The sequence below is a fragment of the Borrelia puertoricensis genome (genome assembly GCF_023035875.1).
GTDB lineage: Bacteria > Spirochaetota > Spirochaetia > Borreliales > Borreliaceae > Borrelia > Borrelia puertoricensis.
Genome location: NZ_CP075397.1, coordinates 1 through 41,322, shown reverse-complemented (window position 1 = coordinate 41,322; position 41,322 = coordinate 1). Strand labels below are relative to the sequence as shown.

The window sequence follows — 41,322 nt, the reverse complement described above, 5'->3', positions numbered from 1 at the left end:
ATTATTTTGTTATTAGTATAAAGTTGTGCCCAATAATAACCAATAATTGCACAAAAAAACTAAATAGTTGTATCGATTAACTCAACAGTTGATATTAAAAACAAAAAAGTTGATCTTACCTATTTTTCAATACTTAAAAGTTGTCTAAAAAAGATCAATAATCTACAGTAAAAATTAATATTTGATTTCATCATAATACTTATATCTTATCCTCTATTTATATAAAAAACTTGCTATTTTTTCATAAATAAAGTACCCTTTTATTAAGGATTAATAATGCTAAAAATTTTCTTGTTATTAACTGTTATAATTAATCTTTCCGCTGATAGGACAGAAGAAAGAAAACAATACGATATATACGATGATGCAAAAAAAAAATTAGTACGCGTTAAAGATTGGAAAACCAATGTTAATAACTTGAAAAATATTGGTCCATATTTTACAAAATTCACCGAAAGGATTAAATCTTTAACTGACAAAAAACTTGCCTATGAAATCCAAGACGTCTTCACTACAAGCCTATGCAAGCCAATATCAGAAGATGAAAATGTCGTACCAAAAGAACATATACCTCTATTTGAAAAATATTACAAATTCATCAAAGCTCTCAAACATAAAAACCTTGACCAAGCTGCTTATATCCTATATGAAATATATGACTTAAATAAAATGTTTACTAACATAGATGAATCTATCAAAACAACCCATTATTTATTAATTACATATATAAAAGTCAAAGACAAAAATCAACACAAAGCTGTTTACAAAAAACTTGAAAACATATATGACAAACTAAGACAAAAATACTTCTCAATACTCAACATACTTGACCACAATGATATAGACAATAATTTTGAAAAATTCATGCTTAAGTTCATAGAATTTCACAAATTAGTCGCACATATGGATTCTAACATAACAAACCTGATGATATATGCTTATCTAGTATAATTAACTTTTAAGGAGCAAAATATGATTTTAAAAAATAAATATTTGGCTTTAACCTTACTTCTCAGTTTGATTGGTTGTAAGTTCTTTTTTACTGATGAAGAAATTCACACAAGGTATTCACAAACACTTGATAAAGTAAACTCCATGATGATGAACACTAATGAGATAGACATGAAAAATATTTTTAGTGATAATCAGCTATCTAAAATTAATAACAAAAGTACAAAAGATATATCTCCTAAACAAACCAAACCTCAAAAAAGTATATCAGTTTTAACTCAACCTGAGACAAAAAAAGAAAAATTCAGTTTGCCTACACACAAAGATATTACTATTATAACTGCTGATACAAGCCAAAGTAAAAATTATTCTAATAGTAATATCATTATTGATAATGCTTCAATCATTACTTCAAATACTGATGAAAATATAGTAACACAAAAAATAGTCATTAATACTCCTGCAAAAACAGATTTAACTCATACAACAGAACACAACAACATATCAACACTAGATGATGATACAACCTACCCAAGTCAAAATAATACTAATAATCCTTCTCCTCAAAACAGTAAGACAATTGAACACCCAATTCCTCTCATAGGCAACAGTAAAACTCCTCTGAATGCATTAAATGGTGAATCACATAATATTCAATACGGATATACCTATAACTTACATTATGACTCAAACCCAATAATATCAGGTTCATACTCTGACAGTTCCATAACAATTGAGGAATATGAATTTGACGAAGATGAGGATGAAGATTCGAAGTTAGAAACCAGATTAGACAACCAATATAAATTTAACTTAAATAAAACTACAAATAGTGTTGAGCAAGCACTTAAATTAGCTGAACAAATAAAAGATGATTTGGAAAAAGTTGAATTCCATAGGATCAAATTAAGCAATTATTATGGAATAAGAGCTGAAGAACATGAAAAACAAACGGCAAGAGAAGAACTCTCCAAATTTACAAAAGATAAATTAGAAGCAGATCTTAAAAAACTTCTAAGTGAAATTGAAAAGGGTTTCAATGCAGCTACAATACTCATTACTTATAATGATTACGGTGGAAATCTACAAAGCGACCTATCTGCAAAGACAAAATTAGATGAACTCAAAACTGAAGTAAGTTCTTTAATTACAAAAATACAAAAACTCAATAACAAAAATTACCAAGCATATCCTACATCATCTTATGATAATTACCAATCATACCAAGCATTAAAAAATCCATACTCAAAACTTACATTAGTAAAAGACTTACTTACTCACACAGGTACTCTTACCAGATAAATAGGATTTTTACTTACTCTAAATAAAAAATAGGAAGATAGGCTTATGTTAAGCTATCTTCCTTTGTATTTAAATATCATTAATAATTACTTAATTGTATCTAGCACACCTACAATTTTATCATATACTGATTTCACTCCAGGAATTTTAACTGTAATTAGATCTTTATATTTTTTCTCAACATGCTTTATTAATTTCTCACTGTCAGAATCAATATTATCTGTCTTGGCTTTATAAGATGCAATAAGACTATCTACAGCTTTTATAAAAGCTTCTCTTTGTGACTTAATTTCGTCAAACTTTGTTTTAACTTCTTTTAAATCAACAAGACTCAATTTAGCAAGTTTCTCTTTACTCTTTTCTAACTTATCAATTACTTTCTCAAAATTAGATTGAAGATGTTCTCTACCTGCACTTATTATATCCTTAATCCATGTACCCTTGTTTGCAGCATCTGATTCTATCTTTTTAAGAATCTTTGCAAATTCTTTTATTTTTCCTTTATCGTATCCCAAAGAGGAATAAAATAATCTTCTTGCTTCCTTATTCTCAACACTATCTAGTGTCTTATTATTAACAGCATCTGTCACTGCTTTAAATACTTCATCCTTCATTTCATATTGATTTCCATCCTCAACTTCAGCCTTATCTTTCTTTACTACTGTAATAAGACTTTCGGTATCCTTTTTAAGCTCAGATATTAACTCTGCCTTATCAGCAACATCCTTATCTTCCTTTGCTGGTTCATCTCCTTGAATATCATTTACAACCTTTGCTAAATCATCGACATTAGCTTGTTTGTATGACTCATCTCCTTGAACACCATCTACAACCTTTTTTGGAACATCTTTGTTTCCTTTTTTACTACCCAATAATTTAGAATTTAGATCACAAGATACTAATCCTATAATTAACAATGTAAATATAAATAGGTTTGTTCTCATAAATATTCTCCTTCCTTGAAATTAATAATGATTATTATATTAAATAATAATCATTATTAATTTAAAATATATATCACTTTGTCTAAAATACAAATTATTTTATTTAAAATTCTCTATTTTTTTTATTCTCTCTTAAAAAGACGTAGTACTATGTTTTACACTACTATCGTTATTTATTTAAAACTATTCTTTTTATCTTGATATTGTTTGGTATGATTTTGGTGCAAACAACTATATCCCCTAGATTAATTGCTAAAATAATCAAAAATAGATTACTATCAATTAGTATGATTTTATATATATATAACCCAAGAAAACATATTCTCTGTTTGACCTTTTAAATCACAAAAAAATCTTATACTTTAAATGACCTTTATTATTTACTACTGGCCTTTATCTATAAGTCTTTATTTTAAATTTCTTCAACTCCAGTAGCCTTTAAAAACAATTTATCCTCTTGATTAACTATAGCTTGACAACATAATAGGGTCTTTGACATCAAATATCACTGCCTCCAATAATTCTTTTTCCTCTTTTTAATATCTGTTTAAATAAAAAAAGAATCTCCTTTCACAGAAGACTCTTCTTTAAAACACTAGTATTAGACGATATATATTCATACCCTCACATATATTCTTATCTTGCAAAATTCTCTAGAACAGTTTTTGCCTCACTAATAAGTTCTTCTATTTCTTTCTTTATTACCTTTGCCTCAATTAACTTCATAGAAGAAGATTCTAATTGAGTTAACGCATTCTCTGCTTCTCTTCGTGCCTGTCTAGATACTAAATCACTCTCTCCTCTTCTTGACCTCCAGTAATTTCTATGTTTATTTATCAATCTTTCAGTAATACCTTCTTTTAATGTCACCTTAGCCTTATTAAAGAATAATTTTGCTGATCCTAACTCATCAAGTCCACTATCAACTTGAATCATAAGTCTATCAATATTAGACCTTTGCTCATTTAATTGATTGTAAGATTGAATTAGCTTCTGTATCTGTATCCTATTAATCTGTCTCTTATTACGTCTAGAATAACGCTCTATTTTATTTTGAATTTTATTATTAAGTTCTGAGAAAATATCATAAAAACTGGTTTTTATCTGCTCATAGTCGTTCTTAAGACCTAACATCCGTTCCTCTGTTAATTTAGCAAATTCAGAAGCTTGAAACACACTTTCTGCCTTTTCAATTTCTTCTTGTGCTTCTTTTTCGGATTCAGTACTTGGAACTAAATCTTTTTCTTCTATTTTTATTACTTCTTCTTGAACATAATATGGATCTACTTGCTTAGACACCTCAAATCCCGAATTAACAGGTTGTATTTCCATATCCTGTTGTATTTCTACTCCTTTCTCAAAATCATCTATAACATCTTCTTTTTGTTCCTGATTTCCTTGTTCATGGTTTAAATCTTTATTATCTTTGCTTTCATCTAAAACCTTTTCCCTTACTTCATTTAATAAATCATTAAGGGCATTCATATCACATGATAACAAACATAATAATGCTAACATACATACTGACAAAATACTTCTCTTCATATCTCCCTCCTGGGATATTAGATTATTTAATTATTAAGTCTCTATATTGAAATATAATAATTACTGGTAAATGTACACCCTTTTATTTTAAATAACAAAAATAAATTCCATAAAACCCCGATTATTTTATTCCGTAATAATTAAAATCTATTTAAAATTATTTTAACAAAATAAAATTAATTACATACCAAACAAAACTAATCTTATAATACTTACTTACACCTAATTAATAGGGAACTGAATAAAAGTTACTGTCTTATCTTTAGTACAAATATTTAATCTACTAAAATTCAAAAAAGAAAAACGATTCTCATGAATAGAGAAATAGTTTTCCTCAAATGACTTTATTTAGTTATGTATAATTTTATTGATAATTCTGATTATTAACTTTTAGCTTCAAGGGTCTGATTATCAGTAGTTAAAGTAGTATCAGTAGAATTAAATTTCATAGCATCTTTAACAGTCTTAAGGCCCACGTCAATAGTGTTTTTTATAGCAATAGTTAAAGTACCCAATGCTTTAGTTACTGCGCTTACTGCTGCTCCTTTAGCAGCAGTAACATAATCAACACTATCAGCAGTAGGACCAGCAAATTTACCATCCTTAGCCATAGCTGTTAATGCAATAGCACCTGCAATAGTTCCATCTTTAGCATTAGCCTTGGCAGCCTCAACAGCAGAATTAGCACCATTTTTAATCATGGCTTTCAAGATGTCAGCCCCAGTTACAGCACCAACAGCCTTAGCTGCATCAGCTGCAACCTTTTTTGCATTAGCATCATCACCAGCATTAGCAGCAAATAATTTACCTGCTTCACCATTACCATTAGCTGTTCTTGCGCTAAGATCCTCGGCTTTTTTATCAGTACCCGCCTCAGGATTTCCTTCTTTAAGTACCACAGCTACTATATCTTTAATACCCTTAACTAATTTATCGACTTCAGTCCCAACAACACCAGCAGCATTAGTAGCACCAACATTACCAATGTATGTCACCAGCATCTCCAATGACCTCACTGGCAGTCTTAGCCCCTTGGGTTATCTTATCAAGAGTAGTTGTAACTAAATTAGTTACAGCGGTTTCAACTGCAGAAGCATTAGGATTATTCTCAGCTTTCATGTCAGAACAATTTTCTCAAGGGACCTCTTAGTAGATGAAAGAGTATCCTGAACGGTCTTAAAATAAGCTGCAACATCAGACTTTTTAGTCTCAGTATTAAACCCTAAAACCCCTCCAACCATATCAGTAAGTGAAGTGAAAACATTTAAGAAGTCATTACCTAAACTAATAATAGATTTTAAGAATCTACCCTGAGAATCCTCAGCACTAGTAGTACCACTGCCACAACTAAGAAGTAAAAATAAAGTCATAAGTATAATATAAATAAAAGGAAAACATTCTTATGAAAAGAAAAGTTCTCCTCAAATGACTTTATTTAGTTATGTTTTATTAATAATTCTTTTACTGTTGCTGTCCATTAGCTGCTGCGTCTGCAGGTGTAGTAGAATCTGCAGACTTATCTTCTTGTGTAACTGTAGCAAGAGCTGCATTTATTGTTTTTATCCACTATCAACAGTATTTCTTATTGCTATTATTAGAGTACTTAAAGTCTTACCAACAGCACTAGCCGCTGCCCCATTAACTGCATTGGCTGATTTCTCTTCAGCCTTAGCAGCAAACTTACCACCCTTAGCCATTGCCCGAAGTGCTATTCCAGCAGCAATAACAGCGTCTTTCTTTGCTGCCTCTTTAATCTCTTTTTTGCCGTTAACAGCCTTAGCAATAGCAATCTCAGCAGCATCTGTAGCTTTTTCAATTCCTTCAGCATCATTAACTTTAGGATCTTCTTTGGATTTAGCAATAGCTTGCAAAATGTCAGCCCCAGTTACTGCCCCAATTGATGCACTAGCCTTAGCAGCTTCAGTTTCAGTACCACTATCCTTCTTTTCAAACAACTTACCAATATCCTTTTTATCATCTCCTGTTTTAGTAGCATCTGAATTCCCTTCATCTTTCTTTAAAACTACGTCAACAATTTCTTTAATCCCTTTAACAAGAGCGTTTACACTTGTAGCGTCTGCGGGTGCAGCATCTTGACCTGCAGTAAGAACACCACCAATAGCATCACTACCTTCAGCCCCTTTAGCAGCTTCCTTAGCCCCATCAGCAATTTTATCTAATGTGTTAGTGATAAAGGTATCAACAACTGTTTTAAGTTTTGTGTAATTTCCATTTTTTTCAACTTCTGCTTGTAACTTCTCTTTAACAGATATCATAGTTTTTTCAATAGCACTAAAGTATTCCCCTATATCAGATTTTTTAGTGTCAGCCTTAATACCAAAGGCCCCAGCAACCATATCAGAAAGAGAAGTAAAAACATTTAAGAACCCTTTACCCAAATTAGCAATAGAGTTTAAGAATACCTTTTAGGGGAGCTTCGCCTACTTTTACACTATTAGATCCTATTATTAAAAATAAAATCACTTACAACGAAAAAAAGAAGACAACCTAGACATATCTCTAAGATTGACTTCTACTCTAATTACTCAATAATTTAATTTCTAACTATCTAGTTTACTTCTGACCTGCTGGTTTTGGGGCTCTTGTTTTATCTATTTCTCCTTTTGATTTCTCAAGAACATTCTTTACTGTTTTTTTGATTATATCCTCTACTGCTACCAATATCTTGTTTGCCACGGTTATTCCTACTCCTTGCGATTATCCTTGTCCTCCTTGTCCATCTGCTGCAGATGCTAGTTTGCCTGTTTTAACCAATGAACGTAGTGCTATTCCTCCACTCACCGCACTTGCTAACGCTGAATCTTGTGCTAAATTAGCTGCAGTAGCTCCTCCTTTAGCAAAAGACACCGCACTTGTATTTGCAGTTGCTGCTGCCGCCAGTGCTGCATCACCTTCTGTTGACTCAACTATTGATGCTAGTATTTCCTCTCCACTCACACTTGCTAATATCAATGCTGCTTTACCTGCATCTGCTGCTGGTTTACCAGCACTCGTAGCCAATATTTTAGCACCATCCTTATTATCTGCATTATCTACTTTTAATGTTGTTGCTCCTACTTTTGGCTTTGAAATACCTTCTGTAGTAGCTGTATCCACTATTCCTTTCAATGAATTATATCCTTTCTTTAATTCAGTTTCATCTGCAGCTGTTCCTGCAGCATCACTTGCTGCATCACCTACCTTGTTAGCATCACCTACTTGACCTAAAGAGTCTAAATAGTTTTTCGATGTGTTTAAAGTAGCCTTAGCAGTATCAACTGCTTCCTTAATTATCTTGTTTATACTACCTTTATCAAGCTCTGTTTTTGATTTTTTTGCTACTTGTTCTAACTCTGCTGATGCTTCTCCAAGCTTATTACCTAGGCTACTAAAATAACCGGCTACATCACTCTTCTTTGTATCTTTAGTTACTCTAAATCCTAATGTACTAGAGAGTAATTCTAAAAATGAATAAAAAGCATTCTCAGCACTTCTACCTACATCAATTAGGACTGAACTTAAACTGCTCCCTCCTGTAGCTGCCCCGCCACCATTAGGTGAATCAAGTGATTGTTGTCCACTGCCACAGCTAAGAAGTAAAAATAAGTAAGTTAAGTTATTATTAAGTTCTAAAACAAGATAAAAACAAGACATAAATATAAGTCTAAAAGGTAAAAGAAATCAAAATAATCTAAAGAGGTATATTAAAATAGTAAAGAAAGTAAATATAGAATAAAAAAGGAAAAAAGCTAAGAGAAGGATACCCTTAGCTTATTATTTATAGACTTTATTTTATCAGATAATTATCTTTGACTAAAAACTCTAATCTTATAATAAATAATTAATTTATTTATCCTTAGTTAGATTGAGCAGGTGATGCTGATTTAGTAGAAGTTGTAAGCACATTAATAGCAGACGTTACTGCAGCTTCAGCATCATTTAACAATGCATCAATCGCTGTATTAATCTCACCAAGTTCTTTTGCACCATTATCCCCATTAGCCTTATTTACATAATCTATAGCTTTTTTCGCATTCTCATCAGTAGTAGCTCCATCAGCAGCTCCCAAAACAGCATGTTGATTTTTCAACTTAGCTGTAAATGCTTTGGTCTTATCCTCAACATCTTTAACCTTTCCATTTAAACCTTTAAGGGAATCCGCTATTTTTAACTCTCCTACTTTTGCTTCTATAGCTGCAGCAATACTAACTACCCCAGCAATTAAAGAACCATTTTTATCAGCTACGGCTTCTAAAGTGCCATCATTTTTAATTTTTTTCCCAATAGCTTTAGCAAGCTCATCAATGGATTTAACTAAAGTATGAATTTCTTTAACACTCTTAGCAAAAGCAACCGAGTCTTTTATGTTCTTAGTTATTGTAACTAGGTCAATAAGAGTACCATCAGATTTAGCAGCCTGCCCATCTTTAGTAGCAGCCCCTGAAGTATTACAAGAGCTAAGTAAAAATAAAGTCAAAAATAACGCACATAAAGTAATTCTTTTCATTATCACGTGCCTCCTTTTTACCTCAGGAAGGCAAGATATAGATAAAAGGAAAACGGTTCTCATAAAGAGAGAAGAGTTTTCCTCAAATGACTTTATTTAGATTATTTAATTAGATAATTTATTTAGTAGAAGTAGGTTGAGTAGTACTAGTTTCAGTTGATTGAGTAGTAATCTCAGAGTACTGTATTCCCTTAATAGCTTCTCTTATCTTATCTAGATTACTTGCTACTGTTTTTCTAATTATCAAACCAAGAATTCCTAAAACCTTATTCACAGCAGTTACAGCAGCAGCTTTAACTGCTCCATCTTCATTTTGAGCAGCACTAAATTTACCACCCTTAGTCATAGCTTTAAGAGCAACAGCAGCTGCTAAGTCAGCATTTGTTTTAGCACCATTATTAGCAGCAACAGCATGAGCATTAGAAGCAGCCAGTGCCCCAGTTTCATGATTATTATTGTTGCCAGCAAGGACAGCAGGAGCAGCAGCGATAGCATTTTTAATCTTATCAATCATAGCCCATGGATCTGCTTTAGCCACTTCAGCTGCCAGCTTAGGACCAGCACCTTACGTTGCATTTCCATTTGCACCACCAAGGACAGCAGGAGCATCAGTAGTAGCAGCAGCATTTACTGCATTACCAGCATTTCCAGATTCAATTTTTATACCAGACTTATCTGCTGCTCCAATAATATCTTTAACTCCTGCAATAATAGCTTCAACCCCAGCCTTATCAGCAGCACCAGGAACAGCATTAGCATTATCACCAATATCAATATTACCAGCCTCTTCAGCAGCACTAGCAGTATCACCAATGTCAGCACCATCATTAGTTATCCCCGATAATTTAGTTAGAGCAGCAATTAACCTTTCAAAAACATCATTAGCACTGCTAATTGCACTCTTAACAGCTTCAATTGTGCTGTTACTAGCATTTTTTGCTTCAGATATTTCACCTGATAACTCTTTTAACTTCTCCTTAGTATCACTTAAACCTTTTTTTATTTTCTCAAAGTGTTCACCAACTTTACTTTTCTTGTCACTAGATTTAACTGCTATAAGTCCCAAAGCATCACCAAAAGCATTACCAAAAATCTCGTAAAACCCATGACCTATATTAACTAAAGAATCAAAGCAAGTATTTTTAGATTCAGCATCCAATTTAAATTCTTAAGTTAAATTACAACAAAAAAAGAGGGCATCCTAGAGTTATCTCTAAGATTGCCTTTTACTCTAATTACTTAATAATTTAATTATCTATTTTACTTCTGACCTGCTTCTTTTGGAGCTCTTGCCTCATCTATCTTTGCTTTTGCTTTCTCAAGAACATTCTTTACTGTCTTTTTAATGATATCTTCTACTGCTACTAATAACTTATTTGCCGCGGTTATTCCTACTCCTTGCGCTTCTCCTTGTCCTCCTTGTCCAGCTGCTGCAGATGCTAATTTACCTGTCTTAACTAAAGAACGTAATGCTACCCCTCCTGCTACTGCTGCTGCCTTTGCAGTATCAGCACCTGCTAAGTGAGCTGCTTGACCTCCTCTTGCAAAACTCATTGCTGTTGTCTCTGCCTTTGCAGCCTCATTTAGTGCTGCATCACCTTCTGTTGACTCAACTATTGATGCTAGTATTTCCTCTCCACTCATACTTGCTAATATCAATGCTGCTTTACCTGCATCTGCTGCTGCTGGTTTACCAGCACTCGTAGCCAATATTTTAGCACCATCCTTATTATCTGCATTATCTACTTTTAATGTTGTTGCTCCTACTTTTGGCTTTGAAATACCTTCTGTAGTAGCTGTCTCCACTATTCCTTTCAATGAATTATATGCTTTCTTTAATTCAGTTTCATCTGCAGCTGTTCCTGCAGCATCACTTGCTGCATCACCTACTACTTTAGCATCACCTATATCTTTTAAAGAGTCTAAATGAGTTTTTAATGTGTTTAAAGTAGCCTTAGCAGTATCAACTGCATCCTTAATTATCTTGTTTATACCACCTTTATCAAGCTCTGTTTTTGATTTTTTTGCTACCTCTTCTAATTCGTCTGATGCTTGTCCAAGCTTATCACCTAGACTGTTAAAATAATTTCCTACCTGTTGCTTAGTTGTATCCTTAGTTACTCTTAAACCTAATGTACCAGAGAGTAATTCTAAAAATGAATAAAAAGCATTCTCAGCACTTCGTCCTACATCCATTAGAACTGAACTTAAAGTTCTCCCTCCTGTAGCTGCCCCGCCACCATTAGCAGCATCAACAGATTGTTGTCCACTGCCACAGCTAAGAAATAAAAATAAAGTCATTAATAACGCACATAAAGTAATTCTTTTCATTATCACGTGCCTCCTTTTTACCTCAGGAAGGCAAGATATAGATAAAAGGAAAACGGTTCTCATAAAGAGAGAAGAGTTTTCCTCAAATGACTTTATTTAGTTATGTATATTTTATTGATAATTCTGATTATTGACCTTTAGTTTCAGGGGTCTGATTATCAGTAGTTAAAGGGGTATCAGTAGGATTAAATTTCATTGCTTCTTTAACGGTTTTAAGTCCTGAGTCAATAGTGTTTCTTATTGCAATAGTTAGAGTACCCAATGCTTTAGTCACAGCACTTACAGCTGCTCCCTTAACTGCAACAGTAACCTCCGCGGTTCCAACATTATCATTAGCAAATTTACCATCCTTAGCCATAGCTGTTAATGCAATAGCACCTGCAATAGTTCCATCTTTAGCATTAGCTGCTTTAGCATCACTACCATCCTTAACCATAGCTTGTAATATATCAGCCCCAGTTACGGCCCCAACAGCTTTAGCAGCATCAGCTACTGATTTCTTTGCATTATCAGCACTATCAATAGCAGCATTACCAAATAGCTTACCTGCTTCATCAGTTCCACCATTGGCAGTTCTTGCAGTATTGCCATCACTAGCCTTTTTATCATCCCCAGCATCATGTTTACCTTCTTTTCCAAGTACTACATCAACAATTGATTTAATACCTTTTACTAATTTATCAACTTCAGTACCAGCAGCACCACCGTTATTCTGAGCAGCAACATTACCAAGCAGGTCACTAGCATCACCAATAGCCTCACTAGCAGTCTTAGCACCCTGTATTATCTTATCAAGTGTTTCACTAACTAGTTTGTTAACGGCGGTCTCAGTTGTAGCAGCATTAGGATTATTTTCAGACTTCATATCAGCAACAATTTTCTCAAGGAATGTTTTAGTAGATGAAAGAGTATCATGAATGGTCTTAAAGTAGTTCCCAACATCAGACTTTTTAGTAGTAGTATTAAACCCTAAAACCCCTCCAACCATATCAGAAAGTGAAGTAAAAACATTTAAGAAGTCATTACCTAAACTAATAACTGACTTTAAGAACCTACCCTGAGTATCCTCAGCACTAGTAGTCCCACTGCCACAACTAAGAAGTAAAAATAAAGTTATTAATAACGCACATAAAGTAATTCTTTTCATTATCACGTGCCTCCTTATTACCTCAAAGGGGCAAAAATACAAATAAAAGGAAAACAAATCTCATAAATAGAGAAATAGTTTTCCTCAAATGACTTTATTATTTAGATTATTTAATTAGATAATTTATTTAGTAGCAGTAGGTTGAGTAGTACTAGATTCAGTTGATTGAGTAGTAGTCTCAAAGTACTGTATTCCCTTAACAGCTTCTTTTATCTTATTTAGATTGCTACTTACTGTTTTCCTAATTATAAAATCAAGTATTCCCAGTACCTTATTTACAGCACTTGCTGCTGCCGCCTTAACAATATCTTTATCAGCATCAACAGCACTAAATTTACCATCCTTAGTCATAGCTTTGAGGGCTACTGCTGCTACTAGATCAGCATTACTCTTAGCACCAGCTGCAGCATCAGCCTTGTCATTAGAAGCAGCAAGTGCTCCAGCTTCATTATTGGCACCGTTAAGTTTAGCAGGAGTAGTAGCAGTAGCATTTTTTATTTTATCAATCATTGCCCATGGATCAGCTTTAGTTACTTCATCAGCTAATTTAGAACCAGCACCAGCAGCAGCATGAGCATTATTACCACCAAGAACAGCAGGGGCATCAGTTTGAGCATTAGCGGCCACTGGACTACCAGCTTTACCGGCATCAATCTTTACACCTGATTCTTTAGCGGTCTCAATTATAGCTTTAACTTCTTTAATAACAGTTTCAACGCTATCTTTATCGGCAGCAACTGCAGCAGCATTAGCAGTATCACCAATATCAGTAAAACTATCACTTGTTACACTAGCAAGTTTAGTTAAAGCAGCAATTAGCTGTTCAAACACATCATTAGCACTGTTAATTGCACTCTTAACAGATTCAATTGTGCTGCTATTAGCATTCTTTGCACTAGATATTTCACCTGATAGTTCTTTTAACTTATTTTTAGTAGTTGTAAGTCCATCTCTTATTTTTTTAAAGTGTTCACCAACCTTACTTTTCTTGTCATCAGATTTAAGTGCTGTAAGTCCCAAAGCGTCTCCAATAACATTACCAAAACTGCTAAAAATCTCGTAAAATCCATGTCCTATCTTAACTAATGAATCTAAGAAAATATTTTTAGATTAAAGAAGCTAATTTAACTTTTTAAGTTAAATTACAACAATATAGAAGGCATCTTAAATTTATTTCTAAGCTTGCCTTCCACTCTTATTTTTAAGCAATTAATCTAACTATCTATTTTACTGCTGAGCTGCTTCTTTTGGAGCTCTTGCCTCATCTATCTTTGCTTTTGCTTTCTCAAGAACATTCTTTACTGTCTTTTTAATTAGATCTTCTACCGCTACTAATAACTTATTTGCCGCGGTTATTCCTACTCCTTGCGCTTCTCCTTGTCCTCCTTGTCCAGCTGCTGCAGCTGCTAATTTACCTGTCTTAACTAAAGAACGTAATGCTACCCCTCCTGCTACTGCTGCTGCCTTTGCAGTATCTGCACCTGCTAAATTAGCAGCTGATCCTCCTTTAGCAAAAGAAATGGCAGTTGTACTTCCATTTGCAGCTGCTGCTAGTGCTGCATCACTTTCTCCTGATTTAACTATTGAGTTTAAAATTTCTTCCCCACTTACTGTTGCTAGTATTGCTGCTGCCTTAGCTGCATCAGTTGCTGCTGGTTTGTTGTCTGTAGCCAATATTTTAGCACCATCCTTATTATCTGCATTATCTACTTTTAATGTTGTTGCTCCTACTTTTGGCTTTGAAATACCTTCTGTAGTAGCTGTCTCCACTATTCCTTTCAATGAATTATATGCTTTCTTTAATTCAGTTTCATCTGCAGCTGTTCCTGCAGCATCACTTGCTGCATCTCCTACTACTTTAGCATCACCTATATCTTTTAAAGAGTCTAAATGAGTTTTTAATGTGTTTAAAGTAGCCTTAGCAGTATCAACTGCGTCCTTAATTATCTTGTTTATACCACCTTTATCAAGCTCTGTTTTTGATTTTTTTGCTACCTCTTCTAATTCGTCTGATGCTTGTCCAAGCTTGTCACCTAGACTGTTAAAATAATTTCCTACCTGTTGCTTAGTTGTATCCTTAGTTACTCTTAAACCTAATGTACCAGAGAGTAATTCTAAAAAAGAATAAAAAGCATTCTCAGCACTTCTACCTACATCAATTAGGACTGAACTTAAACTGCTCCCTCCTGTAGCTGCCCCGCCACCATTAGGTAAATCAAGTGATTGTTGTCCACTTCCACAGCTAAGAAGTAAAAATAAAGTCATTAATTAATATAAATAAAAGGAAAACATTCTTATGAAAAGAAAAGTTTTCCTCAAATGACTTTATTTAGTTATGTATTTGTTATTAATAATTATTTATTATTGCCACTAGTTACATCTAAAGGTGTAGTAGAATCTGCAGATTTATCTTCTTGTTTAACGGCAGCTAGTGCTTCGCTAATTGTCTTTAATCCAGAGTCAACAGTATTTCTTATTGCAATAATAAGAGTACTTAAAGTCTTACCAACAGCACTTGCCGCTGCTCCATTAACTGCATGGGCATGTTTAGCATCATTATGAGCAGCTAATTTACCATCCTTAGCCATTGCCCGTAGTGCTATTCCTGCTGCTATTACTGCATCCTTTTGTTTAGTCTCTTTAGTAGCACTATCCTTTTTAGCAACAGCAAGCTCAGCGGCATCCTTTGCATTATTAATCTCAACATTATTATTAGCATCTCCAGACTTAGCAATAGCTTGCAAGACATCTGCTCCACTTACTGCTCCAATACTTGCTGCTGCCTTTGCAATATTTTCTTCCTTAGCATCAGCTTTAGTATCACTAAACAATTTACCTATATCCTTTTTATTCTCACCATCATCTCCAGTCTTAGTAGCATCTGCACTTCCCTTATCCTTTAAAACCACACCAACAATGGTTTTAATTCCTTTAACTAGTGCATTTACACTTGCTGCATCTGCTGCTACAGCCTCCTGATCTGCAGTAGCATTACCAATAGCATCACTACTTGTAGCCCCACTAGCAGCGGTCTTAGCCCCTTCAGCAATTTTATCTAATGTGTTAGTGATAAACTTATCAACAACTTCCTTCACTTTTGGATAATTACCATGCTCTGTAACTACAGTATTTAACTTCTCTTTAACAGATGTCATAGTTTTTTCAATATCAGAAAAGTATTTCCCTACATCGCTTTTCTTTGTTTCTGCTTTAATACCAAAGGCTCCAGAAACCATATCAGAAAGAGAAGTAAAAACATCTAAGAACCCCTTACCTAAATTAGCAATAGAGTTTAAGAATGTGGTTTTAGGATCCTCAGCACTAGTAGTACCACTGCCACAGCTAAGAAGTAAAAATAAAGTTATTAATAACGCACATAAAGTAATTCTTTTCATTATCACGTGCCTCCTTTTTTTTCAGGGAAGGGCCAGATAAAAAACAAAAGGAAAACGAATCTCATGAATAGAGAAATAGTTTTCCTCAAATGACTTTATTTAGATTATTTAATAGACAATTTATTTAGTAGCAGTATGTTGAGTAGAACTAGCTTCAGTTGATTGAGTAGTAGTCTCAGAGTACTGTATTCCCTTAACAGCTTTTCCTACTTTATCTAATTCGCTTGCTACTGTTTTCTTAATTATTATATCGAGTATTCCTAATACTTTATTTACAGCAGTTACAGCAGCCGCTTTAACTGCATCAGTATCTGCAACAGTAGCACTAAACTTACCACCCTTAGTCATAGCCTTAAGAGCAACAGCTGCAGCTAAGTCTGCATTAGTCTTTGCTCCAGCTCCATTAGCATCATTAGCATTAGTACCAGTAGCTAATGTTCCAGCGTCTTTATCGTTACCAGCAAGAACAGCGGTATTAGTTGTAGAATTTTTAATCTTATCAATCATAGCCCATGGATCAGCTTTAGCAACTTCAGCTGCTAATTTATCACCAGCGCCCTGACCTGCATTATTACTCCCAATTGCAGAAGGAGCACTAGCAGCAGCAGCATTTACTGCATTACCAGCGTTTCCAGATTTAATTTCTATTCCAGATTTCTCTGCTGCGCCAATAATATCTTTAACCCCTGCAATAATAGCTTCAACACTAGTCTTATCAGCAGCAACTGCAGCAGCATTATTAGCAGCATCACCAATATCAGTATTACCAGCCTCTTTAGCAGTATCAGCAAGCGTAGTTAGAGCAGTAATTAGTCTTTCAAAGACATCACTAGCACTGACAATTGCACTCTTAACAGATTCAATTGTGCTGCTATTAGCATTGTTTGCTTCAGATATTTCACCTGATAGCTCTTTTAACTTCTCCTTAGTAGTTGAAAGTCCATCACCTATAGTCTTAAAGTGTTCACCAACTTTACTTCTCTGGTCACCCGATTTAACTGCTGTAAGTCCAAAAGCATCACCAATAGCATTACCAAAAATACCAAAAACCTCTTGAAATCCTTGACCTATCTTAACTAATGAATCTAAGAAAGTGGTTTTAGGATCCTCAGCACTAGCACTGCCACTGCCACAACTAAGAAGTAAAAATAAAGTCATTAATAACGCACATAAAGTAATTCTTTTCATTATCACGTGCCTCCTTATTACCTCAGGGGGCAAAATAGTTAACAAATTTTAATAAACATAAAAACTAAGAACATAGATACTGTAACATTTCAAAGATTGGACATGATATAACAACTAACCTACTAATTGTTTCTAACAAAATTAAATAATTTTGTAAAAAAAATAATTGACAGCAAATCAATTAAATAAAGTCTGATTAAATAAATTTACTTTACTAATAATGACATCAATGCTAAGAATATTCCTATATTAAGGGTAATAATTGTTCCAAACATCCAACCATGAAGTCTTAATGTACTCTTAAGTTCCATTTTGTTAACATCAATTTTATTATCCAAGTCTTTAATATCAGATTTCAATTCACTTCTAACGTTATCAATCTTATTATCAAGCTCATTGAATTTAGTATCAATCTTGATGTTAAGATTATTCTCAACAGTATCTATCTTATTATCAAGGTCTTTAATATCAGATTTTAATTCATTTCTGACTGTATCAACCTTATTATCCAGATCTCTAATATCAGATTTTAATTCACTTCTAACATAATCTATTTTGGTATCAAGGTCTTTAATGTCAGATTTTAAAGTTGTCTCAATCCCTTGAATTTCAGCTTGTAATAGTGCTTCAACTTTTTCAAGCTTAAGGTTAAAAGTAGTCTCTAAATACTCAATATCCTTGTGCGTAAGCTCATTTTTATAATATCTGTAAGATAAATCGATAGCAATATCTCTATTAATACCAGCTCTAGTCAGTTCTGCTATGACCATTTGTTGAGTAATAACAGGTTGAGCAAGTCCCATAAAAATCTCCTTATATAACTATTATATAATATTTTAAGTGTTATAGGAACCTTATTTTAGTAAAATATGGTTTAAGAGGATACCTAACTATAACATAAAGTGTTTGGTCTATTTTCTTTAGTTTATCAAAAAACTGAAATGAAATCTTACCATCAATCTGTTGTTAAAGAATAGCTATCAATACTATTTAGACCTGAGTATTATTACATACAGTAAAAAAGGAAAACTCTTCTCTTTATGAGATTTATTTTCCTCAAATGACTTTATTTAGTTATGTATTTGTTATTAATTCTGATTATTAACTCTTATTTTCAGAGATTTGCTTATCAGTAGTTACAGGAGTAGAATCAGGATTAAATTTCATAGCATCTTTAACAGTCTTAAGACCCACATCAATAGTATTTCTTATAGCAATAGTTAAAGTACCCAATACCTTAGTAACTGAACTTGTTACTGCACCCATTACTGTTTTCTTTGCCTCAACACTAGCATTATTACTAGGACCAGCAAATTTACCATTCTTAGCCATTGCTCGCAGTGCAAGACCTCCTGCAATAGTAGCATCCTTAGGAGCAACAGTAACACTTCCAGTTGTTTCTTTAGCTAATTTAACAGTATCACCATTATCCTTAATCATGGCTTTTAAAATGTCAGCACCAGTTACTGCTCCTACTGCCTTAGTAGCATCAGTCGCTGATTTTTTTGCATTAGCAGCATCTCCTGCATTATCAGAAGCAAATAATTTCCCTGCTTCACCATCAGCAGCAGCATTATTATTTCTTGCAGTATTACCATCATCAGCCTTTTTATCATCCCCCGCCTCAGGATTATCTTTCTCTTTAAGTACCACATCTACAAGTGATTTAATACCCTGTACTAATTTATCGACTTCAGTACCAGCAGCACCTGCATTCTGATCAGCAACATTAGCAAGCAGGTCACTAGCATCTCCAATGGCCTCACTAACAGTTTTAGAGCCCTGGATTATCTTATCAAGTGTTTCACTAACTAGTTTGTCAACGGCAGTCTCAGTTGTAGCAGCATTAGGATTATTCTCAGATTTCATATCAGCAACAATTTTCTCAAGGGATGTCTTAGTAGATGAAAGAGTATCATGCATGGTCTTAAAGTAGTTCCCGACATCAGATTTTTTAGTAGTAGTATTAAAACCTAAAACCCCTCCAACCATATCAGAAAGGGAAGTGAAAACACTTAAGAAGTCATTACCTAAACCAATAACTGACTTTAAGAATCTACTCTGAGAATCCTCAGCACTAGTAGTACCACTGCCACAACTAAGAAGTAAAAATAAAGTCATCAATAACGCACATAAAGTAATTCTTTTCATTATTACGTGCCTCCTTTTTTCTCAGGGAAGGACAAATATAACTAAAAGGAAAACGGTTCTCATAAAAAGAGAAGGGTTTTCCTAAAATGACTTTATTTAGTTATGTTTATTAATAATTATTTATTGTTGCTGTCCACTAGATATTGCGTCTGCAGGTGTAGTAGAATCTGCAGACTTATCTTCTTGTTTAACAGCTGCTAGTGCATCACTGATTATCTTTAACCCACTATCAACAGTATTCCTTATTGCTATTATTAGAGTACTTAAAGTTTTACCAACAGCACTAGCAGCAACACCATTAACTGCATTAGCAGATTTTGCTTCACCAGTTTTAGAAGCAAACTTACCATTCTTTGCCATTGCCCTCAGTGCAATGCCAGCAGCAATTTCTGCTGCATTCTTTGCATTTTCAATTTCAATCTCACCAGCAACATCCCCAGATTTAGCAATAGCTTTTAAGATGTCAGCCCCAGTTACAGCTCCAATAGAAGCACTAGCTGCAGCAGCATGTGCTTCTGTCCCATCATTGTTTTTCTCACCAAGCAATTTACCAATTGATTTTTGCTGTTCCTCAGCGGTTTTAGTAGCGCCTGCATCTCCTTCACCCTTTTTTAAAACCACTCCTACTATTTCACCAATTCCTCTAACAAGTGCATTTACACTTGTAGCATCTGCTGATGCAGCATCTTGACCTGCAGTAAGAACACCACCAATAGCATCACTACCTTCAGCCCCTTTAGCAGCTTCCTTTGTCCCATCAGCAATCTTGTCTAATGTGCCTGTAATAAACGTATCAACAACTTCCTTTATTTTTACATAATTACCATTCTTTTCAACTTGATCTTGTAACTTCTCTTTAACTGTTTTCATAGTTTTTTCAATATCAGAAAAATATTTCCCTATGTCAGATTTCTTAGTGTCAGCCTTAATACCAAAAGCCTCAGCAACCATATCAGAAAGAGAAGTAAAAACATCTAAGAACCCTTTACCCAAATTAGCAATAGAAGTTAAGAATACCTTTTGGGGGGATCTTCGCCTACTTCTCCATTATTAGATCCTATTATTAAAAATAAAGTCACTTACAACGAAAAAAAGAAGACAACCTAGACATATCTCTAAGATTGACTTCTACCCTAATTACTTAATAATTTAATTCTAACTATCTATCTTACTTTTGACCTGCTGTTTTTGGAGCTCTTGCTTTATCTATTTTTGTTTTTGCTTCTTCAAGAACATTCTTTACTGTCTTTTTAATTATATCCTCTACTGCTACTAATAATTTATTTACTGCACTTACCCCTACACCTTGTACTTCTTTTCCTCCCCCTGTAGCATTATCATCTGCACCTGATGCTAATTTACCTGCCTTAACTAATGAACGTAGTGCTATTCCTCCTGCTACTGCTGCTTTTGGAGTATTTGCATTTGATACATGATTATTTGTTCCTCCTTTTGCAAACTTTAACGCACTTGTGTTGACATCTGCATTACTTAACACTCCTGCTACCGCATCACCTTCTGTTGACTTAACTATCAAGTCTAGCATTTCTTCTCCACTTACACTTGCCAATATTGCTGCTGCCTTAGCTGCATCAATTGCTGCTAGATTACCACCACTTGTAGCCAATATTTTAGCACCATCCTTATTATCTGTCCCATTACCACCAACCTTTACTGCTGTGTCTCCTGCTTCTGGCTTTACAACACCTTTTTCCTTTGCTACTTTTACTATCTCCTGCAAAGCCTTAAGGGCTTTCTTTAATTCAACATCAGCTGGTGTTGTGCCTTGCCCAGCAGCAACATTTGCATCACCTACTGTTCCTAAAGACTCTAGATGTGTTTTCAATGTGTTTAAAGTAGTCTTAGCAGTATCAACTGCACTTCTAATTGCTACGGCTATTGGTCCATCTTTAGCTCCTTCTCCTTCTGACTTTTTTGCTACCTTTTCTAATTCATCTGATGCTTCTCCAAGCTTATCACCTAGGCTACTAAATAACCTCCTACATCACTCTTCTTTGTATCTTTAGTTACTCTTAATCCTAATGTACCGGAAAGTAAATCTAAAAATGAATAAAAAGCATTCTCAGCACTTCTACCTACATCAATTAAAACTGAACTTAAACTGCTCCCTCCTGTAGCTGCCCCGCCACCATTAGCAGAATCAAGTGATTGTTGTCCACTGCCACAGCTAAGAAGTAAAAGTAAGCAATCTAAGTTATCATTCATAGATAAAAAAAGATAAAACCAATGAATAAATATAAGGACCAAAAGAAAAAAGTAATCAAAAGAATCTAAAGAAGTATGACACAGTAGTAAAGGAAGTAAAGAAAGAAATAAAAGAACAAAAAAAGCTAAGAGAAGAATACTCCTAGCTTATTATTTATAGACTTTATTTTATAAGAAAATAACCATGAATTAAAAACTAATCTTATAATAAGATATCTCTTAGGTATTAGAAGGTTTAGTAGAAGTTGTAAGCTCCTTAATTGCAGCTGTTACAGCATCTTCAGCATGCTTTAACAAAGTATCAATTGCTGTGTTTAATGCAACAAGTTCTGCAACTCCCTTATCACCATCTTTTTTGCCAATCCTATCTATAGCTTTTTTCGCATCATCATCAGAAGAAGTATCTTTCAATTTATCCACAAATGATTTACTTTTATTCTTAACCGCATCAATTTCTGTTTTCAGTTTATCAGAAATTCCATCTATTACCTCTAATGTTCCCAATTTAGGAGTTAAAGCTAACATTATACTACGTACCCCTGCAACTAATGAACTATTTTTACCTGCATCATCCTCTACATCTGTTCCATCAGCTTTAATTTTCTTACCAATAGCTTTAGCGAGCTCGTCAATGGACTTAACTAAAGTATGAACTTCTTTAACACTCTTAGCAAAAGCAACAGCATTGGTGATGTTCTTACTTACTGACTTTAAATCAAGGACAGTACCATCAAGCTTAGCCACTTCATCCTCTTTAAGATTTTTTCCTGAAGTATTACAAGATAAGAGTAAAAATAAAGTCAAAAATAACGCACATAAAGTAATTCTTTTCATTATCACGTGCCTCCTTATTACCTCAGGAGGGCAAGATACAACTAAAAGGAAAACAGTTCTTATGAAAAAAAAAGTTTTCCTCAAATGACTTTATTTAGTTATGTATATTGTTATTAAATTCTAACTAGTTCTTCTTAGCTTCAGAGGTTGTATTATCATTAGTTACAGGGGTATCATTAGAATTAAATTTTATAACATCTTTAACAGTCTTAAGTCCCAAATCAATAGTGTTTCTTATAGCAATAGTTAAAGTACCCAATGCTTTAGTTACTGCGCTTATTGCTGCACCTTTCACTGCATCAGAAACATCATTAGCATCAGCATTACCATTAGTAAATTTACCACCCTTAGCCATAGCCCTTAAAGCTACAGCACCTGCAATAGTAGCATCCTTAGGTATAGCATTAGCATTCCCACTTGTTTCTTTAGCTAACTTAGCAGCATCGCCATCATCTTTAACCATAGCTTGCAAAATATCAGCCCCAGTTACAGCCCCAACAGCTTTAGAGGCATCAGCAGCTGATTTTTTAGGATCATTAGCAATAGCAGCATTACCAAATAATTTACCTGCTTCACCATTTCCAGCATTAGCAACCCTTGCTCCAAGATCATCCGCTTTTTTATCAGTACCCGCCTCAGGATTTCCTTTATCTTTAAGTACCACATCTACTATATCTTTAATTCCCTTTACTAGTTTATCGACTTCGATACCAGCAACACCAGCAGAACCCTGAGCAGCAACATTGGCAATTGGGTCACTAGCATCAGAACTAATAGCCTCACTAGCGGTTTTAGCGCCCTCAAGTATCTTAATAAGTGTATTATCAACTAATGTTTTTACTGCAGCATCAGCTGTAGCAGCATTAGGATTATTCTCAGCTTTCATGTCTCCTACAATTTTCTCAAGAGCTATCTTAGTAGATGAAAGAGTATCCTGAACGGTCTTAAAGTAAGCTGCAACATCAGACTTTTTAGTATTAATATTAAAACCTAAAACCCCTCCAACCATATCAGTAAGGGAAGTAAAAACATTTAAGAAGTCATTACCTAAATTAATAATAGATTTTAAGAATCTACCCTGAGAATCCTCAGCACTAGTAGTACCACTGCCACAACTAAGAAGTAAAAATAAAGTCATCAATAACACACATAAAGTAATTCTTTTCATTATCACGTGCCTCCTTTTTACCTCAAGGGGACAAGACATAAATAAAAGGAAAACTGTTCTCATGAAAAAGAAGAGTTTTCCTCAAATGCCTTTATTTAGTTATGTTTGATTGATAATTATTTATTGTTGCGGCCCACTAACTGTTGCGTCTGTAGGGGTAGTAGAATCTGCAGACTTATCTTCTTGTGTAACTGCATGAGCGGATTTTTCTTCATTGGTCTTAGCAGCAAATTTACCACCCTTAGCCATTGCTCTTAAAGCTATTCCTGCAGCAATAACTGCATCTTTTTGTACCTCAGCTACTTCAAGTTCCTTAGTAGCTTATTGTTTAGCAGCAGCAATCTCAGCAGTATTCTTTGCTGCCTGAATAGTAGGTTCACCAGCAGCTTTCTCAGAGATAGCAATAGCTTGCAAGATGTCAGCACCAGTTATGGCCCCAATAGAAGCACTAACTGCAGCAGCATGTGCTTTTGTTCCATCAGCGGCATTAGTACCAAGCAACTTACCAATTGACTTTTGCTCGTCTGATTTAGTTTTAGTAGCATCTGCTTTACCCTCATATTTTTTTAGAACGATCCCAACTATTTGTCCAATCCCCTTAACAAGAACGTTGACACTTACTGTGTCTGCGGGTACAGCATCTTGACCTGCAGTAGGAGCACCATCAATCTTATCTTCTCCCGTAGCCCCACTAGCAGCTGTCTTAGCTCCTTCAGCGATCTTGTCTAATGTGTTAGTGATAAACGTATCAACAACTGATTTAATTTTTGAGTAATTTTCATTTTTTTCAACTTCTGCTTGTAACTTCTCTTTAACAGATATCATAGTTTTTTCAATAGCACTAAAGTATTCCCCTATATCAGATTTTTTAGTGTCAGCCTTAATACCAAAGGCTCCAGAAACCATATCAGAAAGAGAAGTAAAAACATTTAAGAACCCTTTACCCAAATTAGCAATAGAGTTTAAGAATGTGGTTTTAAGATCTTCCATATTAGTAGTACCACTACCACAACTAAGAAGTAAAAATAAAGTCATCAATAACGCACATAAAGTAATTCTTTTCATTATTACGTGCTTCCTTATTACCTCAGGGGCAAAATGGTTAACAATCTCTGAACAAAATAAAAAAGATGAAAAATAGATACTATAACCTTGTAGAGACTAAATACAATGAGACAATTAGCAGGTATTAATTGTCTCTAACAAAATTTAAATAATTTTTATAAAAAATGACTAAAAAAAGATAATTTACAGAAGGTCAATTAAATAAAGGTGGCTTTAGGTAAATAAATTTACTTTACTAATAATGACATTAATGCTAAGAATATTCCTATATTAAGGGTAATAATAGTACCAAACATCCAATTATGTAGTCTTGATGTATTTTTAAATTCTGATGCGGTTTTATCAAGTTTATTATCAAGCTCTATCCTATTAATTTCCATATCTTTTCTAACATTATCAATCTTATTATCCAGATCTTTAATGTCAGATTTCAGTTCATTTCTAACAGTGTCAATCTTATTATCAAGTTCATTGAATTTAGTGTCTATTTTATTGTCAAGTTCGGTCTTAACAGATTTAATCTCGGCTTGTAAGCTTGACTCTACAGATTTAATCTCAGCTTGTAAGAGTGATTCTACCTTTTCAAGCTTAAGATTAAAGTTATTCTCTACAGTATCTATTTTGGTATGAAGTTCATTAAATTTGGTATCGAATTTATTATCGAGATCTTTAATATCAGATTTTAATTCAGTTCTGACTGTATCAATTTTGTTATCCAGGTCGGTCTTGACAGATTTAATCTCAGATTGTAGAAGAGCTTCTACCTTTTCAAGTTTTATATCGAAGTTTTCTTTTAAGAATTCAATATCCTTATAAGTCAGTTCATTACGATAATACCTATAAGACAGGTCAATAGCAATATCTCTTTTAATACCGGCTTTAGTAAGTTCAGCGATGACCATTTGCTGTGTAATAACAGGCTGCGCAAGTCCCATAAAAACACTCCTTATGTAATTATTATATAATATTTTAACTGTTATAGGAACCTTATTTTAGTAAAATGTGCTCTGAGGGTACGCATACTTAGAGTCAATAACATATATGATGCTGACAGGCTATCTAATGAATCATCATCACTCTTCCCATCTCCTTTGTACTTATAAATATCAGATACAGCTGACTTACTTGAATAATCCATAATACTAAGTTTAGATGTTGCAAATGGCTCTATTAATGTAGCAATTCTAGTAAATTTATTACTTATAGGTTTAATTGGAGCAATTTTAAACTTATGACTCATACCCGCCCTAAGTTTAAGAAACATTTTAGTCACATTCCCATGCCCAGAAACGTTATCCCTATCTTCAACATATAGTTTGTGTACATTAAGGTTTGTAAGTATAGTTTTAATTGTATTTAACATCTTAGGATCACCTACTGGTAACTTTTCTTGAAAAATAAATGCATAATAACTTTGATCTACTCTCTCCAAAACACAAAGGGCTGTATTATCACCTCCTATACTATATGCAGGATCTAAATATGCTATTGGGGATATAAATTCATGCTTACTTGTAAGATTAACATTAGTAAATATCGCATCACAGGACGGGACCCATTCTCCAAGTAGAACCCTTGCTTTATATGTTGGAATGTCCCTGTAAATCTCTTCTTGGGTTTTAATAAATTCTCTAGCAATTAATTCATTATCATATGTTGTAAAGTTATATGTAGAGTAAATTTTTGTATTATCAATATAATCAAGCTTAAAGAAATGTTCAGGACTATCTGGATTGGTATCAAATATAATTGCCTGCATTCCTACTCTAAGCCTTTTTAAACATTCTATTAATGTTTCTTTATGAAGTGTAGTTGCTTCATTAACGTAAATAAGCGCTGAATTAGAGCCTCTAAACCGCTCAAAATCACTTGCCCTATCTCCTCCATACAAATTAACTCTTAGTGAGTCTATTTCAAAATATGATGTATTAGAAAATTTTGGCTTAAAGGATATCTTAAGCATACTAGCAATATCTTCTAACTCACTCATAACATTAACCTCTAATGATTTTTGTGAATTTCCTATTATAAAATTATTAGTATCTTCTCTATATAGATGTCTATTCTTAATGAGCATCTTTAGATATAAATAACATGCTAGAAATGTTTTACCGCTAGCAATCCCACCTGAGAGGATAATTTTACTTTGATTATTCTCCTCGATATTACGTATTACTTTAAGTTGTTTTGAAGTTAAATATTTACTTTCAAACCCTTTAAAATCAATCTCCAATGCTTTAGGCTTGATAAAATCCGTTACCTTTAAATTTGTAATTTAGAGCGCACATCTGTACCAGTAGCTTTAAGCTTTAGCATTGTCTTGTAACATAGTGACATTTTCCTAAGTTCTCTCTCCCTTTTAAACTCATCGAGTTTAAGTTTTAACTCTTCAAGCTCACGACTCTCTTCTTCTGAATGTGCAACTTTTTTACTTAAAGTCTTCTTATAAATATTGCTAATTTGAGACTCTAATTCTTCTATTTTGTAATTATGAGTTTTAAGTTCTAACTCTAAATAACGACTAAATGAATTTATAAACTCAAGTCCCAACATACTTTTAGCCATACTAAACTGACTTTTAAGATCACGCGCCTGGGCTGTACTTTGTGATGCATGAAATAATATATTATTTAAAGTATCTTCACAAATAGTAAACTTAGCAGCACCAGTAATATACTCAGGGTCATCCTTAATCTCTTCCCACCTGCGTCTCATCTTTCCTACATTAACACGACTAACTCCCATCTCTTTTGCTATCCTCGCGTCATTAAGCTTCCCTTCTCTAAAATACACAACATAATCATCAAATGATTTCTTTACCCTACTCATACCTTTTAATATAAGTTAACTAATAGGTTAACAAAAATATATTCAACATAAAATTTATAACAAAACAATAAACTTTACAAAAACAATTAATACTTATAAATAACTATACAGAACAAAATAACCAGGTTATACTATTAGCTAAATACTAAAAAAGGAGATATTTATGGTTAAGTTTATAAATTATTTGATATTTTGTAGTTTAATATTACTTTATTGTTGCAAAGCAAATGAAGTTCCATCAAGTAAGCATGAAAATATCAAGCCAGCAAAACCAACAGAAATAATACCAAAAACACCTGAAGAACTCTTAAAAGAAAAGCTAAATGATACGGAAAAAACAAACTTACAATTCTTAAAAGATGCTTTAGGTGATGATAACAAATTTAATCGGTTTATATTTTCAAACGAAGATAAGATAAAAGCTGCTCTAGAACATATAAAGACTCAACTTGAAAGTTGCACCGAAGAACAAAAGAAAACTTTTAAAGAATTAATAAAAGCATACTTTGGTCAAATGAACGATAGTGAATTAGACCAATTTAAAACAAATGTCTTAAGTGGTTGTAATGGAGCAGGGGGTTAAAAGCACCTCTAATAACTAAAGATGAAAGTTAAGAAAGGGAGATTTAAGAAAAGTAGATTTAAGAAAATAAGGGAACAAAAATTCTAGATAAAGGTTCTTAAGATAGAATAAATTAAACTCGTTATAAAAATGGTAAGAGTAACTATAAAAGTAAACTTATAGACAGATAAAGTATATTTAGAGTAAAAACTGAAATATTTATTAAAGCTAAGTTAAAGTATACTAGATATATTACCAAACATATCAAAAAAAAAAACACTCTCTATTTATATAAATAATCCTAGATAAGATATTTTCTATGCAATGGAGACCTTGAAAAATTGACTCTACATCTAAGTATCTGCTAAACTTTTGTCAACTAATTTTATCTATTTTTATATTTAGTTAACTTTTAAATTACATGAATCAAAAAGCTCAAATGCGGTCTTACAACCAATCTGTTGTTAAAGGATTCCATCGTTAAGCTTGAGACCCGGGTACTATTACAGACAGTAAAAAAGGAAAACAGTTCTTGTGAAAAGAAGAGTTTTCCTCAAATGACTTTATTTAGTTATGTATTTGTCATTAAATACTCTTTAGTCCTGACTATTAGTTCTTCTTGGTTTCAGGGATCTGCTTATCATTTGTTACAGGAGTATCTTCAGGATTAATTTTCATAGCATCTTTACGGTTTTAAGGCCTGAGTCAATTGTTTCTCTTATTGCAATAGTTAGAGTACCCAATGCTTTAGTTACTGCGCTTATTGCTGCTCCTTTAACGGCAAAAGTAACAACCCCTTCATTATCAGCCGCACTAGCATTAGCAAATTTACCACCCTTAGCCATTGCTCTCAGTGCAATAGCACCTGCAATAGTTGCATCCTTAACCTTAGCAGTCTCTGCAGCTGCACTAGTGCCATTTTTAACGATAGATTGCAATATATCAGACCCAGTTACGGCACCAACAGCTTTAGCAGCATCAGTTACTGCTTTCTTTGCATTATCAGCACTATCAATAGCAGCATTACCAAATAGCTTACTTGCTTCATCAGTTCCACCATTGGCAGTTCTTGCAGTATTGATTACTAGCCTTTTTATCAGTACCAGCATCGGGATTTCTTTCTTTTCCAAGTACTACATCAACAATAGTCTTAATTCCACTTACTAATTCATCAACTTTCGTACCAACAGCACCACCGTTATTCTGAGCAGCAACATTACCAAGCAAGTCATCACCTAGCCTCACTAACAGTCTTAGCACCCTCAATTATCTTACTAAGAGTATTATCAATTAGGTTTTTTACAGCGACCTCAGCTGTAGAAGAATTAGGATTATTTTCAGATTTCATATCAGCAACAATTTTCTCAAGGGCTGTCTTAGTTGTTGTCAAGCTTTTTTCTATAGTCTTAAAGTAAGCTGCAACATCAGACTTTTTAGTAGTAGTATTAAACCCTAAAATCCCTCCAACCATATCAGAAAGAGAAGTAAAAACATCTAAGAACCCTTTACCTAAATTAGCAATAGAAGTTAAGAATGTGGTTTTAGGATCTTCCATATTAGTAGTACCACTGCCACAACTAAGAAGTAAAAATAAAGTCATTAATAACGCACATAAAGTAATTCTTTTCATTATTACATAACTCATTTTCACTCTTACAATTTTTTACAGTATATTTACTGTACTCTTAGAACTTAATTATCTCTGTAATAAGAGAATATTAAAAACAATTTGACTGATCCCCAAAAACACCATATTATTTATAATATATTAAAGACATCAAATTTTTATAGCAATGTAGAATTATCATCAAGAAATCCATTCTTTAAAATAAAGCATAGAAAATCAAAAAACACTAAAAAAACAAATAAGAAAAATTAAATGTTTTTACTTGAAGAACTCGAAGAGTCTATCAATATTTTCAACTGATATGCAAAGCACTAGACATTGGAATAATCTCTACATAAGACAATTCACAACCTTCCAAAATATAATTTTAAAACTTATAGTAATAATAGACACAATTTTTCAGTCATATCAAGCAATATCCCAGAACACTCACGCATTTCTTTTAATGAATGTTCCCTAACATTTTTTGATTCATTTAACGCCAACCTCACTTTAATAAAATGAAAAAGATTTTTTAAATCAATCTACCAATACTATCCAGTATACAAAATTAAGGACAAAATTATTCTAGAAACTTCATTTGAAACAGCACAGTTTATCATATTTTGATATAGTTGTTAACAAAAACTTTGACTTATCTTTAAATTATTTGTTATAATGTAAAACTTGAATACTAATTTTTCAAATAAATATGCAAGTTCATTTTTTATTAAAAAAATCGATAAACCCATTATATTCTCTCTTAATGTTCTCACTACAATATGAAATTCTTATAAAATCCTTGCGACTTGAATTATTCTCACATCACTATCTATATAGTCAATAAGCTTAAAAAAAGCTTTGTTTAACATTTTATATTCTTGATTCAAGGATTTCTCTTTTTCGTTCATACTCAAAGTATACAACCCCTTAAATTTTCAAAATAATTTACAATAATAATACTTATATATTAAGCTCCTTAAGATGTACAGGCTCACAGTTAAATCTAAAAGGTAATTACTTTTAGAAAGTTATCTAAATAAAACCTAAGAGAGCGCCTTTTAACAGAAGACTTCCCTTTTCAAACATTAGTATTAGAAGGTATCTTTACATGATCTTTTACCATGAAATACTCTCTAGATAAAATTTCGCTTCTTTAACAAGTTTTTCTATATTTTTATTCTTCCCTTTGCTTCAGTAAGCTTATCAACAGAACATTTTAATTGATCCAAAGAATTTTCTGCATGATCCCTTGCAGTTCTGGACAATTGTACTGGTAAATTATTGTCTCTTCTTCTGAAGAACCGGGCTTTACGTGCTGCTTCATTTTCTAATCTTTTCATAATAGTTTCTTTTAAAGTCTTTTGTACCTTCTCAATTAATTGCTAAAACTGAAATCCAAAATTCTCTCGTCCAAGAACAAATTAGTACATCTTTAATTGCCTTGTTTGCTCCCTGATCTCCTTCAGTACTTGGGGTTAAATCTTATTTTCTTATTTTTATTGTTTTTTGAGGATAGTATGGATAATTTTGAAACACCGGCATCTCTATATTAACATGAGCTACGGAACTAAAGGCACCACATCCATGTCTTGTTCTACTATTAAACGCTCTTAAATACTATCGATCACATCTTCTTGTGATTCCTGAATCCCTTGATTTTTCTCCCTAGAATTTAAATCTTCTACCTTTTTGTTTTCTTCTAAAAACTTTTCTCTTGATTTGGCTAAAAATGTTATTCAAGACATTAAGATCAAATGATAGCAAACACAATAATGCTAGCCATACATACTGCTAAAACACTCTTTTCCATAACTCCCCTCCCAAATTATAAAATAATATAACCATTGAACTACAATAATTACTAGCAAGTGTACACAATTCATCTCAAATATCAAAATAAATTTCTAGCAATGATAAAATGATGTTAATGTCAAAATTGCAGAAAAAATTTTTGCAATCACTACTATTTTAAAAGGACATATACACTCAAAAACTAAAAGTAATAAGATAAATATCTTAATAATATCTCTGAAAAAAAGATGTTGGTTAAATATCAAGAATATGATTCTGCCTTGCCTACTCTATTATAATCCTTTGATACCACAACGATTACAATAGTATATATATACCCATTTTTAATAATTAGGTTTATTGATTTACTAATAAAATTTAATCCTTACACACCCAACAGTAAAATAACAAACTTAAAAACACATTATATGTATTCAAAAAAGAAAAGTTACTATAACTCTCCTTGTTTAACCTTTATAAGAATTTCTTCTAAAAGACTTAAAAGACTCCCTACATTACCTTCAATTTTAAAATGAAAATTACTGTTATTTTGTCCTTCACAATTAAGAAATTTATTCTCAATATCTATATATTTATTATATGTCTTAGAGAATAAACGATATTTACTATTCTGCAAATCTTTATTGGCAAGATTTAAAGTTAACTTTACATTATTTTTTTTATTTTTTATAATGTCTATATAATTAATCAATTCATTATGATCAAAAACAATACATTGACTACCAAGCAAATTTCTATTTGATATTGATGATAATCTATCAAGCCCAGAATCAAAAACAAATTTGACACCTAAAGAATCAAACTCTTTATTCTTTAAATGCTCATTAAGCCCTTTTACAGTCTTAATACCCAATTTCCCTAAATACGCTGAACTTACCAATAGACCAACTTTGCCAAAAGAAAAACTATTAGCTTTTTCTGAACTACTCTCATAAACACTTCTTCTTGTTGCAATATGATGACTGCCCAATACTCGATGATCAGTCTGTGATGTAGATTCAGACTTAGTATCTACAAATTCAAACTTTAAATCAAGATCTATAGGAAATTCTTCAACATAATAATACCTATGACTATCAAAAATTACCTCAGCATAATCCTTAATAAGACCAGACGATGGCTTACTAAACACATCATGACTACAACTAAATACTATAAATAACAAGGTCAAAACAATATTTTTAACAACTTTCACTTTAATCTCCTATATAAACTAAAAATCAACCCATATTAACAATACTAGTACATACTAATAAAAAAACACCCTCCCCCAAATTTGACCATAAATTCTATCCCTCCCTAACTCTATCGCATTAATATCTGTAATATTCACCAAATTAGCCTTAAAGAAAGGCTAAGCTACTCTTTAACATTTCCTATATCAATTCATATAAAATCATTAAGACATTGAAAATCTCAATCTAGAGAAAAAGACAAATTATGGAAAGCTTAAAAGATAAATGGACTACTTAAGATCAGGTTATATCTTTACTTGTTTTTATTATCATTAAGTTTTTTTTCAAAAAGCAAACTTAAAGTTTTAGACCTTACTTGAATTTTCTGATTTTTAAGCTGAGTTTCCTTTTCTACATGAACCATCCAATCATCAAGACCTTTATCTGCTCCATACTGCTCCTGAAAATCTCTAAACTCTCTATCCAACTGTGCAGTAGTGTAATCAACTTGAGCCATAAAATCTTCAATATCCATTTGTTCAGACTTTAAGCTTTTTCTCTTAGGGAACTTAATTACTTTCATACAACGATCCTTAAACAAGTAAGAATAAAATAAATATTTTCATAAAAATAAATTAAAAACACTTATATAGTATATACTATATATTAATCCAAAAAGCATAATTTCGTAAACTATACTTGTATTGAAACAAAAAAATCTTAGGGTACCCACCTTAGTATCTCAAATATCTTTTTCATGAATACTATTACGGTATATCTGGATCCACAAATCTCACTACTTGCAAAAACCCAATTTACAATTGAGATAATGTTAATATGACAGCTCTGATGACTTCAATAATCGTATATTTTTGTATAATTCTATTCATATCATGTTCTTAAAAAGAATAAAATAGGATTATTTTCAATTTGTATATATTAAAAAAACTTCCAAGTCCCTTATCCTAATGCCTAAAATACTAATTTCAACTTTATATTCATTCACTGCCAATAAATATTGTAAATATACTTTTATAAGAACAACAATCGCTGAATTTTGTACGTTTATATTCTTTAAATAACAAATCAATATAAACATACAGAAATAATTCAATAATTCAAACCTTATATATAGTGAATATGTTTGTATCCATAGTACCTATTAAAATATCAAATTATGAAATTAAATAGCAATGGTAGAAATGACCTAGGTTAGGTCTCATGCTATAAGGAAATTGATGTTTTAAATATTAAAATTCTTTTAATAATAATGCTTATTAAAAGAACAATTCAACTAATTAAATATTAATTTTTAAGCTAAAAATTATAGAATGAATTTTTTATATCCATAAATTCCACTCAAATAACAATACATTGGAAACAAATCAAATTTCCCAAAATCATCATTAAAGATTCAAATCTTAAAGTCAAAAATAAAATTACATGCACCAATCAAAGCATAATAATAAATAAAAATTGGTTATTTAAATCCCAAAAAAATTAAATATCCTACAAAGGCACAGAATTATATCTAAATAACCTAATAATAATTCTCAATTGTACAAAGTTTATATATAAACTTAATCTTCTCTTATAAGAGAAGATTCAGAAAATTTATAATCAAACGAAGGTGATAAAATTTCAATGGAATTGATATTATCTACACTAGATCTTATATCATCATCATTGAAATGAGCATCTATCACAGATAAATAATCATCTAATGAAAGTTCAATTTTTTCTCTTAGATCATTTTTCACTTCTGTATATTCTACTTTTACCTCATCATTCATCTTAAATGTAAGTTCTCCGTTATCTAAATTCTCAAAATCTAAAATAAGCTCATTAACAGATTCAAGTTCCCTTATACTGTTTAAATTTCTACTGATTATATTAAGCATATTTTTGATTTCATCTTCATCTAATACTAAAATTCTATTTAATTTATCAACTTTACTAGCCAAAGCTTTTTCCAAAAATTCTAATGCTTCTTTCTGTACTTCATTTAGATTGTTTTCCAATCTTTTCTTACAACTTTCTAATGAATCTTGTTCCAAAATTATTTTTGATACCATATTATTGTGCTCAAAATCCTCATTTACAATTACTCGTTCACCTATACAATCTATATCACTTTGTACGGGAAATAATGCACTATCCTGTAACAGATAACCATTTAACCTTTCCACTTCCAAAATGTCTACTTTTGCAACTTCTTGATCATCTATATAATCATTTAACACTCCTTTTTTAATTGCTCCTTGATCATTATTGTCTATGTCAGTTTGATTAAGATTATTTTTTCCTATTTGTTTCTTACTATCTTTAGCATGTTGCCAAACAGATTTGTCTACATGGGTATCATTCTGCTCAAAATAATTGCTGTCCAAAAGCAGATTTAAACCATCTTCGTAAGATCGGATACTTACATTATCTTTTTTATCCACACTACAACCATTTAAGGTAATAAATAAACAAATAACAATACCCGAAAAATTTATCTTAACACTCATAAACAATGATTTTTCATTGTACTACAAAATTATAAATTTTAAAACTTTCATTCTCAATAACCTTAAGGTACCCTCAATATATAAACACTATACACACGTGCATATAAAATCCTTTAGAAAACATTCGTGATTGAATTTATGATATCAATAAAGACAGATAGAATGTAAATATATAAATTTCAACTTCCTGAAGGCTACAGTAAACTAAAATTATTAAAAATGTCTCTAGCCAAACAGGTTAATATACCAAGCTTTTCAAGCTCCATAATTATTAGTTCAGGAAAAGAAGAAATACTTCTTGTAGCATCGGTTATTAAATAAGACCGAAATCCTAAATTATGGGCATCAATTATTGTTTCCTTTACACAAAAGTCTAACGCTAAGCCTACTATAAACACTGCATCAATTCCATTGAATTGAAGATAATCCAAAAGACCTGTTAATTTTTTCTTACAAGAATCATCATAAAATCCACTGTAACTGTCATAATTCTCATCCTGTCCCTTTAAAAAAACAGCCTTCACTTTATCAATATTTAAATCTTTTGGAAATTCTGCTCCCCATGTATTTTTTACACAATGCTTAGGCCAACCTTGACAATTAGAATCACTCAAAAAACTTACATGATTCTCACAATGCCAATCCTTAGTTGCAACAATGTGTTCAAAGTATTTTTGAAGTTGATTTATCAAGGGAATAATCTCATTACCTTGAGGAACAGAAAGAGTCCCTGACTCCAAAAAATCATTTTGGATATCTACTAAAATTAATGCCGCTTTCTTTAAATTTAAACTAAAAGAGGTTCTTCCCATTAAACTCATCATAATCTCTCCTCACAGTACTAAGATTGTTATTTTAAAATACCGTCACTCATATCTGATATGATACAAAACTGTAATTTGAACATAAGAATAAAAAATTAAAAACACTTAAATTCTGTATCCTATAAGTTATCATAGGATAATAATCTGCTTCAAAATACAAAAATACCTTTAATATTACAATTAATAATCTCAAATTTATTAATTTGATTGCTTTAAGAATATTTGCTATATCAAAATTATATATAGCTAATTATTTAATACATAAGAAAAATAAAATTAAAACAATAAGACATGTAAAATGTTTTTCACTATTTTTAAATCTAAGCAAGCTAAGAGTTAAGCATCTCAAAAAGTCTTCGGGCATTAATATGATATTTTCCACCATAATATAACATTCTAGAACTTCTAACTTATGTATCAAATGGTTTTTCATATTTTATAGCCAAATTTAATCTTGAGGTTTTATTGTTCTTCATAAACTTTATGTTTAATTAAATGAACACTCTAATTTTGTAAAACATCATATCGGACTTACAAAATTATGATATAAAGTCTCAATATAAAGAAAAATTTATCTTTGATAATGGTCAATAATCTTAACGATATCTTTGTTCGTTTTTATTCAAATAATATTAATGTCAGCTCTTCTTAAAGGTTTTGTGTTATTTAAGGTAAATGAGCCCCATTGTATAGGGTTCATTTACCTTCTTTTAATTCATAAATATATAAAGTCTATTTGTATCCTTTTGGAAAAGTTCTTTTTTTATTGAATTACTTGCTTTGTTGATTATGGTAGTAATTCATTTTTAATACAATTCATAGAAATACATCTTATTGGTCAAACTTTAGATATGCTAAAACTGAAAATAGAACATCTAATATTGACTTTTCTAAGACATTATGATTATTTAGTAATAAAAAATTAAAGGTTTTGTTAGAAGTTTTAAAATTAAAACCTCTAACAAAACCTTTAATTGGTTTTATAATTTCTTTTTCTGAAAGAGTGATACGTAAATGTATCAAATCTTAAATAGATTATACAACAATTCTGTTGATTTTCAAATATCTATATTTAAAATGAAAGAAATAATTTTTACTAATTTTGTGTTTTTTAAATTAACCTGTATTTTTTTAAAATATTTGCTAAAATGAATTGTAAGACTTGCTTGTATATTTGTACAAGTCGGTGAAATACTGGTTTTTTAGGTAATATAAGGGAAAATAATGGACAAAAAGCTCCTTTCCTTTTATTTTTTTCTCAATTGATGTTATAAACATTAGGATTATTTTTGTTTTTTCTCTATCCATTTAGTTATTATTTCACCGGTTAAATTCTTGTTATAGAAAGCATATACTTGTTTTTCAATTTCTAAAGTAATGTTTAATAGTTTCTTGTAATATTCAGTATTTATTTTATCTTTTCTTAGCAGAGAATAAAAGTTCGTAAGATAACATATAATGGAACCTGTCTTAAATCTAAATTCCATACAGACGCACCATCTTATGGTATAAGACTCATTTTTTTCTGTATTTGTAATTATTAAAGGCTTCTGTATTTTTTTGATAGAATAACGAATTCCTAGGAAATCATCTTTTTCTTTGACACTGAATAAATGAAATGTGTATATTTTTTTTTCTTTGTTGGGATTTGAGTATTTTTTAAGTGCTATTAAGAACTTTTGTTTTTGTTTTCTGTTTACACCAAATATATAAAAGTCATTAAATAGTTTTGTGTGATATATTTTTTTTCCTTCTATCTTTTCTATTTTATCGAATATATTCTTGACATTTGCTTGAGATGTATTTAATTTTAGAGTTTTTGCTTTTTTTTTCAGTTGCTTAAACAAATTGTCCATTTTTATTCCTTAGACTTAAAATAATTAATTTAGGATTTGCCTAGTATTTCTAGGAGATCATAGTAGTATTGATTGTTAATTATTTTGTCATAATTTAAATTGTTTGTTTTATCTAGATAGTGCTTTAATATTGGCACTAAGGTTTTGGTGTCCGCTTTTTGCTTTAATTGTTCAAGTAATATGCTGAATATATTATTTCTAATATTGTCTTTAGTGTTTTTATTTAATCCCTTTATTGACTTTATTGTTTTGTTTTGATCTTTGTATTTTTTGTTTGTACTTAATTTATTGGTTTTGTATTTGTGATTTTTGTGTGTTTTATTTAATTTTTCTTTTGTTTTCATGTTATATATATTATTATATATATTACTTATACACTCCCATTTTTCTTCATTGATATTTTTTGAACACAGATATTTATGAACTCTTTCATTGAATTTTTTTTCTCTTTTTATTTTAAAGTATAAGTTTATTTTATGATAACATTTATTTTTTGGATATTTGAGTTGATAATAAATTTCTGTTCCATAGTTCTTTCCTAGATGTTTATAGTAGTTAATAGTTATCTGTAATTCTTTTTCTAATTTGTATAAGTAGCTTTGTAGTGTTTTAATCTTTATAATTTTTTGACCATTTCTTTTCAGATTATTATTAAAGTAGTAAAGTATATTGCTTTGGGTATACTTTTTTAAATTTAAGTTCATGTAATTTAGTGTTGATATTAGCACTATCAACTTATGTTGATGCTTATTAAATTTTTTTTGTTCTTTGTTATGAGATTTTTTTAAGATTTTCAATTGATTTACCCCTTCAAAAAAAGCTGTGGGTATATTGTATATGAAATATTATATTTTGTCAATAATATATTTTTTTTGCTTAGTAAATTTTTCATGGCGAATCAGTGTTTGTTTAAAATAATAACTAAACTATTGAATTTTCATGTTTGTTTTTTAGATTTTGCCAGACTTTTTTCAAAGTCTTTTTTTATTTTTTTTATGTATTCTTTGTCTTGAATAAAGATCCTTTCCATAAGGAAACATGTGAATTGTTGGTTTGTTTTGTAAAAGTTGTAAGCATCTTGGTTTTTAAGTTTCAGTTTAATTGATTTGATTAAATTCGATGTCTTTTGTTTTTTTTGAGTTTCTTTAGTTGATAGAAAAAAATATGTGTTCATTATTCCTTTTTCAATTATGGATTCTTCGTTGATTAAGTTGTTCTTGAGCCCTTCTGCAATAGCTAGATATGCATAAACTTGGGTTCTGGCTAGATTATAATTTTTGATAAATGTGCTAAAGTTTTTATAACCGTCTAATTTGAATAGTTTTTTGTCATTAATTTCTTTTAATATTTTCATGGTTTCTATTTTGTTGTAGATATCTTCTTGTAAGTTTATTTTAAGTTTTGCTTTTAATTTTTCGTAAGTTTGTATATTTATATCATTAGTATTTTTTTGGAGAGAGTTGTTTTTTTCAATAATCCTTTTATTTAGTTTAAATTTATTTTTCTTCATATGATCTTCCTGAAATTTGTTCGGCACCGAACAAATTTTTTAATGCTTTTTTGTAGTCTGATATGTAGTCTTCGTTTAAAGAAAAGCCAATATTTTGTGCAATTCTTTTATTTAAATCCTCTCTCTCTCTTATAGATCCAATAAAATTAGAATTTTGTTTTAGAATATCTAGGTAAAATTTATTTGAATTGTTATTTTTAAGTCTGGTGTTTAATATGTAGATGGGTAAGTTTAGGTCCAATTGTTTAACTTTAAAGTTAAGTGCTTCTAGGCTTTCTATAGACCATTTTTCGGCGGGAATTGGAGATATAACAAAATTAGAAACAACAAGAGCATTAATTAGTGTAAAATCTAGGCTTGGATTAGTATCAATTATTATGTAATCATAAGTATTTTTAATAAAATAAAGTGCTTTTTTTAGTCTGGTTTCTTTGAATGGTAAATTATCATTATTAAAAAAGTGTAAGTTTAAGTAACTAGGGATAAAATCTAAATTTTGATTTATATTGCAAATACTATTATTAATATCCAGATTTTTTTGTAAGATTTCATATATATTTATATTTTCTACATTGATTCGTGTTTTTTCAAGATATTCATTAAAGTAACTTGTGAGGCTTGCTTGAGCGTCCATATCAATTAGTAAGACGCTAAATTTTTTGGAGAGAATAGTAGAGAAAAGAATGGCAGAAGTACTCTTTCCTACTCCCCCTTTAATTGATGCTATGGTTATTATTTTTGTTCTTTTTTTATCCATTTGGTTATCATTCCTTTGCATAAATTTTATTGTAAAACATGTGTTTATCTTGCAATTTTTATAGTAATATCTAATAATATTTTTAATATTCCATAATTTATTTTATCTTTTCTTAGCAAAGAATAAAAGTTTTGTAAGGTTTTATATAATAAAAATCCGTTTTATATTTAAATATTATACGAATACATTATATTATATAGTATAATATCCATTTTTTTCTATATTTGTAATGATTAAGGACTTCTGTATTTTTTTTTGATAGAATAACAAATTCTTTAAAAATTGTCTCATTTTTTGTACTGAATGAATATATATATTTTTTATTGGGATTTTTAATGTTTTTTTTGAAAGTTTTTAAGAATTTATATTTTTGTTTTCTGTGATATAGTTATCTTTGCTATTATAGACAATTATTAATTGATTTTTTTATTCCTTTAATAAGTGAGTTGATACTTTTAACATTCTCGGGTAAAATATCGCTTTTAACAGTATTTCTAATAACCATTTCTTCGGTAAAATTTTTTGTCACTGTAGTATTTATTGTAATAAATACTACAGTGACATTCTGATTATCTTAAGTTTTTATTAATGGACTTTGATTTGATAAGTATAGATAATATAGGAAGTTTTAAAGCTTTGTTTCTAAACTCAATAGCTAATTTAGGAAAGAGGATTTTTCAGTTTTTGTATCATTTGAAGTAAATGTGTTGGATATGCTTGGTGTCTGAGACCGAGATTAAAAAAAGTGATATAGGAGGAGTATTTTACTGATATTGAAAATACCATGAAAATAGTTAAAGAGGGTATTATCTTGATTAGCACTATCAGAAGAAAATTTTTAACAGCCTCTTTGTTAATATACAATACAAAATAACTTTTATCAAGTGAATTAACGAATTTATCTTTAAGATTATAATTAAATATTAAATCACAACTAATAACACTTTAAGAGCAACCTTAATCTTAAACATTTGTTTTGTTTCTTGTATTAATTCCTTTTTTAAATAGAAGTATTGTTAAATAGTACAAGATTATCTTATAATTATTTTCTTTTTCAGAAAAATGTATAACATATATTTTATTTTTTGAAGGGAAATTTTATACTAATATCATATAAATAT

29 protein-coding genes and 9 pseudogenes are annotated in these 41,322 nt (G+C 31.2%); 3 read left to right on the top strand and 35 right to left on the bottom strand.

What is annotated here, in order from left to right:
- The first annotated feature begins 276 nt into the window (after positions 1-276).
- Positions 277-951: a hypothetical protein gene (locus tag bpuSUM_RS08865; protein WP_247067868.1), complete on the top strand. Its 675-nt coding sequence runs from the start codon at positions 277-279 to the stop codon at positions 949-951.
- A gap of 21 nt (positions 952-972) precedes the next feature.
- A complete protein-coding gene (locus bpuSUM_RS08860; protein ID WP_247068054.1) occupies positions 973-2,253 on the top strand; it encodes a hypothetical protein in 1,281 nt (426 codons plus the stop codon).
- 86 nt (positions 2,254-2,339) lie between these two features.
- Here bpuSUM_RS08860 and bpuSUM_RS08855 read toward each other — a convergent pair whose 3' ends face one another.
- The 23 genes and pseudogenes from bpuSUM_RS08855 to bpuSUM_RS08745 form a co-directional block, all read right to left on the bottom strand.
- Positions 2,340-3,197 (bottom strand): complement regulator-acquiring protein, encoded by an 858-nt coding sequence (locus bpuSUM_RS08855; protein ID WP_247067872.1) that lies wholly within the window; start codon positions 3,195-3,197, stop codon positions 2,340-2,342.
- Between the two features lie 636 nt (positions 3,198-3,833).
- On the bottom strand, positions 3,834-4,742 hold the full coding sequence (locus bpuSUM_RS08850; protein WP_247067875.1) for a P12 family lipoprotein: 909 nt from the start codon (positions 4,740-4,742) through the stop codon (positions 3,834-3,836).
- A gap of 383 nt (positions 4,743-5,125) precedes the next feature.
- Positions 5,126-6,112, bottom strand: a pseudogene (locus bpuSUM_RS08845) (variable large family protein).
- A 91-nt stretch (positions 6,113-6,203) separates the two neighbouring features.
- Positions 6,204-7,223, bottom strand: a pseudogene (locus tag bpuSUM_RS08840) (variable large family protein).
- 93 nt (positions 7,224-7,316) lie between these two features.
- A pseudogene (locus bpuSUM_RS08835) lies at positions 7,317-8,396 on the bottom strand (variable large family protein).
- A 202-nt stretch (positions 8,397-8,598) separates the two neighbouring features.
- Positions 8,599-9,249: a Vsp/OspC family lipoprotein gene (locus bpuSUM_RS08830; RefSeq protein ID WP_247067877.1), complete on the bottom strand. Its 651-nt coding sequence runs from the start codon at positions 9,247-9,249 to the stop codon at positions 8,599-8,601.
- Positions 9,250-9,367: 118 nt separating this feature from the next.
- Positions 9,368-10,411, bottom strand: a pseudogene (locus bpuSUM_RS08825) (variable large family protein); the annotation flags it as partial.
- Between the two features lie 98 nt (positions 10,412-10,509).
- Entirely contained in the window at positions 10,510-11,580 is a 1,071-nt protein-coding gene (locus bpuSUM_RS08820) for a variable large family protein (protein WP_430644683.1), read from the bottom strand.
- A gap of 127 nt (positions 11,581-11,707) precedes the next feature.
- Positions 11,708-12,727 (bottom strand): variable large family protein, encoded by a 1,020-nt coding sequence (locus tag bpuSUM_RS08815; protein ID WP_247068052.1) that lies wholly within the window; start codon positions 12,725-12,727, stop codon positions 11,708-11,710.
- Between the two features lie 123 nt (positions 12,728-12,850).
- Positions 12,851-13,837, bottom strand: a pseudogene (locus bpuSUM_RS08810) (variable large family protein); the annotation flags it as partial.
- A 117-nt stretch (positions 13,838-13,954) separates the two neighbouring features.
- Positions 13,955-14,992 carry a variable large family protein gene (locus bpuSUM_RS08805; RefSeq protein WP_247068050.1) on the bottom strand — a complete coding sequence of 346 codons (1,038 nt, stop codon included), beginning with the start codon at positions 14,990-14,992 and terminating at the stop codon, positions 13,955-13,957.
- 89 nt (positions 14,993-15,081) lie between these two features.
- Positions 15,082-16,122 (bottom strand): variable large family protein, encoded by a 1,041-nt coding sequence (locus tag bpuSUM_RS08800; RefSeq protein WP_430644682.1) that lies wholly within the window; start codon positions 16,120-16,122, stop codon positions 15,082-15,084.
- Positions 16,123-16,242: 120 nt separating this feature from the next.
- Entirely contained in the window at positions 16,243-17,313 is a 1,071-nt protein-coding gene (locus bpuSUM_RS08795) for a variable large family protein (RefSeq protein ID WP_247068070.1), read from the bottom strand.
- A gap of 203 nt (positions 17,314-17,516) precedes the next feature.
- The gene (gene bdr, locus bpuSUM_RS08790) at positions 17,517-18,113 is read right to left on the bottom strand and encodes a Bdr family repetitive protein (protein WP_247068047.1); all 597 of its coding nucleotides are present in this window, start codon (positions 18,111-18,113) and stop codon (positions 17,517-17,519) included.
- Positions 18,114-18,411: 298 nt separating this feature from the next.
- Positions 18,412-19,461 (bottom strand): variable large family protein, encoded by a 1,050-nt coding sequence (locus bpuSUM_RS08785; RefSeq protein ID WP_247068045.1) that lies wholly within the window; start codon positions 19,459-19,461, stop codon positions 18,412-18,414.
- A gap of 120 nt (positions 19,462-19,581) precedes the next feature.
- Positions 19,582-20,540, bottom strand: a pseudogene (locus bpuSUM_RS08780) (variable large family protein).
- A gap of 89 nt (positions 20,541-20,629) precedes the next feature.
- Positions 20,630-21,687 (bottom strand): annotated as a pseudogene (locus tag bpuSUM_RS08775) (variable large family protein).
- Positions 21,688-21,906: 219 nt separating this feature from the next.
- Complete coding sequence (locus tag bpuSUM_RS08770) at positions 21,907-22,521, bottom strand: Vsp/OspC family lipoprotein (protein ID WP_430644681.1); 615 nt, start codon at positions 22,519-22,521, stop codon at positions 21,907-21,909.
- Positions 22,522-22,645: 124 nt separating this feature from the next.
- Positions 22,646-23,689 (bottom strand): variable large family protein, encoded by a 1,044-nt coding sequence (locus tag bpuSUM_RS08765; protein ID WP_247068043.1) that lies wholly within the window; start codon positions 23,687-23,689, stop codon positions 22,646-22,648.
- 120 nt (positions 23,690-23,809) lie between these two features.
- A pseudogene (locus tag bpuSUM_RS08760) lies at positions 23,810-24,754 on the bottom strand (variable large family protein).
- 227 nt (positions 24,755-24,981) lie between these two features.
- Positions 24,982-25,689, bottom strand: a complete 708-nt coding sequence (bdr, locus tag bpuSUM_RS08755) for a Bdr family repetitive protein (RefSeq protein WP_247068041.1) — start codon at positions 25,687-25,689, stop codon at positions 24,982-24,984.
- Positions 25,690-25,730: 41 nt separating this feature from the next.
- Positions 25,731-27,029 (bottom strand): PBSX family phage terminase large subunit, encoded by a 1,299-nt coding sequence (locus tag bpuSUM_RS08750; RefSeq protein WP_247068066.1) that lies wholly within the window; start codon positions 27,027-27,029, stop codon positions 25,731-25,733.
- Positions 27,017-27,583: a DUF603 domain-containing protein gene (locus bpuSUM_RS08745; RefSeq protein WP_247068039.1), complete on the bottom strand. Its 567-nt coding sequence runs from the start codon at positions 27,581-27,583 to the stop codon at positions 27,017-27,019. The genes bpuSUM_RS08750 and bpuSUM_RS08745 overlap by 13 nt, the downstream gene beginning before the upstream one ends.
- A 163-nt stretch (positions 27,584-27,746) precedes the next feature.
- Here bpuSUM_RS08745 and bpuSUM_RS08740 point away from each other — a divergent pair, with 163 nt between their 5' ends.
- Positions 27,747-28,166 (top strand): Mlp family lipoprotein, encoded by a 420-nt coding sequence (locus bpuSUM_RS08740; RefSeq protein ID WP_247068037.1) that lies wholly within the window; start codon positions 27,747-27,749, stop codon positions 28,164-28,166.
- 588 nt (positions 28,167-28,754) lie between these two features.
- Here bpuSUM_RS08740 and bpuSUM_RS08735 read toward each other — a convergent pair.
- From bpuSUM_RS08735 to bpuSUM_RS09920, 12 genes and pseudogenes are all read right to left on the bottom strand, one after another.
- Positions 28,755-29,775, bottom strand: a pseudogene (locus tag bpuSUM_RS08735) (variable large family protein).
- Between the two features lie 767 nt (positions 29,776-30,542).
- Entirely contained in the window at positions 30,543-30,668 is a 126-nt protein-coding gene (locus tag bpuSUM_RS09925; RefSeq protein ID WP_283848870.1) for a hypothetical protein, read from the bottom strand.
- A 252-nt stretch (positions 30,669-30,920) separates the two neighbouring features.
- Positions 30,921-31,130 (bottom strand): hypothetical protein, encoded by a 210-nt coding sequence (locus tag bpuSUM_RS08730; protein WP_488230384.1) that lies wholly within the window; start codon positions 31,128-31,130, stop codon positions 30,921-30,923.
- A gap of 866 nt (positions 31,131-31,996) precedes the next feature.
- Positions 31,997-32,761 (bottom strand): hypothetical protein, encoded by a 765-nt coding sequence (locus bpuSUM_RS08725; RefSeq protein ID WP_247068033.1) that lies wholly within the window; start codon positions 32,759-32,761, stop codon positions 31,997-31,999.
- A 293-nt stretch (positions 32,762-33,054) separates the two neighbouring features.
- Positions 33,055-33,324 carry a hypothetical protein gene (locus bpuSUM_RS08720; RefSeq protein WP_247068031.1) on the bottom strand — a complete coding sequence of 90 codons (270 nt, stop codon included), beginning with the start codon at positions 33,322-33,324 and terminating at the stop codon, positions 33,055-33,057.
- 997 nt (positions 33,325-34,321) lie between these two features.
- Positions 34,322-35,254: a hypothetical protein gene (locus tag bpuSUM_RS08715; RefSeq protein ID WP_247068029.1), complete on the bottom strand. Its 933-nt coding sequence runs from the start codon at positions 35,252-35,254 to the stop codon at positions 34,322-34,324.
- Positions 35,255-35,448: 194 nt separating this feature from the next.
- Positions 35,449-36,075, bottom strand: coding sequence for a nicotinamidase (locus bpuSUM_RS08710; protein WP_283848869.1), 627 nt, complete (start codon positions 36,073-36,075; stop codon positions 35,449-35,451).
- Between the two features lie 1,286 nt (positions 36,076-37,361).
- Complete coding sequence (locus bpuSUM_RS08705) at positions 37,362-37,934, bottom strand: DUF226 domain-containing protein (protein ID WP_247068026.1); 573 nt, start codon at positions 37,932-37,934, stop codon at positions 37,362-37,364.
- A 29-nt stretch (positions 37,935-37,963) separates the two neighbouring features.
- Positions 37,964-38,731 (bottom strand): plasmid maintenance protein, encoded by a 768-nt coding sequence (locus bpuSUM_RS08700; RefSeq protein ID WP_247068024.1) that lies wholly within the window; start codon positions 38,729-38,731, stop codon positions 37,964-37,966.
- A 140-nt stretch (positions 38,732-38,871) separates the two neighbouring features.
- Complete coding sequence (locus bpuSUM_RS08695) at positions 38,872-39,444, bottom strand: chromosome replication/partitioning protein (RefSeq protein ID WP_247068022.1); 573 nt, start codon at positions 39,442-39,444, stop codon at positions 38,872-38,874.
- Positions 39,431-40,201 (bottom strand): ParA family protein, encoded by a 771-nt coding sequence (locus bpuSUM_RS08690; RefSeq protein WP_247068056.1) that lies wholly within the window; start codon positions 40,199-40,201, stop codon positions 39,431-39,433. Before bpuSUM_RS08690 ends, bpuSUM_RS08695 begins: the two co-directional genes overlap by 14 nt.
- Before the next feature lie 400 nt (positions 40,202-40,601).
- Positions 40,602-40,730 carry a hypothetical protein gene (locus bpuSUM_RS09920; protein WP_283848868.1) on the bottom strand — a complete coding sequence of 43 codons (129 nt, stop codon included), beginning with the start codon at positions 40,728-40,730 and terminating at the stop codon, positions 40,602-40,604.
- Positions 40,731-41,322: the final 592 nt, after the last annotated feature.

What these genes read in the sequence shown, in the direction of transcription:
- bpuSUM_RS08865 (WP_247067868.1), top strand. Translation starts at nt 277, where the DNA reads ATGCTAAAAATTTTCTTGTTATTAACTGTTATAATTAATCTTTCCGCT.
- bpuSUM_RS08860 (WP_247068054.1), top strand. Translation starts at nt 973, where the DNA reads ATGATTTTAAAAAATAAATATTTGGCTTTAACCTTACTTCTCAGTTTG.
- bpuSUM_RS08855 (WP_247067872.1), bottom strand. Translation starts at nt 3,197, where the DNA reads ATGAGAACAAACCTATTTATATTTACATTGTTAATTATAGGATTAGTA.
- bpuSUM_RS08850 (WP_247067875.1), bottom strand. Translation starts at nt 4,742, where the DNA reads ATGAAGAGAAGTATTTTGTCAGTATGTATGTTAGCATTATTATGTTTG.
- bpuSUM_RS08830 (WP_247067877.1), bottom strand. Translation starts at nt 9,249, where the DNA reads ATGAAAAGAATTACTTTATGTGCGTTATTTTTGACTTTATTTTTACTT.
- bpuSUM_RS08820 (WP_430644683.1), bottom strand. Translation starts at nt 11,580, where the DNA reads ATGAAAAGAATTACTTTATGTGCGTTATTAATGACTTTATTTTTATTT.
- bpuSUM_RS08815 (WP_247068052.1), bottom strand. Translation starts at nt 12,727, where the DNA reads ATGAAAAGAATTACTTTATGTGCGTTATTAATAACTTTATTTTTACTT.
- bpuSUM_RS08805 (WP_247068050.1), bottom strand. Translation starts at nt 14,992, where the DNA reads ATGACTTTATTTTTACTTCTTAGCTGTGGAAGTGGACAACAATCACTT.
- bpuSUM_RS08800 (WP_430644682.1), bottom strand. Translation starts at nt 16,122, where the DNA reads ATGAAAAGAATTACTTTATGTGCGTTATTAATAACTTTATTTTTACTT.
- bdr (WP_247068047.1), bottom strand. Translation starts at nt 18,113, where the DNA reads ATGGGACTTGCTCAACCTGTTATTACTCAACAAATGGTCATAGCAGAA.
- bpuSUM_RS08785 (WP_247068045.1), bottom strand. Translation starts at nt 19,461, where the DNA reads ATGAAAAGAATTACTTTATGTGCGTTATTGATGACTTTATTTTTACTT.
- bpuSUM_RS08770 (WP_430644681.1), bottom strand. Translation starts at nt 22,521, where the DNA reads ATGAAAAGAATTACTTTATGTGCGTTATTTTTGACTTTATTTTTACTC.
- bpuSUM_RS08765 (WP_247068043.1), bottom strand. Translation starts at nt 23,689, where the DNA reads ATGAAAAGAATTACTTTATGTGTGTTATTGATGACTTTATTTTTACTT.
- bdr (WP_247068041.1), bottom strand. Translation starts at nt 25,689, where the DNA reads ATGGGACTTGCGCAGCCTGTTATTACACAGCAAATGGTCATCGCTGAA.
- bpuSUM_RS08745 (WP_247068039.1), bottom strand. Translation starts at nt 27,583, where the DNA reads ATGAGTAGGGTAAAGAAATCATTTGATGATTATGTTGTGTATTTTAGA.
- bpuSUM_RS08740 (WP_247068037.1), top strand. Translation starts at nt 27,747, where the DNA reads ATGGTTAAGTTTATAAATTATTTGATATTTTGTAGTTTAATATTACTT.
- bpuSUM_RS08720 (WP_247068031.1), bottom strand. Translation starts at nt 33,324, where the DNA reads ATGAAAGTAATTAAGTTCCCTAAGAGAAAAAGCTTAAAGTCTGAACAA.
- bpuSUM_RS08715 (WP_247068029.1), bottom strand. Translation starts at nt 35,254, where the DNA reads ATGAGTGTTAAGATAAATTTTTCGGGTATTGTTATTTGTTTATTTATT.
- bpuSUM_RS08710 (WP_283848869.1), bottom strand. Translation starts at nt 36,075, where the DNA reads ATGAGTTTAATGGGAAGAACCTCTTTTAGTTTAAATTTAAAGAAAGCG.
- bpuSUM_RS08705 (WP_247068026.1), bottom strand. Translation starts at nt 37,934, where the DNA reads ATGGACAATTTGTTTAAGCAACTGAAAAAAAAAGCAAAAACTCTAAAA.
- bpuSUM_RS08695 (WP_247068022.1), bottom strand. Translation starts at nt 39,444, where the DNA reads ATGAAGAAAAATAAATTTAAACTAAATAAAAGGATTATTGAAAAAAAC.
- bpuSUM_RS08690 (WP_247068056.1), bottom strand. Translation starts at nt 40,201, where the DNA reads ATGGATAAAAAAAGAACAAAAATAATAACCATAGCATCAATTAAAGGG.